Annotated in this window: 85 protein-coding genes (2 of these 85 running past the window's edge); 72 read left to right on the top strand and 13 right to left on the bottom strand. The window is 69.0% G+C overall.

The genetic code is table 11. The features are described 5' to 3' along the window. From QK440_RS00230 to QK440_RS00325, 20 genes are all read left to right on the top strand, one after another. Positions 1-320 carry the 3' portion of a hypothetical protein gene (locus tag QK440_RS00230; RefSeq protein WP_282790831.1) on the top strand. 115 nt of this gene lie to the left of the window's left edge, so 320 of the gene's 435 nt are visible here — the last part of the coding sequence; its start codon lies beyond the left edge, outside the window; it ends in the stop codon at positions 318-320. Further along, positions 317-562: a hypothetical protein gene (locus QK440_RS00235; protein ID WP_282790832.1), complete on the top strand. Its 246-nt coding sequence runs from the start codon at positions 317-319 to the stop codon at positions 560-562. Before QK440_RS00230 ends, QK440_RS00235 begins: the two co-directional genes overlap by 4 nt. After that, a complete protein-coding gene (locus tag QK440_RS00240) occupies positions 555-1274 on the top strand; it encodes a hypothetical protein (RefSeq protein ID WP_282790833.1) in 720 nt (239 codons plus the stop codon). The genes QK440_RS00235 and QK440_RS00240 overlap by 8 nt, the downstream gene beginning before the upstream one ends. Further along, positions 1271-1543, top strand: a complete 273-nt coding sequence (locus QK440_RS00245; RefSeq protein ID WP_282790834.1) for a hypothetical protein — start codon at positions 1271-1273, stop codon at positions 1541-1543. The genes QK440_RS00240 and QK440_RS00245 overlap by 4 nt, the downstream gene beginning before the upstream one ends. Beyond that, positions 1540-1797, top strand: coding sequence for a hypothetical protein (locus QK440_RS00250; protein WP_282790835.1), 258 nt, complete (start codon positions 1540-1542; stop codon positions 1795-1797). Before QK440_RS00245 ends, QK440_RS00250 begins: the two co-directional genes overlap by 4 nt. Then, positions 1794-2048, top strand: a complete 255-nt coding sequence (locus QK440_RS00255) for a hypothetical protein (protein WP_282790836.1) — start codon at positions 1794-1796, stop codon at positions 2046-2048. Before QK440_RS00250 ends, QK440_RS00255 begins: the two co-directional genes overlap by 4 nt. Then, positions 2048-2203: a hypothetical protein gene (locus tag QK440_RS00260; protein WP_282790837.1), complete on the top strand. Its 156-nt coding sequence runs from the start codon at positions 2048-2050 to the stop codon at positions 2201-2203. The genes QK440_RS00255 and QK440_RS00260 overlap by 1 nt, the downstream gene beginning before the upstream one ends. Further along, the gene (locus tag QK440_RS00265; RefSeq protein ID WP_282790838.1) at positions 2200-2463 is read left to right on the top strand and encodes a hypothetical protein; all 264 of its coding nucleotides are present in this window, start codon (positions 2200-2202) and stop codon (positions 2461-2463) included. The genes QK440_RS00260 and QK440_RS00265 overlap by 4 nt, the downstream gene beginning before the upstream one ends. After that, on the top strand, positions 2460-2621 hold the full coding sequence (locus QK440_RS00270; protein WP_282790839.1) for a hypothetical protein: 162 nt from the start codon (positions 2460-2462) through the stop codon (positions 2619-2621). Before QK440_RS00265 ends, QK440_RS00270 begins: the two co-directional genes overlap by 4 nt. Beyond that, complete coding sequence (locus QK440_RS00275; RefSeq protein ID WP_282790840.1) at positions 2618-3136, top strand: hypothetical protein; 519 nt, start codon at positions 2618-2620, stop codon at positions 3134-3136. Before QK440_RS00270 ends, QK440_RS00275 begins: the two co-directional genes overlap by 4 nt. Positions 3137-3295: 159 nt before the next feature. Next, positions 3296-3625 carry a hypothetical protein gene (locus QK440_RS00280; RefSeq protein ID WP_282790841.1) on the top strand — a complete coding sequence of 110 codons (330 nt, stop codon included), beginning with the start codon at positions 3296-3298 and terminating at the stop codon, positions 3623-3625. Next, on the top strand, positions 3622-4491 hold the full coding sequence (locus QK440_RS00285) for a PD-(D/E)XK nuclease-like domain-containing protein (protein ID WP_282790842.1): 870 nt from the start codon (positions 3622-3624) through the stop codon (positions 4489-4491). The genes QK440_RS00280 and QK440_RS00285 overlap by 4 nt, the downstream gene beginning before the upstream one ends. Continuing rightward, positions 4488-5342: a hypothetical protein gene (locus tag QK440_RS00290; protein WP_282790843.1), complete on the top strand. Its 855-nt coding sequence runs from the start codon at positions 4488-4490 to the stop codon at positions 5340-5342. The genes QK440_RS00285 and QK440_RS00290 overlap by 4 nt, the downstream gene beginning before the upstream one ends. 65 nt (positions 5343-5407) lie before the next feature. Continuing rightward, positions 5408-5701 carry a hypothetical protein gene (locus tag QK440_RS00295; protein ID WP_282790844.1) on the top strand — a complete coding sequence of 98 codons (294 nt, stop codon included), beginning with the start codon at positions 5408-5410 and terminating at the stop codon, positions 5699-5701. Further along, positions 5698-6066: a hypothetical protein gene (locus QK440_RS00300; RefSeq protein ID WP_282790845.1), complete on the top strand. Its 369-nt coding sequence runs from the start codon at positions 5698-5700 to the stop codon at positions 6064-6066. The genes QK440_RS00295 and QK440_RS00300 overlap by 4 nt, the downstream gene beginning before the upstream one ends. Beyond that, on the top strand, positions 6063-6887 hold the full coding sequence (locus QK440_RS00305) for a DNA adenine methylase (RefSeq protein WP_282790846.1): 825 nt from the start codon (positions 6063-6065) through the stop codon (positions 6885-6887). The genes QK440_RS00300 and QK440_RS00305 overlap by 4 nt, the downstream gene beginning before the upstream one ends. Next, positions 6884-7150: a hypothetical protein gene (locus QK440_RS00310; protein WP_282790847.1), complete on the top strand. Its 267-nt coding sequence runs from the start codon at positions 6884-6886 to the stop codon at positions 7148-7150. The genes QK440_RS00305 and QK440_RS00310 overlap by 4 nt, the downstream gene beginning before the upstream one ends. After that, positions 7147-7995, top strand: coding sequence for a helix-turn-helix domain-containing protein (locus QK440_RS00315; protein WP_282790848.1), 849 nt, complete (start codon positions 7147-7149; stop codon positions 7993-7995). Before QK440_RS00310 ends, QK440_RS00315 begins: the two co-directional genes overlap by 4 nt. Further along, positions 7992-9176, top strand: a complete 1185-nt coding sequence (locus QK440_RS00320) for a DNA cytosine methyltransferase (protein WP_282790849.1) — start codon at positions 7992-7994, stop codon at positions 9174-9176. Before QK440_RS00315 ends, QK440_RS00320 begins: the two co-directional genes overlap by 4 nt. Then, positions 9166-9708 carry an HNH endonuclease gene (locus tag QK440_RS00325; protein WP_282790850.1) on the top strand — a complete coding sequence of 181 codons (543 nt, stop codon included), beginning with the start codon at positions 9166-9168 and terminating at the stop codon, positions 9706-9708. Before QK440_RS00320 ends, QK440_RS00325 begins: the two co-directional genes overlap by 11 nt. Positions 9709-9937: 229 nt before the next feature. Here the strand turns inward: QK440_RS00325 and QK440_RS00330 are convergent, their stop codons facing one another. Then, a complete protein-coding gene (locus QK440_RS00330) occupies positions 9938-10192 on the bottom strand; it encodes a hypothetical protein (protein WP_282790851.1) in 255 nt (84 codons plus the stop codon). Positions 10193-10374: 182 nt separating this feature from the next. Between QK440_RS00330 and QK440_RS00335 the strand changes: the two genes are divergently transcribed. The 18 genes from QK440_RS00335 (at position 10375) to QK440_RS00420 (ending at position 19185) form a co-directional block, all read left to right on the top strand. Then, positions 10375-11526 carry an HNH endonuclease signature motif containing protein gene (locus tag QK440_RS00335; RefSeq protein ID WP_282790852.1) on the top strand — a complete coding sequence of 384 codons (1152 nt, stop codon included), beginning with the start codon at positions 10375-10377 and terminating at the stop codon, positions 11524-11526. Further along, positions 11523-12266 carry a hypothetical protein gene (locus QK440_RS00340; protein ID WP_282790853.1) on the top strand — a complete coding sequence of 248 codons (744 nt, stop codon included), beginning with the start codon at positions 11523-11525 and terminating at the stop codon, positions 12264-12266. The genes QK440_RS00335 and QK440_RS00340 overlap by 4 nt, the downstream gene beginning before the upstream one ends. Next, on the top strand, positions 12263-12598 hold the full coding sequence (locus QK440_RS00345) for a hypothetical protein (protein WP_282790854.1): 336 nt from the start codon (positions 12263-12265) through the stop codon (positions 12596-12598). Before QK440_RS00340 ends, QK440_RS00345 begins: the two co-directional genes overlap by 4 nt. Next, complete coding sequence (locus QK440_RS00350; RefSeq protein ID WP_282790855.1) at positions 12595-12810, top strand: hypothetical protein; 216 nt, start codon at positions 12595-12597, stop codon at positions 12808-12810. Before QK440_RS00345 ends, QK440_RS00350 begins: the two co-directional genes overlap by 4 nt. A gap of 298 nt (positions 12811-13108) precedes the next feature. Then, on the top strand, positions 13109-13324 hold the full coding sequence (locus tag QK440_RS00355; RefSeq protein ID WP_282790856.1) for a hypothetical protein: 216 nt from the start codon (positions 13109-13111) through the stop codon (positions 13322-13324). 214 nt (positions 13325-13538) lie between these two features. Then, a complete protein-coding gene (locus QK440_RS00360) occupies positions 13539-14081 on the top strand; it encodes a hypothetical protein (protein ID WP_282790857.1) in 543 nt (180 codons plus the stop codon). A 61-nt stretch (positions 14082-14142) separates the two neighbouring features. Beyond that, complete coding sequence (locus QK440_RS00365; protein WP_282790858.1) at positions 14143-14583, top strand: hypothetical protein; 441 nt, start codon at positions 14143-14145, stop codon at positions 14581-14583. Positions 14584-14661: 78 nt separating this feature from the next. Next, positions 14662-14829 carry a hypothetical protein gene (locus tag QK440_RS00370; RefSeq protein WP_349239254.1) on the top strand — a complete coding sequence of 56 codons (168 nt, stop codon included), beginning with the start codon at positions 14662-14664 and terminating at the stop codon, positions 14827-14829. A 72-nt stretch (positions 14830-14901) separates the two neighbouring features. Beyond that, a complete protein-coding gene (locus tag QK440_RS00375; protein WP_282790859.1) occupies positions 14902-15279 on the top strand; it encodes a hypothetical protein in 378 nt (125 codons plus the stop codon). A 77-nt stretch (positions 15280-15356) separates the two neighbouring features. Further along, entirely contained in the window at positions 15357-16436 is a 1080-nt protein-coding gene (locus tag QK440_RS00380; protein WP_282790860.1) for a hypothetical protein, read from the top strand. 84 nt (positions 16437-16520) lie between these two features. Then, positions 16521-16757, top strand: coding sequence for a hypothetical protein (locus tag QK440_RS00385; protein ID WP_282790861.1), 237 nt, complete (start codon positions 16521-16523; stop codon positions 16755-16757). After that, positions 16754-17089 (top strand): hypothetical protein, encoded by a 336-nt coding sequence (locus QK440_RS00390; RefSeq protein ID WP_282790862.1) that lies wholly within the window; start codon positions 16754-16756, stop codon positions 17087-17089. The genes QK440_RS00385 and QK440_RS00390 overlap by 4 nt, the downstream gene beginning before the upstream one ends. A gap of 20 nt (positions 17090-17109) precedes the next feature. Further along, a complete protein-coding gene (locus tag QK440_RS00395) occupies positions 17110-17430 on the top strand; it encodes a MazG-like family protein (protein ID WP_282790863.1) in 321 nt (106 codons plus the stop codon). Beyond that, positions 17430-17690 (top strand): hypothetical protein, encoded by a 261-nt coding sequence (locus QK440_RS00400; RefSeq protein ID WP_282790864.1) that lies wholly within the window; start codon positions 17430-17432, stop codon positions 17688-17690. The genes QK440_RS00395 and QK440_RS00400 overlap by 1 nt, the downstream gene beginning before the upstream one ends. 58 nt (positions 17691-17748) lie before the next feature. Continuing rightward, complete coding sequence (locus tag QK440_RS00405) at positions 17749-18006, top strand: hypothetical protein (RefSeq protein WP_282790865.1); 258 nt, start codon at positions 17749-17751, stop codon at positions 18004-18006. Continuing rightward, positions 18003-18245, top strand: a complete 243-nt coding sequence (locus QK440_RS00410) for a helix-turn-helix transcriptional regulator (RefSeq protein WP_282790866.1) — start codon at positions 18003-18005, stop codon at positions 18243-18245. The genes QK440_RS00405 and QK440_RS00410 overlap by 4 nt, the downstream gene beginning before the upstream one ends. A 95-nt stretch (positions 18246-18340) precedes the next feature. Then, positions 18341-18724, top strand: a complete 384-nt coding sequence (locus tag QK440_RS00415) for a DUF6085 family protein (RefSeq protein ID WP_282790867.1) — start codon at positions 18341-18343, stop codon at positions 18722-18724. 122 nt (positions 18725-18846) lie between these two features. Then, positions 18847-19185 carry a hypothetical protein gene (locus QK440_RS00420; protein WP_282790868.1) on the top strand — a complete coding sequence of 113 codons (339 nt, stop codon included), beginning with the start codon at positions 18847-18849 and terminating at the stop codon, positions 19183-19185. On the opposite strand, the gene QK440_RS00425 is transcribed toward QK440_RS00420, so the two are convergent. Continuing rightward, on the bottom strand, positions 19182-19367 hold the full coding sequence (locus tag QK440_RS00425; protein ID WP_282790869.1) for a hypothetical protein: 186 nt from the start codon (positions 19365-19367) through the stop codon (positions 19182-19184). The two genes, QK440_RS00420 and QK440_RS00425, sit on opposite strands and share 4 nt — an antisense overlap. Before the next feature lie 114 nt (positions 19368-19481). On the opposite strand from QK440_RS00425, the gene QK440_RS00430 reads away from it, so the two are divergent. From QK440_RS00430 to QK440_RS00440, 3 genes are all read left to right on the top strand, one after another. After that, positions 19482-19679 (top strand): hypothetical protein, encoded by a 198-nt coding sequence (locus tag QK440_RS00430; RefSeq protein WP_282790870.1) that lies wholly within the window; start codon positions 19482-19484, stop codon positions 19677-19679. A gap of 9 nt (positions 19680-19688) precedes the next feature. Continuing rightward, complete coding sequence (locus tag QK440_RS00435) at positions 19689-19958, top strand: hypothetical protein (RefSeq protein WP_282790871.1); 270 nt, start codon at positions 19689-19691, stop codon at positions 19956-19958. 260 nt (positions 19959-20218) lie between these two features. After that, positions 20219-20677, top strand: a complete 459-nt coding sequence (locus tag QK440_RS00440) for a hypothetical protein (RefSeq protein WP_282790872.1) — start codon at positions 20219-20221, stop codon at positions 20675-20677. 60 nt (positions 20678-20737) lie between these two features. Here QK440_RS00440 and QK440_RS00445 read toward each other — a convergent pair whose 3' ends face one another. The 3 genes from QK440_RS00445 to QK440_RS00455 form a co-directional block, all read right to left on the bottom strand. Next, complete coding sequence (locus tag QK440_RS00445; protein ID WP_282790873.1) at positions 20738-22075, bottom strand: hypothetical protein; 1338 nt, start codon at positions 22073-22075, stop codon at positions 20738-20740. 274 nt (positions 22076-22349) lie between these two features. Then, positions 22350-22676, bottom strand: coding sequence for a hypothetical protein (locus QK440_RS00450; RefSeq protein ID WP_282790874.1), 327 nt, complete (start codon positions 22674-22676; stop codon positions 22350-22352). Between the two features lie 12 nt (positions 22677-22688). Next, on the bottom strand, positions 22689-23135 hold the full coding sequence (locus QK440_RS00455; RefSeq protein ID WP_282790875.1) for a hypothetical protein: 447 nt from the start codon (positions 23133-23135) through the stop codon (positions 22689-22691). A gap of 654 nt (positions 23136-23789) precedes the next feature. Between QK440_RS00455 and QK440_RS00460 the strand changes: the two genes are divergently transcribed. Beyond that, positions 23790-24155, top strand: a complete 366-nt coding sequence (locus QK440_RS00460; RefSeq protein ID WP_282790876.1) for a hypothetical protein — start codon at positions 23790-23792, stop codon at positions 24153-24155. A gap of 18 nt (positions 24156-24173) precedes the next feature. Here the strand turns inward: QK440_RS00460 and QK440_RS00465 are convergent, their stop codons facing one another. The 3 genes from QK440_RS00465 to QK440_RS00475 all read right to left on the bottom strand — a co-directional run bounded on the left by QK440_RS00465 (position 24174) and on the right by QK440_RS00475 (position 26464). Beyond that, entirely contained in the window at positions 24174-24701 is a 528-nt protein-coding gene (locus tag QK440_RS00465; RefSeq protein WP_282790877.1) for a hypothetical protein, read from the bottom strand. Between the two features lie 176 nt (positions 24702-24877). After that, positions 24878-25183: a hypothetical protein gene (locus QK440_RS00470; protein ID WP_282790878.1), complete on the bottom strand. Its 306-nt coding sequence runs from the start codon at positions 25181-25183 to the stop codon at positions 24878-24880. Positions 25184-26056: 873 nt separating this feature from the next. Next, entirely contained in the window at positions 26057-26464 is a 408-nt protein-coding gene (locus tag QK440_RS00475; RefSeq protein WP_282790879.1) for a hypothetical protein, read from the bottom strand. Between the two features lie 1403 nt (positions 26465-27867). On the opposite strand from QK440_RS00475, the gene QK440_RS00480 reads away from it, so the two are divergent. After that, the gene (locus QK440_RS00480) at positions 27868-28701 is read left to right on the top strand and encodes a hypothetical protein (RefSeq protein ID WP_282790880.1); all 834 of its coding nucleotides are present in this window, start codon (positions 27868-27870) and stop codon (positions 28699-28701) included. 53 nt (positions 28702-28754) lie between these two features. Here QK440_RS00480 and QK440_RS00485 read toward each other — a convergent pair whose 3' ends face one another. The 3 genes from QK440_RS00485 to QK440_RS00495 all read right to left on the bottom strand — a co-directional run bounded on the left by QK440_RS00485 (position 28755) and on the right by QK440_RS00495 (position 30960). After that, positions 28755-29150, bottom strand: a complete 396-nt coding sequence (locus QK440_RS00485; RefSeq protein WP_282790881.1) for an NUDIX hydrolase — start codon at positions 29148-29150, stop codon at positions 28755-28757. After that, positions 29147-30619, bottom strand: coding sequence for a peptide deformylase (locus tag QK440_RS00490; protein WP_282790882.1), 1473 nt, complete (start codon positions 30617-30619; stop codon positions 29147-29149). The genes QK440_RS00485 and QK440_RS00490 overlap by 4 nt, the downstream gene beginning before the upstream one ends. 146 nt (positions 30620-30765) lie before the next feature. Continuing rightward, positions 30766-30960, bottom strand: a complete 195-nt coding sequence (locus QK440_RS00495) for a hypothetical protein (RefSeq protein WP_282790883.1) — start codon at positions 30958-30960, stop codon at positions 30766-30768. Between the two features lie 195 nt (positions 30961-31155). On the opposite strand from QK440_RS00495, the gene QK440_RS00500 reads away from it, so the two are divergent. From QK440_RS00500 to QK440_RS00605, 22 genes are all read left to right on the top strand, one after another. After that, positions 31156-31455 carry a hypothetical protein gene (locus tag QK440_RS00500; protein WP_282790884.1) on the top strand — a complete coding sequence of 100 codons (300 nt, stop codon included), beginning with the start codon at positions 31156-31158 and terminating at the stop codon, positions 31453-31455. After that, a complete protein-coding gene (locus QK440_RS00505) occupies positions 31455-31907 on the top strand; it encodes a hypothetical protein (RefSeq protein WP_282790885.1) in 453 nt (150 codons plus the stop codon). The genes QK440_RS00500 and QK440_RS00505 overlap by 1 nt, the downstream gene beginning before the upstream one ends. After that, complete coding sequence (locus tag QK440_RS00510) at positions 31904-32152, top strand: hypothetical protein (RefSeq protein ID WP_282791019.1); 249 nt, start codon at positions 31904-31906, stop codon at positions 32150-32152. Before QK440_RS00505 ends, QK440_RS00510 begins: the two co-directional genes overlap by 4 nt. A 362-nt stretch (positions 32153-32514) precedes the next feature. Then, complete coding sequence (locus QK440_RS00515; protein ID WP_282790886.1) at positions 32515-32952, top strand: hypothetical protein; 438 nt, start codon at positions 32515-32517, stop codon at positions 32950-32952. Positions 32953-33112: 160 nt separating this feature from the next. Next, positions 33113-33298 carry a hypothetical protein gene (locus QK440_RS00520; protein ID WP_282790887.1) on the top strand — a complete coding sequence of 62 codons (186 nt, stop codon included), beginning with the start codon at positions 33113-33115 and terminating at the stop codon, positions 33296-33298. Next, positions 33298-33744 carry a hypothetical protein gene (locus tag QK440_RS00525; protein WP_282790888.1) on the top strand — a complete coding sequence of 149 codons (447 nt, stop codon included), beginning with the start codon at positions 33298-33300 and terminating at the stop codon, positions 33742-33744. Before QK440_RS00520 ends, QK440_RS00525 begins: the two co-directional genes overlap by 1 nt. 42 nt (positions 33745-33786) lie before the next feature. Further along, positions 33787-33966 (top strand): hypothetical protein, encoded by a 180-nt coding sequence (locus tag QK440_RS00530; protein ID WP_282790889.1) that lies wholly within the window; start codon positions 33787-33789, stop codon positions 33964-33966. Between the two features lie 43 nt (positions 33967-34009). Further along, positions 34010-34210: a hypothetical protein gene (locus tag QK440_RS00535; protein WP_282790890.1), complete on the top strand. Its 201-nt coding sequence runs from the start codon at positions 34010-34012 to the stop codon at positions 34208-34210. A gap of 95 nt (positions 34211-34305) precedes the next feature. Continuing rightward, positions 34306-34479: a hypothetical protein gene (locus QK440_RS00540; RefSeq protein WP_282790891.1), complete on the top strand. Its 174-nt coding sequence runs from the start codon at positions 34306-34308 to the stop codon at positions 34477-34479. A gap of 33 nt (positions 34480-34512) precedes the next feature. Then, complete coding sequence (locus QK440_RS00545; RefSeq protein WP_282790892.1) at positions 34513-34701, top strand: pRL2-8; 189 nt, start codon at positions 34513-34515, stop codon at positions 34699-34701. 16 nt (positions 34702-34717) lie between these two features. After that, a complete protein-coding gene (locus tag QK440_RS00550) occupies positions 34718-35014 on the top strand; it encodes a hypothetical protein (RefSeq protein ID WP_282790893.1) in 297 nt (98 codons plus the stop codon). 14 nt (positions 35015-35028) lie between these two features. Beyond that, positions 35029-35334 (top strand): hypothetical protein, encoded by a 306-nt coding sequence (locus tag QK440_RS00555; protein WP_282790894.1) that lies wholly within the window; start codon positions 35029-35031, stop codon positions 35332-35334. Continuing rightward, positions 35334-35525: a DUF4236 domain-containing protein gene (locus tag QK440_RS00560; protein WP_282790895.1), complete on the top strand. Its 192-nt coding sequence runs from the start codon at positions 35334-35336 to the stop codon at positions 35523-35525. The genes QK440_RS00555 and QK440_RS00560 overlap by 1 nt, the downstream gene beginning before the upstream one ends. A gap of 21 nt (positions 35526-35546) precedes the next feature. Further along, positions 35547-36887: a hypothetical protein gene (locus tag QK440_RS00565; protein ID WP_282790896.1), complete on the top strand. Its 1341-nt coding sequence runs from the start codon at positions 35547-35549 to the stop codon at positions 36885-36887. Continuing rightward, a complete protein-coding gene (locus QK440_RS00570; RefSeq protein WP_282790897.1) occupies positions 36887-38980 on the top strand; it encodes a hypothetical protein in 2094 nt (697 codons plus the stop codon). The genes QK440_RS00565 and QK440_RS00570 overlap by 1 nt, the downstream gene beginning before the upstream one ends. Positions 38981-39131: 151 nt before the next feature. Then, entirely contained in the window at positions 39132-39749 is a 618-nt protein-coding gene (locus QK440_RS00575; RefSeq protein WP_282790898.1) for a hypothetical protein, read from the top strand. 83 nt (positions 39750-39832) lie between these two features. Next, complete coding sequence (locus QK440_RS00580) at positions 39833-40042, top strand: hypothetical protein (protein WP_282790899.1); 210 nt, start codon at positions 39833-39835, stop codon at positions 40040-40042. A 20-nt stretch (positions 40043-40062) separates the two neighbouring features. Continuing rightward, positions 40063-40602 (top strand): hypothetical protein, encoded by a 540-nt coding sequence (locus QK440_RS00585; protein WP_282790900.1) that lies wholly within the window; start codon positions 40063-40065, stop codon positions 40600-40602. After that, positions 40599-41105 carry a hypothetical protein gene (locus tag QK440_RS00590; protein WP_282790901.1) on the top strand — a complete coding sequence of 169 codons (507 nt, stop codon included), beginning with the start codon at positions 40599-40601 and terminating at the stop codon, positions 41103-41105. Before QK440_RS00585 ends, QK440_RS00590 begins: the two co-directional genes overlap by 4 nt. Then, positions 41102-41284: a hypothetical protein gene (locus QK440_RS00595; protein ID WP_282790902.1), complete on the top strand. Its 183-nt coding sequence runs from the start codon at positions 41102-41104 to the stop codon at positions 41282-41284. Before QK440_RS00590 ends, QK440_RS00595 begins: the two co-directional genes overlap by 4 nt. A gap of 137 nt (positions 41285-41421) precedes the next feature. Beyond that, on the top strand, positions 41422-42135 hold the full coding sequence (locus QK440_RS00600; RefSeq protein WP_282790903.1) for a hypothetical protein: 714 nt from the start codon (positions 41422-41424) through the stop codon (positions 42133-42135). Positions 42136-42257: 122 nt separating this feature from the next. Beyond that, positions 42258-42497 (top strand): DNA-binding protein, encoded by a 240-nt coding sequence (locus tag QK440_RS00605; RefSeq protein ID WP_282790904.1) that lies wholly within the window; start codon positions 42258-42260, stop codon positions 42495-42497. Positions 42498-42637: 140 nt separating this feature from the next. Here the strand turns inward: QK440_RS00605 and QK440_RS00610 are convergent, their stop codons facing one another. Together QK440_RS00610 and QK440_RS00615 are read right to left on the bottom strand one after the other, a co-directional pair. After that, positions 42638-43021, bottom strand: coding sequence for a hypothetical protein (locus tag QK440_RS00610; RefSeq protein ID WP_282790905.1), 384 nt, complete (start codon positions 43019-43021; stop codon positions 42638-42640). A 73-nt stretch (positions 43022-43094) separates the two neighbouring features. After that, entirely contained in the window at positions 43095-43286 is a 192-nt protein-coding gene (locus QK440_RS00615; protein ID WP_282790906.1) for a hypothetical protein, read from the bottom strand. A 187-nt stretch (positions 43287-43473) separates the two neighbouring features. Between QK440_RS00615 and QK440_RS00620 the strand changes: the two genes are divergently transcribed. The 7 genes from QK440_RS00620 to QK440_RS00650 all read left to right on the top strand — a co-directional run. Next, on the top strand, positions 43474-44289 hold the full coding sequence (locus QK440_RS00620) for a glycoside hydrolase family 16 protein (RefSeq protein ID WP_282790907.1): 816 nt from the start codon (positions 43474-43476) through the stop codon (positions 44287-44289). A gap of 61 nt (positions 44290-44350) precedes the next feature. Next, positions 44351-44695: a hypothetical protein gene (locus QK440_RS00625; protein ID WP_282790908.1), complete on the top strand. Its 345-nt coding sequence runs from the start codon at positions 44351-44353 to the stop codon at positions 44693-44695. Positions 44696-44708: 13 nt separating this feature from the next. Then, positions 44709-45827 (top strand): hypothetical protein, encoded by a 1119-nt coding sequence (locus QK440_RS00630; protein WP_282790909.1) that lies wholly within the window; start codon positions 44709-44711, stop codon positions 45825-45827. Continuing rightward, a complete protein-coding gene (locus tag QK440_RS00635) occupies positions 45824-47905 on the top strand; it encodes a glycosyl hydrolase family 28-related protein (protein WP_282790910.1) in 2082 nt (693 codons plus the stop codon). Before QK440_RS00630 ends, QK440_RS00635 begins: the two co-directional genes overlap by 4 nt. Positions 47906-47915: 10 nt before the next feature. Continuing rightward, a complete protein-coding gene (locus tag QK440_RS00640; RefSeq protein ID WP_282790911.1) occupies positions 47916-48617 on the top strand; it encodes a hypothetical protein in 702 nt (233 codons plus the stop codon). Positions 48618-48705: 88 nt separating this feature from the next. Next, positions 48706-49302 carry a hypothetical protein gene (locus QK440_RS00645; protein WP_282790912.1) on the top strand — a complete coding sequence of 199 codons (597 nt, stop codon included), beginning with the start codon at positions 48706-48708 and terminating at the stop codon, positions 49300-49302. A gap of 93 nt (positions 49303-49395) precedes the next feature. Further along, positions 49396-49905 carry the 5' portion of a hypothetical protein gene (locus QK440_RS00650; protein WP_282790913.1) on the top strand. Its footprint extends 60 nt past the window's final position, so only the first 510 of its 570 coding nucleotides appear in the window; it begins with the start codon at positions 49396-49398; the stop codon falls past the right edge of the window.

A 49905-nucleotide genomic window follows, 5' to 3' on the forward strand; every position in this document is an offset into this window, starting at 1 on the left:
TCGAGGACATCGGGCGTGGAGCGTGGGCTCGGCTGGCGTCGGATGAGGAGCGCAAGACGGCGCTGGATGCCCTGTTCTACGCGTACTGGTCCGTGGTGATGGTGGAGCAGGAGGAGCGGGAGCGGTACGAGAAGGCCCGCGAGGCGGCGCTGGTACGTCCCGAGGATGTGCGCGGCCTGCTGCTCGATCTGAGTGTCGACTCGGACAACCGGTCGGTGTTCGTGGACCGGTTCGCGCTGCGCCGGGTGCTGGGGGAGCTGGAGCGCCTGCAGGGGCGTAACGAGCTGCTGGAGCGTCTGTCGGAAGGCGGTGCGTCATGAGCGTGGTGCGGGATGCGATCGGCTGGCGGGCCCGGCTGGACCCGGCGGAGCGGAAGGTTCTGGTGGAGGAGCTGGGGGGCGTGGTCCTCGACCTGTACCGGGGCGCCCCGGCGGATGAGGTTCTCGACGGGGTGTCGCGGGTGCTGACCGAGTGGGGGGAGATGTCGGCGGTCCCGGACCGGATCCGGCCCGGCGACGTCGTCACCCTGCGGGATGTCGAGGGTGGTGGCCGCGATGACTGACCGCCTGTCGCCGCAGCGCGAAGCCGAGATCGCCGCGCGCGAAAACGCCGCCACACCTGGCCCCTGGGGGACTTACGAGTATGGCGGCGGGAGCCTCCTTGAGATCGCCGCCGACCTGCAGGAGACGGGATGCGGATACCGCGCCCGCCGAAGCATCGCCCGCTTGGAGGATGAGCCTCTCGACAACGACCCGGCCCACAAGGAGTGGACGGAAGGGGAGGACTGGACGCAGGTCAAGAGCGACGCTGCGTTTGTCGCTCACGCTCGTGAGGACGTGCCCGCGCTCATCGCCGAGTTGGCTGCGGTCCGCACCGAACGCGACGAGGCGCGCACCGACCTGGCGAAGTACGTCGGCCACGAGCCGACGATCGCCGAGGAAATGACCTACCTTCGCCGCTGCCTCGCCGACGTGCGCGCCGTGTGCGACAAGGCCGAAAGGGACTCTCTCCGCTGGGAGCACCCGCTGCCTGTGCCGGAGTGGGTGCACGTCGTCCGCGAGGCCGCCGACGGCGTTCGTCCTCCGGGTCAAGGGCGGACAGGCGACGTGGTCCAGTACGGCATCCGCATTCCTGACGGGAGCGTGCTGAACAGCACGGTCACCGATCTCGTCGAGCAGGGGAACCGGCTGGTGCGGTACCGCGACTGCTGGCCGGACGCGGTGCTGGTGCAGCGGTCCGTGTTCCACGGCGAGTGGACGGAGGTCGGGCCATGACGACGATCGGTTTCCCGCCGCGGTCCCCGGAGTCGTGGGACCGGCCTGCCGCCGAGGTGGCGGCGGAGGCGAGGCGGCTGCTGGAGGCGCGTCGTCATGAGGCGTCGGTGGCGGAGCAGCGGCACCTCGTCGACCCGCTGGAGGGCGCGTTCGCCCGGCTGGCGTGCGAGCACCCCGAGACCTGCGCCTGCGACGGCGACTACCCCGGCTGGGCCGAGCAGCTCGCCGCCCGCGCCACCACCAACCACCGCCCTAGGGAGGCGTCATGACTGGTCCCGAGCACTACCGGCGGGCGGAGTCCTTGCTCGAGCAGCTACGCAAGGCGCACGCGTCGCTGACGGAGACGGTGAAGCCCGAACGGGCGGCGGCCGTGATGGCGGAGGCGCAGGTGCACGCGACGCTCGCTCTCGCCGCCGCCACCGCAGACCACGTCGCCACGGTCGCTTTGGCTCACGGCATCAGCGGCGTGGTGGTCGAGGAGTGGGCTGGCGTCATCGCCGCGAAGGGCGGTGACGGGTCATGACTGCTCAGATCATCGGTGGCTTGCTGTACGACCTCGGCGACAGCCCGGTCGGCGCCCGGTACAGCCGGGGCGAGGACGGCATGCCGATCCAGCAGCTGGTGCTCGGCACGCGTGAGGGTGACTTGCGGCTGTCGATCTCCCTGACGACGACGTCGGTCGGGCGTATCGACGAGCTGATCGAGACGCTCGCCCGTATCCGCGACGACAAGATCCGCCAGGAGCGGATCAAGACGCTGCCGGAGGTGGCGTGATGACCGCGGCCATCGATCTCGCAGCGCTGCCGCCGACCGGCCTTGTCGTGCCCGGTATCGCCGCCTGGCTCGGCCACTCCGAGCCGGCCGCTGCCGAGGAGCCGGCTGACGCCTACGACGCCTACCTCGAACAGCTCAGCACGGAGGCGTCGTGACCACGCCGCTCGATCCCCGCCCCCGCGCGGACATCGAAGAGGACGCCTTAGCCCGCGCCGACCTCATCGCCCACGAGGCGTTCGGCAGGGACGAGTCCCGGTGGTCCGCCGCTCAAGTCGACGGATACCTGACCGCAATCACCACCGTCCACCAGGCCTACACCCCGGACTACACGAACTCGATCATCTCCGGGCTGACCGAGACCTACAGCGACTTCGACGCCCGCATGACCGCACGGGAAGGGAGGACGACCGCATGAAGGACGACGCCGTGCCCGAGCGGGGGCTCGCCGGGCAACCGGATCCGCTGCCCCTGGCCAGCCTGGACGAGTTCCTGGCAACCGCGGCCGAGGGCGCCGAGCTGGGGTTGCTCTACAGCCTCGGGCTCGGGCACCTGGACGAGGGAGGCGAGTCATGACTCGGCTCGCCCGCGGTTGCGGCAGGCACCGCAGTAAGAGCCGGGCAGAACTGCGGGCCGAGCTCCGCGTCGCCTACGGAACGATCAGCGGGCTGCTCGACCAGAACACCCGGCTGCGCGACGCGCACTGCGAGCTGGAGGCGCAGCTCGAGCAGGCGGGCACCGACTACGCCGGCGCCTTGGAAGAGCTGCAGCGGTCCCAGACGAAGATCGAGCAACTGCGGGGGCGGGTCCGCCAGGCCGTGCAGGAAGCGACGGATCTGCGGCTGCAGCTGGCCCCGTACCTGGCGGCGGAAGCGAACGCCACCTCGATCACCGTGCCGCCGATGTGCCGCGACACGTCCCACCCCGACGACCAGGCCACCGACCCGCACGGCATCAACGTGCGACCCCTGTGGGAGGCGCTCGGTGTCGGCGCCGTCGTGATCCTCGACAGCCTGCACGCCGCTGATCCCGAGCACGTCCTCCGCCCGTCGTGGGCGCGGGAGGGCCCGGAGCCGACGCCGGCCGCCTGAGACTGCCGGGCTCGCTGGATGGACAGCGGCCAGCGAGTCCAGCCACCAACCACCACCCATAGACGCGGCGTCGAGCCCCCTTCGGCTCCACCGCAGCCAGGGCCGCCGCGCCCCCCGTTCCGCGGCGGCCCTGGCCCTCCACACCCGAAAGCGAGAACCATGAGCACCACAAGCCCCACCATTCCCGCCGAAACCGCCCGGCACGTGCTGTGGCACTTCGGGCAGGAAGGCGGCCACCGGCCCGGCAGCTTCACCCAGCGGCTCATGGAGACCTTCGCCGCCGCCGACATGCCCAACACAGCGAAGCTCGCCAACGCCTACCCGGACTACGCCGCCGCGTTCCTCGCCGCCCAGTACGACCCGGACGGCATCACCGCCCTCCAGCGCATCGCGTCCGGCCAGGCGCCCCTGAGCTGCCGGTGCGGCGACACAGCCGGGCCGTTCGCCGTGAGCGGCCTCTGCGAGGACTGCGCTGGCGGCGCCGCATGACCGCCGCGGTGGAGGCCGAGGCGCCCGCCCTGGGTCTGCACGCGGATCTGTCCAACGAGGCCTACCACGCTGATAAGACGTCGCTGTCCTCGTCCGGTGCCCGCAGGCTGCTCCCGCCGTCCTGTCCCGCGAAGTTCCGGTACGAGCAGGACAATCCGCAGCCGCCGTCCAAGACGTTCGATCACGGCAACGCTGCCCACAAGACCGTCCTGGGCAACGGGCCCGACCTCGAAGTTGTGCCTGGCGCCCGCTGGGACACGAGCGCGGCCAAGGCGAAGATCGCCGAGATTCGTGAGCGCGGGGGCATCCCGCTGAAGCAGCACGACTTCGACATGGTCCAGGCGATGGCCGAAGCCATCCGCCGCCACCCGCTCGCGGCAGCCCTCCTCGACCCCGCCTACGGGGCCCCGGAGCAGTCCGGGTTCTGGATTGACGAGGCCTCCGGGATCCGCTGCCGCGTCCGCTTCGACTGGCTGCCCTCCATCCAGCAAGGCCGCTTGATCATCCCCGACTACAAGACCACCGCCGACGCCAGCAACGCGGCGATGCAGAAGGACATCGACAAGTACGGCTACCACCAGCAAGCCGACTGGTACGAAACCGGCTCCCGAGCCCTCGGCCTCGGTGACCGCAGCGCCGAACTCCTCCTCATCGCACAGGAGAAGAAGCCGCCCTACGCGGTCAACGTCATCGGCATCCCCCTCGGCTCCCGGCTCATCGCCGCCGCCAAGAACCGGGCCGCGATCGACACCTTCGCCGAGTGCACGAGCACCGGCATCTGGCCCGGCTACGCCGACAACGAACCCAACTACATCGAACTCCCCGGCTACGCAGAGAACCGCGACAAGGAGCTCTACCTCTCATGAACTTCCCTCTCCAGCAGGCCCAGGGCCCTGACCGCATCGGGCAGTCGACCGCCGTCGAGCAGTCCCGCGCCGTCGCTGAAGTCCAGGCCGCCATCTACGTGGCCCGCCAGTTCCCGCGCGACGTCGGCCGCTCCCGCGCCGCCATGCAGGCCGCCTGCGGCTCCCTGAGCCTTGCCGAGAAGGCCTTCTACAAGTTCCCGAGGGCCGGCGGCGCCGTAGAGGGATCGACGATCCACCTCGCCAAGACCCTCGCCCAGACGTGGGGCAACATCCAGTACGGCGTCTCCGAGATGCGGCGCGACGACCAGTACCGCCAGTCCGAGATGCAGGCCTGGGCGTGGGACGTCGAGGCCAACACCCGCCACGTCCTCACGTTCATCGTCCCGCACGCCAAGTTTGCCAAGGGCAAGGTCGAAGCCCTCATCGACCTGCGCGACATCTACGAGAACAACGCCAACAACGGCGCCCGCCGCCTCCGCGAGGCGATCTTCGCGGTGATCCCGGACTTCTTCATCGGCGAGGCCGAAGAACTGTGCAGGGAGACCATCGCCAAGGGCGACGGCAAGCCCCTCCCGGAGCGCATCGACGGCGCCATCAAGGTCTTCCAGCAGCTCGGCGTCAACGCCGACCGCCTCGAGCAGAAGCTCGGCCGCCCCCGCGCGCAGTGGAACGGTGCCGACATCGCACAGCTCCTGATCACCCACAAGTCGATCCAGCGCCGTGAGATCGCCGTCGACGAAGCGTTCCCGCAGGCCCGCATCACCGGCAGCGAGATCAAGAAGAACGCGGGCGGCGGCAAGCAGCAGACCCCGCCCGACGAGGACCCCTGGGCCGGAGAGCCCCCCAAGTAGCCCGCGCACGCCTGAGCCGCCCGCGGGCGAATCGCGGGCGGCTCTCACACCAAGGAGACCACACGATGCCTCAGCTCCTCGTTCAGATTGGCGGCGAGACTCTGCCGCTCCGCTCCTGCCACTGGGTCCTCTTCGGGCCGGACGACTGCGCCTACGCCTCCGAGTACGGCGATGCAGCCGCTGGCCCCGAGGAGGCGCACCGGAACTTCACCCCGCGTGTGCGGGAGCGGGACCGGCAGACCCGGCAGGGCTACCACGTCGAACTCCTCAGCAAGAAGCAGTGGCGGGAGCAAGCCGGGCCCTGCTTCTACGGCACCTGCACCCACCAGCCCACCCGGTCCGAGGCGGTGGCCCGGTGACGCAGCAGCTGCAGTTCCCCGAGCCCGTCCCGGGGGCCATCTCCCCGGCCGCGGGCGAGGCGGCGAAGGCCGACGGGATAGCCCGCGCGACCGCGAACACGAGCCCGGACTGGGCGACCGCCTGCCGCGCGGCGATCGAACTCATGGCCCGCCGCGGCACCCCCTTCCAGGCCGCTGACCTCATCACCGAAGGCCTCGTCGACGAACCCGACCACCCCGCCCGCTGGGGAGCCGCTTTCAACGGCGCCGCCCGCGCCGGAGTCATCGAGCAAGCCGGCTACGTCAGGTCGAAGCGCGCCACCGTGCACGGCTCCATCTGCAAGCAGTGGAAAGGCACCGCCGCCGCAAGGAGGGCCGCCGCATGAAGTCTCCCGTCCCGTACTTCGGCGGCAAGCAGCGCATCGCCCCCTGGATCGTGTCGCTGCTGCCCGACCACGACCACTACGTCGAGCCGTTCTGCGGCGGCCTCTCAGTTCTCCTGGCGAAGGCGCCGACACGGATGGAGACCGTCAACGACCTCGACGGCGAACTCATGACGTTCTGGCGGGTCCTGCGAGACGAGCCCGAGCGTCTGCTCCGCGCCTGCCTGCTCACCCCGCATTCCCGCGCCGAGCTTGCCGCTACCTGGGAGCCCGCGGCCACTGACCTCGAGCTCGCACGGCGGATTTGGTCCCGTCTAGCGCAGGGCCGATCCGGGACACTGCGCAACACCGGCTGGCGGCACTACATCGACCCTGCCGGATCCGCGACGTCGATGCCCGGCTACCTCGAGGCCTACGTCGACCGGCTTGCCGCCGCCGCGGAACGCCTGCGGGACGTGTCGCTCGAGAACCTTCCCGCCCTGGACCTGATCGGCAAGTACGGCAAGCAGCCCAGAGTGCTGCTGTACGTCGATCCGCCCTACCTCGGCACCACGCGCGGGTGGGGCAACAACTATCGCTGCGAGATGAAGACCGAGCTCGAACACCGCGAACTGGCGGCCGCGCTCGCCGACTGCAAGGCCACTGTCGTCCTCTCCGGCTATCACAGCCCGCTCTACGACGAGCTGTACCAGGGCTGGCACCGCTACGAGCAGGCATCCATGACTGGCAACGCCAAGGCAGATCGAAACCGCACCGAAGTCCTCTGGTCGAACACCCGGCTCGGGGATCAGCTCGGCCTTTTCGACGAGGAGGTCAGCGCGTGATGCACCGCATCGAGGCCGCACAGACCGTGCACGCCGCCGTCGACTGGCTGCTCGACACCCTCGCCCCCGACCGGTACGGGCTCGTCTTCCTCGTCTCCGCGGCAGCCACCTGGTGGGGCCTCAAGCTCCACGCCGCCCACCGCACCGTCGAAGCCCACCGACGCCAACTACGAGCCGAGCGCGCCGTCGTGGCCGAGGCCCACCGCATCGTCCACACCGCCGCAGCCGACCAGGACGACAGCATCCGGGAGGAGAAGCCGTGACCACCGCCATCCGCCAAGCCCCCCACCACCGCAACCTCACCTGCGTCAAGGAGTACCGCTGCCGGCGACCCGAATGCGTCGCCCGCCACAACGCCTACCAGCGACACGTCTACCGACAGAAGGGCTACGGCACCTGGCAGCCCCTCGTCGATGCCGCTCCCGCGCGGCAGCACATCGACGCCCTGCGCGAGGCGGGCCACAGCATCCCCGACATCCAGAAACAGGCGCGCGTCAGTGCCGCCACCCTCGCCCGCATCCTCTACGACGGGACCAACAAGCGGGCCGAACGGATCCGGCCCGAGGTCGCCCAGCGCATCCTGGCGGTGCCGCTCGCTCCGGCGCCCGTCAAACCGAGCACCGTCATCGACGCGACCGGCACCCGCCGCCGCCTCCAGGCCCTCATCTCCATGGGCTGGACCCTCACCGCGCTCGGCCCCCGGCTCGGCTTCCACCCGCGACGCCTCACCGACCTGCTGCACAGCGACCGCGTCCTGGCCTCCACGGCGCGCCGGATCGCCGATGGCTACCGGGTGGCGCAGACGCTCGACCCGGCCGCCCACGGGGTACCCAAGAAGTCAGCCAAGGCCTCCCGCAACCTGGCCTCCCGCGAGGGCTGGCACGGCCCTCTCGACTGGGACAACATCGACGACCCCGCGGCGAAGCCGGAGACCAGCCGCAAGCCCCGCGCCAAGGACCGCCCCCGCAAGGTCCAGGCCGACCCGGCCCGCGTCGCCCGCCTCACCGCCCAGGGCTGGTCCGCCGGCCAGATCGCCCAGGAGATCGGCTGCCACAAACGCAGCGTCGTCCGCGCACGCCGCCGGGCCGAGATGGCGGTAGCCGCATGATCACCGAGTTGTTCCGGGGCCCGGGTGGCTGGGCCGAAGGCCTGCGCATGCTGGGCCTCACCGACATCGGCCTGGAGTGGGACACCGCAGCCTGCAAGACCGCACATGCCGCCGGACACCCCACCATCCAGTGCGATGTCGCCCAGTACCCGACCGCGCCGTTCGCCGGCCGCATCACCGGGCTGATCGCCTCCCCGCCGTGCCAGGCCTGGTCGCGCGCCGGAAAGCGCGGCGGCCTTGAGGACCAGCCGCTCGTCACCCAGGCCGTGCACGCCCTCGCCGACGGCCACGACAACCGCGCCGTGGTCCGGGCCGCGTGCAGAGACAAGCGGTCCCTGCTCGCCGCGGAGCCCATGCGCTGGCTGCACGACCTGCGCCCCGGGTGGGTGTGCATGGAGGAAGTCCCCGACGTGCTGCCGCTGTGGAAGCAGTACGCCCTGTACCTGCAGCAGTGGGGCTACAGCACCTGGACAGGCATCCTCAACGCCGCCGACTACGGCGTCCCGCAGACGAGGAAGCGCGCCATCCTCATCGCCTCCCGCCTCCGCCGCGTCACCGCTCCGGACCCCACCCACGCCAAGGACCCGGCGCACGACCTGTTCGGCGAATGCCTCCAGCCATGGGTGTCCATGGCCGACGCGCTCGGCTGGGGCGCCACCGACCGGGTCGCGCCCACCGTGACAGCCGGCGGTGGGAAGACGGGCGGGGCGGAGCCGTTCCCGTCACAGGCCCGCCAGGCACTCATCAGCGCACAGGAGCGCGGAGCTTGGGTGCTGCACACCAACCGCGACCAGCGGCCCGACGGCACCCGCCAGACCACCGACCCGCACGGCGCGCCCGCCCCGTCCCTGACCGCCAAGCCCGGCGGCCAGTGGGTGCTGAAGCGCCCGGCCACCACGGTCTGCGCCACCGACCGGATCGCCCCGCCCGGCCACCGCGACCGCAGCAGCAACGGCCAGTCCCAGTACGCAAGCCCCGACACCGTCCGCATCACCGTCGCCGAAGCCGCCGTTCTCCAGTCCTTCCGCCCCGACTATCCATTCCAGGGCACGAAGACGGCGAAATTCACCCAAATTGGGAATGCCGTGCCTCCGCTCCTGGCAGCAGCCGTAGTTGGCGCTGCCACTGGCATCAACTGGCAAGCGGCCCTGCACGGAGAAGAGAGCCGCGATGTCGCTTGAGTCTCGATTCTGGGCGAAGGTCGAACGGCGTGAGGCAGACGCCTGCTGGGAGTGGAAGGGTGCACGCAACGAGCACGGCTACGGCGTAATGCGGCCCGAAGGACAGCGATCTGGGCCGACCGTGAAAGCCCACCGCGTATCGCTGCACCTGGCCGGTACCGAGGTGACGGACCGTGTCGTACTCCACTCCTGCGACAACCCGCCGTGCGTCAACCCGGCCCACCTAAGGGTCGGCACCCAGCGCGACAACGTGGCCGACATGCACGAAAAGAACCGAGGGAACCGCGGGTCGGTCAACGGTCAGGCCAAGCTCACCGAGGCCGACGTAGAACTCATCCGCCTGTGGCTGGCCCTCGGCATGTCGCAGAAGGAGCTGCGGCTCTTCTACGGCATATCCGCCGGAACCATGTCGAGCCTCGCCAATGGCAAGACGTGGCGTCACGTGGCCGTGCCGCCACGGCTCGCCGCGCACATCGTGTCAGCCGCCACCGGCATCCCGCTGCCCGCCGCCGAACCGACAGCCGCCGAGTGACCGGCCGCCAGCCCCGCGCTGGGCCAGGTGATCTCCATCGCAGCCGGTTGACCACATCACCGAGCCGCCGCATCGCTGGCCAGCACGACGAGACACCGGGTTAGCGCATGCCGCACCCGATGCAAACCCGGCGCCCGTACCGATCAAACCCGGCGCCCGCTAACGATCAACCCGTACACGACAAAGCCCCGCCGAAAGGCGGGGCCCGGAGGAGAGGAGGAGCGGGATGTCAGTCGGAATCCGGGGTGGGCTTCTTGCGGCGCACCACGACCTTGCGCTTCGGGGGAGCAGTGGGATCAGGAGCGATCTTCGCTACCCACTCGCGGGTCATGTCGGACCAGCGGGCCATGTCGGAGGGGCCTTCACCGGCCGCGCGCCACTTGATGAACAGCTCCCGCAGAGCCGCGTCGTCGCGCTCGAAGGCCGCCTTCGACCTCGCGCGCTTGCGGGCTGCGGCCCTGATCTCCTCCTCGGCAGTAGTCACGCAACACATGTTGCCATGCGCGAACACCGTTCCGCTACCAATGCGCGAACAGACACCGCGAACACCGCTTGCGAACGCTATTCTCGCATCTGGGGTCGAGAGATCACCGAGAACGAGCCGCCCTGAGGCTCTGGTTCCACGCGCCTAGATCCCGTTCAACACCCTCAGGAAGAAGCCGACGAATGCCACGCATCCGCACTGTGAAGCCCGAGTTCTGGGAAGACGAGCTCCTCGGCGTCGTGCCGCGTGATGCGCGGTTGCTGTTCATCGCCACGTTCAACATGGCCGATGACGAGGGGATCCTGCGCTGGACGCCGGCGTACATCAAGGCGCAAGCGTTCATGTACGACGACGACCTGGGCCCCAAAGAAGTCGATCAGCTCATGCGGACCCTCACCGACACAGGCCTGATCTTCCCCTACGTGGGGGGAGTGGCCCGCCAGCAGATGGCGGTGGTGGTCAACTTCCGCAAGCACCAGCGGATCAACCGGCCGCAGAAGAGCAAGCTGCCGCCGCCGTCGACGGGTGCCTGGCAGGTGCGGGAGATGTACGCGCGCCGTGATGGGTGGGTGTGCCAGCTGTGCGGCGGGGAAATCCCGCGGCGGCTGGTCGTCAACGATGATCACAACCTCTGGGTTGATCACATCCGGCCGGTGGCCGCTGGGGGTACTGATCATCCGTCCAATGTCCGTGCGGTGCACCGGGTGTGCGGTCGGAGTCGGGCGGAGGCTCCCGATGGGGAGGGCTTCGTTCCGCCCATGGGGCTGGCAGGCATTGAGGATTCACTGAACGATTCACTGAATCGTTCAGTGAATGACCCCGTGAAGGAATCTCACTTTCCGTCGAACTCTGATGCTCCCACGGATACCGACAGTGAGTTTTCTTCCATGAACCATTCACTGACGGAAGGGAAGGGAAAGGAAGGGAACAGGGAAGGGAAGGGAACCCCCCCTACCCCCCGGCAGTCGTCCGGCAACCCCACCGTCACGCAGACGGGCGAGAGGGCCATCGAAGACCGGATGACCGACGCCTTCCTCAAGCGCTACGCCCGCGGCAACGCCTACAAGCAACGACAGGTGCGCCAGGTCGTCGCCGACGCCCTCGCCAACGGCACCGACGCCAGCGAGCTGTGGCGCGCCCTCGAGCGGCTCGGCTCCCTCTCAAAGCCGATCAGCGCCGGAACCCTCCAGTTCGCCTTCTCCGAGATCCGGCAAGCCCAGAACGCCTCCAATGTCATCGCCCTGCCCGGGCAGATCCTGACCGGCACCGACGCCAAGGTCGCCGGCTGGGCCGCCATCGCCGACCAACTTCGCGAGCAAGGAGACTCCGCATGAACCCGACCGAGGCGGCTGAGCTTCTCGGCCACGCCGCCGCCTTCGACAACCGCACCCCGTCTGCTGCCGCCGCCGTCGCGTGGTCCGCCGCGCTTGAGGACGTGCCGCTGGACGCCGACGCCAAAGCCGCGGTCGCCGCCTACTACCGGACTCCGCCGCAGAACCCCAGCGAGCGCCTGTGGATCTTGCCGCATCACGTCCGTACCCTCCGCTCCAAGATCCGGTCGGCGCGGCTGGAGAACTTCCAGTACGAGCCGGTAGCCGACGAGACCCCGGCCGAGTACCTGGCCCGCTACCGCGGCCAGGTCCAGGCGATCGCCTCCGGACGGATAGCCGCCCCGTCAGGCCGCCCGGCGCTGGAGGGCGGGCTGTCGCGGGCGTTCACCGCCGGGCTCGAGGCCCGTGGCTGGCAGGTCGGCCGCGACGTGCCCGACGACGAGGAAGCCCTCGTGGAGACCGTCCGCCGTTCCGGCCCGCTCGGCGTGGAATGCCCGGCGTGCCAGGCGGCGATCGGCAGGCCGTGCAAGACGCCGGGCGGGTCCGAGAAGCAGCCGCTGGGCAAGCCGCGCACCAAGCCGCACAGCGCCCGCCTGCGCGCCGCGGACGGTCAGACCGAGGCGAGCGCCGCCGAGCGGACCGAGCAGGAGCAGCGGATCCGGCAGATGTCCGCCCAGCACCTCGCCCGCGAAGCCGAGGACATCCCCGACGCCGTGATCGTCGATGAGGAGGCCGCGTCGTGAGCGATGCCCAGATCCCGGACGACGACGGCATCCAGGTCGACGACGTCAAGGCCGTCCGTCGTGAGGGCCGCGCCGAGCTGCGGGCGCTGCTGCGGGCGCAGATCGACATCGGCCGGGCACGCCGTGCACAGACCCCGAAGCCCGCGGCGCCGCCTGCACCGCCCGGACACCGGCCCGGCGCCTGGCCCACAGGCAGCTCACCCCCGGGGCCGCCGCCGGACTGGCAGATCCCCGCCCCGGTGTGGCGGGCAGCCGCCCGGCACTACAGCAACCAGCTCCACCGCCCCGACCAGCCCTGCGACTGCGGCAACTGCCCCGAGGAGACCCGATGAGCCCCGCACCCGAGTTCAGCAACGAGCGATGGAAGTACATCTGCGCCGCTGCAGGCGTGAACGTCGAGACCGTTACCGACGCGTTTGGCCGCACTGACATTCGCATCGACCGGCCCGGTATGGAGCGCCTGCGGGACTTCGCCCAGTCGCTGGGCCAGACCGACGTCGCCGACTTTTTCGCCCGCTGCCTGAATGCAGGAGGCCAGCGATGACGATCCGTTCCGGTGCCCCGATGCCCGAGAGCCTTCGGCACTCCATGCGCGCCAGCCAGCACCCCGCCCGGTCTGTGCCGTGCCCGCACTGCGGGGCTGCCGCCCACCAGCCGTGTGGCCTGCGAACCCGCAACCAGCGGCTCGTTCAGCCGCATCCGCAGCGGGTTTCGGCGTGGGCGCAGGCGACGGCGTGCTGTCCCGCCTGCCAGGTCGCTCCGTCCACGCCCTGCCACGACGAGGGCCGGGCCCGCGCCACCGTCCACGCCCGCCGCCAGCAGGAAGCCGAGGAGACCGCCGCATGAGCGCCTACCAGCGGCTGATGGCCGAGGCCCTGCCGACGGGGACGTTCGGGCACGCGGAGCTTCCGTGCCCCCGTCGCACCGGACGGGCTCCGAGTTGGTCGGCGGAGGAGCAGGCCGCGCACGTCGCCGAGCTGGAGGCGGAGCTGGACCGGCTCGAAGGCCGCGGCACCGGCAAGCTACGGCTCCAGGTGATCGACGGGCAGGCCGCGTGAGACCGCACGTTGAACGGCGCCCGCCCTGCGGGTGACCGGCCCGCCCGGCTGCGAGCCCGCAACCGCCTCTCTGGCGCCCTCGGAGCCGCCCGGGGCCCCCTCAGTCGCCCCGAACGCTCCTAGGCCGCCTGAGGGGCGTACAGGACTTCCAGGTGTCGGTTGTCAGTGCCTCCCACTACCTTCGCAATTCAACTCAAATCAGGAGAAAATGACCATGAACGTGCCACGCACCCTGCCCCACGACCCGTACATCACCGCCGTCTGCGACGCGCTGACCGCCGACGGACTGGACCTCACCGACCACTGCTGGACGGACGACGGCGAGACCCGCGGCACGTACTGCTACCTCAACGCGGTGATCACCCTCGACCCGTCCGGCACGATCGCCGAGGACCTCGACGACGTTCCGGCTGACGCCGCGTGGCCTCACGGGCTGCTGCTGCTCTGGGAGTGGCACACCGGCATCGAAGCCGACCAGGGCGAGCCAGCCCGCGGCCCGCAGTGGCAGTTCGCCGAGCTGAAGGCCGACGGCTCCAACGAGTACCCGACCGACCTTCCCGTGTACGGCTATGCGAGTCCGGCCGCGGTCGTCGACGCCGCCCGCAAGGTCATCGCCCGGGAGATCCAGGCGGGCGACTTCTTCAACCTCGGCCAGTGGCGCGGCTGGAGGGGCGGGCTGATAGGCGGCACCTGGGAGCGGCACGAAGAACTCGACACCGCGTGCGAGTCGTGGGGCAGCGACGAGACCAGCAAATGACCGACGGCCCGTGCAGGACTTCCGCATCTTGACCTGATCGACCCGACCCGAAGGAGCACCGATGACCGCCCCCATTCGCTACGCCCTCGCTCAACGTCCCGGCACCACCCCGCCCTGCGCCGACGGCGTCGACATCCAGGCCGCCGGTGATCAAGTCTCCGCCGCCGTGGTCGACGGGGCCGGCCACCGCCCCGGCACTGTCCGCTACGCGAACGTCGCCTCAGCCGTGATCACTCATTTCGGTATCACCCACGGAGGGCTGGCAGGCCTCATCACCGCGGGGCAGATGGCCCACGCCTACGACACCATCCCCATCGCCTCCGCCGTGTATGCCCGGATGGAGCCGGGCCTGCCCACCGGCGTCCACTGGATCGGCGACTGCCGGGCGTATGGCTGGGACGGGAGCGCGCTGCGCCAGTACTCCACCGACCAGACCATGGGCGAGTACCTGCGCCGCAACGGCGTCGCCGTCGAGGTCGCGGAGGAGCACGACAACTGGTGACGGGTCGGCCTGGCGCAGGCGACGGCGGCGACCTGCCAGGAGGCGTGGATTCACGAGGAGGTCCGCCTGGTCCTGCTGGTGTCGGACGGGGTCTCGGACCAGGTGGACACCGAGACCTGGGAGGCCCTGTGCCGCAGGCACGCCACCGCGCCGCAGGCACTCGCCGACGCCTTGGTCGCGGCAGCCGAGGAGGACGTCGAGGGGTACCGCGACGACGCGACCGTGGCGGTCCTCCTCCGCACCTGACCCCCGTGCAGCGCCCGGGGGATAGCCGGGCGCTGCCAGCCCAACCCTTCCACCACCCCCAAGGAGATGACCATGACCGACCAGCCAGCCCCGCTCACCTCCGAGCAGCTCGACCAGATCGAAGCCCGCGCCACCGCCGCCACCCCGGGGCCCTGGTGCACCGACAGTTGGGAGATCTACCAGGGCGCCGAGTACCAGCCCGGTGTCTCCCCGTGGATCGGTGAGACTTGCCGAGGCACGAGCAGCCTGAGGCAGGACTGCGCGGATGCCGTGTTCGTGGCCGCGGCCCGGACGGACGTGCCCGCGCTGCTCGCCGAGGTCCGCCGCCTGCGGGCGCAGCGGAAGTACCTCGTCGGTCAGCTCGCCAAGCGGGACGCCGAGACCGGCCGCGGCGACCAGGCCCTCCGCGACTTCCTGACCGCGGGCTCCGACGAGGACGCGTCGCAGTGAGCAGCAGGACGCCCGCCCGTGTTGGAGCCACGGGCGGGCGCACCACCCAGTCCATCACGATCCCAACGGAGATGACCATGACCAGCGAGCCGCCTGAAAGCGCCGCCAGCGTCCGTGACGCCCTGCTTCACGCCCTGGATTTCGCCTACTGCAACGGCCTCGGCTACGAGTCGCCGGAGGCGCTGCTGGACGCCTACGACGCCGCCCGGGCCGCCGCCGTGCCGTCTGTGCCCGCCGACGCCGAGCGCCGCGACACGGACCCGGAGCTGACGGCCGAGGAAGCGCGGGCGCTTGCGGACGACTTCGGCCCGGAGCTGTACCGCGCGCAGGACGCCCTCGCGTTCGTCGAGGAGTGCTGCGTGATCGCCGACCGGGAGGGGCGGGCGGTCACCACGGCGGACGTGCGGGAGTGGCTGAAGGGGGCACGCTGCGGGCGGCAGATCGCGGCCGCCGCCGAACTCGATCAGCGAGCTGCCGCTGTGCAGCCGCCCGCCGACCGGCCTGTGTGCGTCTGCGGCGCACCCATCGAGCCGTGGACCGGGCCCGGCGACCCCGGCTGGATCCACAGCCCGGGCTCGGACACACGGTGCCTGGACGCCCGACCCGCACCTACCGACCGGGACCTCCGCGACCACATCGCCGACGCTGTGGTGCCGCTGCTCCTCGACACGCTGCCGAAGGAAATCGCCCGGTCACGGGGGCGCGAGGTTGCCGACGTCGTCCTGGCCGTCCTCCCCGTGCCCGCCGACCGGGCCGCCGTGCTGCGGGAAGCCGCCGACTACGTGGGCAACGACGACACCTGCACCTGCGGTGGCTGCGACACCTGCGTCCCGAACAAGCTGGCCGCTGGCCTCCGCCGCATGGCCGACGAGGCGCAGCAGGCAGGCGAGGCCGTCTGCCGGACGCCGGAGACGCACAACTGGGGCTGCGGCTGCCCCACCGACCCGCCACACCGGGGCGACAAGGTCGACGTCTGGCTACGCGCCCGCCGCGAGGAATACCCGCACGGCACCCCGGAGTGGCACACCGTCGACCAGGTCCTCGACCGATACCGGCTCCACGCCGACACCCAGACGCTGCTCAGCGAGCACCTGTGCGAAGGCCACGCCGTAGGCGACTGCGACTGCCTGGAGCGGCAGACCGGCGGCCAGCCGTGAGGCGCTGCGTCCGCGGGCACTTCATCCCCGCCACCGCTCCCGCCGAGGACCGCCAGGAGCAGAACAGCGAGCAGGAGGCCAACCGTGGCTGACTTCACGGCAGAGACGGTGACTCGCACGATCCGCCGCTGGCGGGTCCCGGCCGCCGGGCCGTGGGGCGCCCCGGCCGAGGAGATCGGTAAGGCGTGGGCGGTCGCCGAACGCGCGTACCGGGAGCACCACAAAATCCCCGACGACCGGCCGCTGCACGGTGATGCCCTGCGCTTCCACATCGCCGACGACGAGATCGTCATCGAGTTCCAGACCGAGGAGTCCCGTTGAACCCTGATCTTCCTGAGGTGGCCGTCTACGCCCGTACCGCGAGGATCTCCTGCCTGCCCGCCGATCATGACTTGCGGTACGAGTACACGGTGCGCATCGAGCCCTGCGCCGAGGACCGGTACGCGATCAAGCACCTGAGCCGGGTGTGGGGCACCGACACCGGCTGGACGACCTGGTCCGACGGCTGGTCGGCCGACTACGAGACCGAGTCCGCCTGGTGGGCGAGCCACAGCTTCACCTACGACGACGCCCTCCAGCACGCCCGCCGCCTCGCCTCGCAGCTGACCTACCGCGGCCGCACCGTCGCCGACGCGCTTCACCACACCAACTAACCCACCTCAGGAGGAATCCCGTGATCAGCACAGACCAGTGGTCGACGATCCAGCGGCTCGTCGGCTGGCTCGACGCCCAGAACGGGCGCGACGACCGGGAGGTCAGCCTGCGCATTCTCAAGCTCGGCGAGGAGGTGGGGGAGGTGGCGCAGGCGTGGATCGGCGTGCAGGGCCAGAATCCGCGCAAGGGCGTCACGCACACGCACGTCGACGTGCAGGACGAACTGTGCGACGTGATCGTCACCGCTGCGGTCGCCCTCGCGTCGATCACCGGCAACCCGGACTACGTCCTCGACCAGAAGATCAGCAAGACCGCAGCCCGGTCGGGGGTGACCGCCTGATGCCCCGCCACCTCCGCGCCGTCGACATCGACGCCGTCCTCGATGCATACCCGGCCTCCGAGTGGAGCGGGGACGGCTGGATCCCCGGATGGCGCACCGCCCAGGACGGCCGGCGCCAGGTCCTCGTCTTCCACGACGGCCCCGGCGAGCAAGACGGCCTCGACACGTACCGGCTCGCCCTGCAGGGCGCTGGCTTCCACGTCGTCCCCGACCAGCAGCCCGGCGGCGGACGACGCCGCCTCCACATCACCCGACCCTGACCAGCCCCCGGGGCGGCGGTTCCGGCCGCCGCCCTACCCCAACCGGCAGGAGCACGCCGTGCCCGACTCCACCATCACCGACCTCCGCCGCGAGTTGGAGAAAGCCCGACTCGCGCTCATGGACGCACAGTCCCACCTGTCCGCCCACGCTCAGATGAACGCCGCACTCCACTGCGCCACTGAGATCTTCTACTCGCCGCTCCACGCGAAGGTCACCGCAGCCATCGCCGGAATTGAGCACGCGCTCGCCCGCACCGACCGGCCTCATCTGCCCACGGTCGACTCCCGCAGCAGCACCGGCGGGCGGCGGACGTGAGGCCGCTGACTGCCCGGCAGCGGCAAGTTCTCGCGCTGGCGGCGAACGGCAACACGAACCAGCAGATCGCCGCCTGGCTGGGCGTGAGCGCGCATTCGGTCGCTGAGATCCTCACCGTCGCCTACCGCAGGCTCGGGGCCCACGACCGCGCCCAGGCCGTCGCGATCGCTCTCGCCGTCGGCGAGTTGGGCATCCACCAGATCCACATCCCCGACCAGCAACGGGAGACCGCCGCATGACCGACAGCCCCGCACGCCCGCAGACGGCCCCAGGCGGCCCTCAGAGCGCTTCGCAGCCCCGAGGTGGCCCCGGACAGCCACAGGAGGGCTCGGAGGTGCCACAGGGGCCCGTAAAGCCCTTCGGTGCGGTCCAGGGCCGCTGCCCCGCCTGCCGGAGCGCCAGCCTGTTCCTCGGCGCCGGTGGACACGTCACCTGCGCCCGCCTCGACTGTCCCGACCCGAGCGCCGCCGACGAACTCCTGCACGGTGAACGCCAGTCCGCCGTGCAGGCCGCCGCCGTCCGCGAGGACCAGGCCGCCCGCGACACCCACCCCGGCCGGGAGGAAAGCCGGATCGCCCACAGCAGCCGCGCCTCCGGCCTCCGGGAAGCCCTGCGGATCCTCGACGGGCGCCCGGCCCGCGGTTGGGACGGGCCCGACGTCACCGAGTGCGCCGCTAACGACCGCAACTGGTGGGACGGCGAAAAGGAAGGATCATGACCGCTTGGAATCCGCCTCTCATCAGCGGTGGCACATTCACTCATACGAGGGACTGTGGTGCTACAAGTCCGCTGATATCAACTGCTAAGCACGTGTAGCAATTGATATGGAGGCGCTGCCTAATGGACTCATACCATCTGAAATCGATCCGCGCGCAGATGGTCGAAGCCTTCCTCGCGGAGCAGAAGCGCCAGCGAGAGGACTTCGACCAGAAGATCACCGACCTCGACGAGCGCATCAGGAAGGCCGAGGGAGCAGAGGCCCAGGAAAGGCAAGACCCCGAAGTTCTCGTGCGCGGGAGCATGGGCGCTGTGCGTAGCGTGTACCACCGTGCAGCCAACCCGTGCGGCCGGACCGTCTACAACGGCGGCCGCTCGCGAGGCTTCATGCGGATGCGGGAATCGAAAGCCAAGCAGATGGACGGCGGCACCCTGACGCGCTGTCGCGCCTGCTGGGGCTAACGACCCCGCGACGGCACCCTGGCCGCCAAGTTCGCCGCCAGGTCCCCCGCCCACACCGGATCCACCCGCTCGCCGGCCGCCACCCTCGCCAGCACCTCCACCACATCCTGCGCCTCGGCCAAGGTCAGCAGCGGCAGGAGGGGGCCGTCGGCGGGGGCGGGGGAGATGATCACATCGTCCATGATCCGATCAACGGTGGCAGGGCCAGACCGTTACGTTCCCCGCACCAACCCATACCGACAGGTGATCTCCGCTACCGTGGGGCCTAGGCCATCACGGGCAGTGCGGAGGCAGCGATGAACGAAAAGTGGACCGCCGAGGAGCTTGCCGACCTCGACGAGACGATCGCCGCCGCCCGCGAAGCCGGCAACACGGAGCTCGCCGACCACTGGCAGAGCATCCGCGACGGGAGCACGCCCACCGTGGACTGGGAAGACCTCCGCGTCGACCTTTACGCCCAACACGGCATCGACGTCAGCGGAAGCGCGGCATAATCGGGCGCCATGGCGCCCCAGCATCGCAGGCCCGGAGCCCGCATCGTCCTCGGCCCCGTCGCGGCCAGACAAGCTCAGGACTTCACGCCTGCCGAGGAGATCGCCGTCGACCGGGCCCTATCGGCCATCGCTGCCGACCCGACCATCGGCACCCCACGAACCAAGATCGAACACGGTGGCGTCATGTGGGAATACCGGGTACCCAGCACCAACGTGCGCATCGTCTACACCATGACCGTTCAACGCACCATCATCACCGTCGCCTACTTCGAAGCATGAAACGTGAAGCCCCCGCCCACCACGGGCGGGGACGCTTCGTCGTGCCCGGCTGCCCGCGAGACCCTAGCCGCGAGACGAGGCCGAGCGCGAACCCCCTCCGCGGAGGCTGGCGCTGCCAGCGCCCCCACCATCCCAGCGCCCCTCGTCCGCGGACAAGGGGCGGACTCACGACGGACATTGGCCGGGACCTGAAGGCCGGATGAGGAGCCGGTGATCTACCGTGGCCCCTGTCCGCGCGCGACCGCCTGGAGGCAGACGGAATGGCCCAGCTCATCAGCCGCGAAGAAGTACCCGTCGACATCGACTACTACGGCCTATACCTACAGGACTGGGACGACATCCAAGTACCCGACCCCTTCCCCAAAGGGTGGGAAGCCGGCCCCTTCCTGACCACCCGAACCGGCCGCCTGGACATCACCAGCGCCGCACACACGCACACCGCGACGCTGACAGTCGAAGTCTGGGACCAAGAACCCGCCCCGCCGCCAGGAGACTGGGAAGAAACCGCCCTGACCGAAATCGCCTGCACCTCAGGGAAACTCGAAGTCGGGGGCGTGACCAACGGCCCCATGCCGGACCCGATCCACCTGGCAGACCACGCAGGCACCTGGCGTGTGCGCATCACCTGCACAGGACGCGCCGAGGTCGCCGAGCTGGCCAAGCACGAAGCCGTCGAAGGCGTCGAACGCTACGTACTGCAGTTCTGGCCCAAACTGTGACGACACACCGCAGGCCGGGGACGCGAATGCTGCCACCGCATCCCCGGCCTGCCACCCCAGTCAAGACGTAATCTTCACCAGGAATCCGTCATCAGGGCCATCGACGACCCGATTCAGTTCGTAGTAGTCCCGCAGGAGATTCCCTGCCGCCCCGTTGTCTTTCTTAGGCAGCGCCTGCACGCTGAAATTCTTCGGATGCACCCGATGGTCGTACCTGGCAGCAGCTGCCCCCTCATATGTGGACTTGAAGGGGAACTCGTCACACTCCTTACCGCCATCGGTGTAGTTGTCCCCGAAGTACTTCTTGCAATTGTAGCGTGACTTGTTGTAGTTCTCCTTCATCCGAGCCCTGTCTCTGTACAGGCGCGTCAGCGGCTCATCCGCGTCCTGGCCCGGCAGCCGCTTGCCGCTGTAGGGCGGCTGCGTCTGCCCCGGCCGCTTGAACGCCTTCTCGATGTGCTTCGCGACAGCCGCCTCCGGCGCACCGGCCTTCTTGCTGTACGGCAACGCCGTCGTCACAGCGAAGCTCGCCGCCCCCTTCGCACTATTCGGCAGGTAGGACGCCTTGTCCCAGCGCGGCGGCAACATGAACACGTTCCCACCGTTGGGGATCTCAATAGTCCAGCCGGGAGGCGGCGTCATCGTGACCTTCGCCGAGTAGGCCGCGTGCACCAGGTCATCCGTCCGGTACCCCTGCCCTGGGGCAGCGTAGATGGTGTGCCTGAAGCTGCTGTCACCCCAGCCCTTGCTCACCGGCATCCGCGCCCCGCCGTACTTGTAATTCACGCCGCTCGGCCAACTCTTGTCGATCTTGCCCCGGAGATGGATACCGAGCCCGAAAGCGTTGTGAACGCCTCTCGACCGGAAGTCCGTCAGGTGATACGTGACCGTCACCGTGCGACTGTTCTTCGCAACAGTGCCGACCGTCATCACCCTGTAAGAACTCCAGCCCACCGGTCGGCCCTGCTTCCGCCACACCTGATTGAACTTCCGGCCCGAACACACCGCGAACCGGGACCGGACGTAAAACGCCTTGTTGCCGAGACTCTTCTCGCACTGCTTCCGCGACATCGAGCGGGCCGGCTCCGGCAACTGCACCGCAGCCGTCGACACGTCACGCCCCGGCCCGGACGGCGTCGCCGACTCGGTCACAGCCCGCGGCAGACTCGAGCGCGCCGGCCCGACCGTCTCCCGCGGCAACACCGCCTGCCCCTGCCCGCGCTGCACGGCCCGCAGCCGCTCCACCGCACCCGGCTTCCGCAGCTCCTCCAGACTCGGATCCTCACTGTTAAACGGCGCGACCGTGGAGATGACCTCCTGTACCGGCTCCTCCGCCCCGGCACTCCCCGCCGGAGCCAGCAACGGCCCCAACAACGCCGGCACCACCACGGCTGCCATACGCAACCGCGATCTACGCGCACCCGAACTTCGCACAAGCCCCCCTCAGAGCATCACGCCGCAACCACCCCATGCAGCCACGGCCGCACCACAGGTAACAGGGGCACACGGCCCACAGGGAAACGGCACCACACCCGTGGCGCGATCACGACTGAAAATGGCGAAGAGGGGCCGCCCCCGCTCCGACCGCCCCCGGACCGCGCCCGAAGCCCAGACACGACAACGCCCCCGCAGCCGAACGGCTACGGGGGCGCTGCGCGCTCTGGCCGGAAGCTCAGTCGAGGCGTTCGCCGAGCTTCGCCGCCTGCCGGTCGACGTCCTTCGTGTCCCACCACTCGAACAAACGGATGCGGAAGTCGTTGGCGATGCCGCGGACGAGGTGGTGCGGCGGCAAACCATTGAAGATCGCCATCTGCGTCCGGTCGCTCTCCAACCGCACCCGCCACCGCTGCTTGGAAGCCTCCAACTCGACCACCAGCGTGAACGTCCGGCCATGCTCCACAACATCCAGACCGGTCACGGTCAGCTCAGTAGCGGCCGAGAACAACTTGCCCATCAAGTGCGGAACCAACAGGTCCCTCACCTCGGAAGCAGACGGCATGAACGCCTCCCTCTAGCAGTCCGCAGCCGCCGAACTTGACTGCCTCGGCCTGAACGCCGTGATGACGCCCTGCGGATTGATGCTGTGGTCACCGCTGTAGACGCCCGGGTTGGTTACCACCTTGAACGAACTCCTCAGCGGACATCCCGGCTGGAGCCGCTCGAAGATCCGCTGTCCGGGACCCTGCGCCGTGATGGTACCGCTCCAGATGGTCCGGCCGATCTTCTTGTCGAAGGGCTTGCTCCAACGCCCCTTTGCGACCAGGTGCTTGTAGCCCCAGTTCTTGTCGCCGCAGCGCAGCGGCACCATCAGCGGCCCTCGGTAGTACTTGCGGAAGATGGTCTTCCTCGGCTGGCCGTTGCAGGTCGCCGCGGCGTGCACGGGCTCCGGCGCCTCCTCGGCTGCCGCTGCCGGGACGACAACCAGCGGCGCCGCCATGCCGGCCATCGCAGCAGCCATCAATACAGTCTTTGCAAACTTCAACGAAACCCCCTGATGCGTGGTCAATGCGCAACCAGAGCTATCACGAAGAACATTCGTTCGAGGCAGTTGACCAGCATGTATGGCGAGAATGTAATCAAAAGGTGGCGGCAAGTGAGTGACGCGTGGCTCGTCGCCCTTGCAACGCCAACCCTGTGCCAATGACACGAACATGCCCCCACCCGTCATGGGCGGAGGTACCGTCGTGTCCGGCCGACCGCCCTCAACCGCCATACCGCACACGGACACCGCGCGCTCCTACTAGGCCCACGGTGCTCCCCACGGCGGACCGCACACCGCCACCCATACAAGCCCGCGGCAAGCTGACCTGTTCGGCGCCGGCGGCCATGGCTGTGGAGCCGGCGGTCACGCTGCTGCGCTGCGCCCCGACGTTCCATGAGCGCGGATGCCCGCCCCCGTGCGAAGCGCTGGACAGGGCAGCCCGCATCCTGCACACGGACATGGTGGTGGTCCGCAACACGCGGGAGGAATGCCTGTCGGCGAGCAGCGGCGGGGGCAGGTGGGGTTCGTCGGGGAGTCGCGCACGGCTGGCCCCGAGGGCCTGTGCATCGGCTTCGAGCAGCGCGTGGCCGTGGCCCTGCCTGGCTGTCGGTGCCCGCAGGAGGCGACACCGTGAGCAAGGCCGACCAGGGCGCCGAGCTGCGTCTGCTGCGGGCCCGCGGCGGCGCCCCACGCCGCCGCCAGCAGCGGCCGGACCGCTTCGCGCGGATCACGGAAGCGGAAACCCCGGGGAGCACGGTCCGGTACATCGAGACGGGCGTCCGGGAGAAGGCCTGCGGCCTCCAGGGCGCGGACACCTGCACCCACCCCAAGGCTCGCCCGGTCATCAAGGGCACCCGCCCGCTACTGATCTGCACCCGCCGCCGCACCTACCCACGCTTGGAGGTCAGCAGCGAGGTGGTGATCAGCAAGCTGGTCAGCCAGCCGGGTACCCGGCCGAACCACTTCCTGGCCCGGGCGTTGCGTTGGGGCCGGTAGGCGGCTGTCCTGGGGTGGTCATTCGACCGCTTCCTGCTGGCGCTCGAACTCCCTGCGCTCGTCGACCATCCGAGCCTGCAATTCTTCCATTGCCTCAGGGAGGTCCTTGGTGGCCGCGACCCACTCCGGGTGCGGACGCGGCAGGCGCTTGCGGTCCAGGCGGGCCTCAAGGACCTCGTGCACGTCCAGGAGGGCGATGTGCTGCGCATATAACGCAGCCTCAGGCCCCGCGACGCGGGGGGAAACGGTGGCATTCATGTACATGACGATGGAGGTGCTGAGGCGTTCCCGGACCTGACGGTGACGGAAGCTGAAGATCTCCACGTAACAGTCCTCGGTGAACCGTAATTGGTGGTTGTAGCCTCTGACCGACCGGTCACCCAAGTGCACGGAACGCAGGATCGCCCGGAGCTTGGCGGCTGCTTGCTGCTCTGCGGCTGCCTCTCGCCCCCACCGTGAGTCCCGCACCACGAAGTAGTTGCCCACCAGGGCTATGACCGCGCCGAGAGGGCCGCCGACTAGGCCGCCAATGATCGCTTCGGACATGCCCTGAGTCTGGCAGGCGCCGGTGATCGGAAGGGCGGGTTCCGTCCAGCGGCTACCCTGAACTGCACGCCGACTGGTTCAGGGCCGAGCGAGGCGCGGGAGACGAGCACACACCCCGTGGCACGCCCCCGGCACGGCAGCGGCGGCATCCCCGCGGGCGCCGCCGCAACCCGCGATCAGCCGGCGGCCGCGTTCACCTGACGGGCCATGCGGGCCCGCTCCTGCATCGCCAGACCCAACGCGATCAGCCTGCTCCCGGCAGCCTCCGCCATGTCCGGCGTCAGGAACGAATCCAAGGCGTCGTCGGTGCTGACGACCAGGTGCGTCTCCCGCAACCGCGGATCCTCGCTGCAGGGGTCGGCGTGCAGGCGGACGTCGAGCTCGTGCACCTTCACGCCCGGCAGGAGGAACGAGCCCACCGACCAGAGCGCCGGCGCGCCGTAATGGTCCACGTCCTCCAGGGCGCGCTGGCCATCGGACACATGATCCACCACACACCACGACCGGCACGGAATCTCGACCAGCTGCTCACGACCCGGCCAGCCGATCCGAGCCGGAACGCGACGCTCGCCGAAGGAGGGAACGGGCTCGGCGGACGGTGACACAGGCACTACGCCACGCTCAGCCGCTACAGTCATTGATGAACCTCTCTCTGCTAGGAGCGGGTTTCTTGATCAGCGAGGTGATGACTCGCTGGTTGTCGGCGGCCGGGTGGGTGATGACCACCCGGCCGTCCGCGTTTCCAGGACAGTACAGACATCCGCCACCCGGTGTACCTGGGGACGTCAATTCACGTCCCGCCTCGCTGTCACGCCCGGGTGACACGGAATCAGCGCCCGCATGAGCGCGTGCGATAACCCGGTGCGACACGTGCTCGGCCCCACCAGGCGACCCCATCGTGAACCACCTCCCTCCCCGAGGACCCGGCATGATCCAACGGCCGCTGGAAAATGACCGGAAGCGACCGCTCGCCTCCATGCCGACGCTACGGCACCCGCGGAACCAGCCATCGAAAACCGGCACGGTCACCTGCGAGAAGACTCGACTCCAGCCGACTAAACCCGAAAAGACTCGAAGAGACCGCACGAGACTGGACCAGACCCGACCAGACCAGCTGACCGAAACTCGACGGCCAACCAGACGCTACGGCCAGCCCGCCCGGCGGCTGCCGGAACCAGACGCCTACCGACAAGCCGCCGACCTGGGCAGCGTCCGACTTGCCCGAGACGGTAGGATCTGGCGCGCTCCCTCCGCTCGCGCGGCCAAACACTGGCCAGAGGTCAAAGCGGCTGGAAGGCGGCGGGGGTGGCGCACCACGCCGGCGCCTCACAGGCGCCAGCGCAGCCCGAGGCCGATCAGTGCGCTGTCACCGACGTGGCGAACGGCGCCGACAACTTCGGTAGAGCCACCCCGAACGCCTGCGCGATCAGATACCGCGCCATCGTGTCGCGCTCCAACTCAGACCGGCCGGTCGGCATCGCCAGAACCACCTCACCGCCCCTCAACTCCACCACCGCACCGAAGAACGACCGATCGGTGATCGAAGACTCCGTCAGCTCCACGCGCGCCACAGCCAGCAACTCCGGCAACGGAGCACCCAAGACGAAGCCGGGGGAGAGGGACGGACAGGCCGGCGAGGGAAGGGGCGAGCACACTTCCACGTTGAGGTGTGGTGCCGCCGGAGAGGAAGCCGCAAGCGGCGGCTCGGCGCCAAGGTTGCAGCCGGGCTTTAAGCCCGACTGCGAGTTCAGCGTAGACTCCATGATGAAGTCCCTTCTTGACGGGATGGACTCAGTGATCAGCGAGCTGGAACTCGCTGGTTAACGGCGGCCGGGTGTTGACGCACCCGGCCGTCCGCGTTCCGAGGAACCTACCGGAGCGACAGGTATCAGACACAGCGCTTGCGAACGGTTCAAGCTCTGCCATAAGTGCAAAACTAAGTCGCCAAATCAGTTGCCAACTAAGTTGTGAACTATGCGCTGACCTTGTGTTTTGCATAGTAAACAGATCGGTGACCTGCGCGGTTCGTCGACGGGAAGATAGCGGGCGGCGCGGCGACTTTGTGAAGTCCCAATGTGCGAAAGTGTAGATATCGGTCATGTGGGAATGGCTTGATTGTGACGGTGCGGGATTTTCGCCGCACCCCGTCGGTGCCCATCTTCGCGAGGGCTGGCTCATCTTCGCGACCAGCGCCTCGGCCGCGCTACCCCCGGAGCGGGCGTGGAAGAAGCGGGCCCCCACGCCCCGCGCCCACCCACTACCTCATCCGACCGACCCTCGCCCGCTTATGGCCGAGCTCTTTCGAGCGGTGTCTCGACGACTCCCTTCCATCGACAAGCCAAACACCTTCCAGCAAGATCAGAGGACGTAGCGCTGTCACAAAGCAGAAGTAACAAAAACGGAGCACGGCCCTCCGCTTCAGAGTCGCAACCACAGTCCCGAGGCCGAGAATCCGACCCGCTCCTCGAAGGTACGCCCACCCCGTAATCCAGCCATCGAAAACCGGCACCGCCATCCCGCATCCAGCGACATCAACCGACATCGAACGGCACCGAGCGACATCGAAAAGCCCCCTGACGGGACAAAACGGCAGCAGCGCAGACGGCTGAAATTGGACAGTCAGGAGGCGACGGGGTGGCTGGCAGCGGCATCAGGACTCCTTCAAGGGGTGCGACAAGCCAAACAGACGAGTGCAAGATCAGTTCACACAGAAGTGACACAAAGGCTGCCCTTAAGGGCCGTAACTAGCTGTCGGCGCCGGCGCATCCGAGCCGCCGGGTTCCGTGTCCGGGCCTTTGTCGCAACCCGATGGGGCAAGAACATAGGCGGGCGACGGCATCCAGCCCAGATGATGAGGCGCTGACCAGCCGTGTACGAATGTCAACCGGGCCGTCAGAGCCCACGCGTCGGCAGATGCGCGCGAAACCCCGGTACCACGCGGAGGTGCGAGTCCGCGACCTCATCCCCACCAGCGGAAAGGCGCTGGCGACAACCCACGGCAACGCCTCCACGCAGTCTGCACCACCGACCCCGAAGGGCGGATCCCGATCGGGAAGCTGGCCGGAAAACGTCACGACGCCTTCCTGGGGCCGCGGTCCTTCTGCGGAACGAGGCCTGCAGAAGCTGGGTTGTGGCGAGACTAGTTGGAGCCGAGGAGGGGATTGGGATGCCGCCACAGGAGGCCGAGCGCGCAAGGCAGGTCCGGCTCCACGTCGAAGACCTGATGCTGCTCATGAACGCCAGCAAGATCAAGAAGGATCGGTTCGAGAAGGGTGGTTACCCCATCCCGCTCCGCAACTTCGACAAGGCTGAGTCCTTCTTCCTCGACTCCGGCACCCATGATGACGTCGAAGACAACGAGTACTTCAGCGACGTCACCCTCGACGATTTGGGACGCCGCATCAACTGCACCGTCGTCGCCCCAGCCCCCGAAGGCAAGATTGCGGTCCACCGCTACATCACAGTCCGTCGACCGCTCATGCCCGTCTCCACCATCACTCGCCACATCGTCGCCTCCCAGCGGCTCTACCTCGACCGGCGAACCGGCATCGGACGGACCTCCGTCCAATACTTCGGAACCAACAGCGCAGGCAACTGGAAGAGCTGGATCGATCTTGCCTCCAGCCAACCCCTCCACGAGGTCCACCCAGCCGAGTGTGGAGCCCTCCGAGTGACCCTCGGTGTCCAATTCGGTCGCGACTACCTTTGGTACGCCTACCTGAAGCTCCCCGGCGCCGAGGCCGGTGTCATGATCCCCACCACCCCGGAAGGGGCCCGCGCGCTCTTTCGCCTCCGCGACACCGAAGAAGGACGCAGTCGCCGCACCGCCCTGACCCACTGGGTAGGCGAACACCAGCGCCGCATCCGGAAGGACACGATCGATGAAACCCGCACCTGGGTCAGGGAACATGTCCGCGGCACCGCCAAGTTCACCTGGCGAGGTTTAGAAGGAGCGATCTATCCCGCCCCCTACGACCTCCGTCGTATCTCCAACGCTTAGCCAGCACAGCGAGGCCCCGCCCATCACGGGCGGGGTGCCTGCCCTGTTCGGTGTCAGCCCGACAAGACGCCGTCGAGGTACTCCTGCACGGGCTCGAATAGCCCGTAGGGCACGTACTCCGCGATCTCGGCGCGGGCGATCCAGGCGATGGCGTCGAGCTCTTCGGCGTCGGCGACGCGCGCCTCGCCATCGAGGACGCGGACCGCGGTGTACGACACGAGCCGGCCGGTCTTGGGGTGGACGCGTTCCCCCAGCAGTTTGATCGGCTCGACCACCAGCCCGGTCTCCTCCAGCGTCTCGCGCACAGCCGTCTGCTCGGCGGACTCGCCGTCCTCAACCTTGCCGGCCGGGAGCTGCCAGACGAGGTCGCCCTCGGGGACGCGGCGCCGGATCAGGAGCAGCCGGCCGGCCTGGACGACCACCGCTGCCGCGACCGGCGGCTCGGTCACCGGTACTGCCAGGAACTGCCGGTGCCCCGGTACTCGGAGACGGGGATCGGCTCGACGCCGTCCCGCATCCGCGCGCGGTACAGCAGCCCGTGCAGGTGGTCGACCTCGTGAGCGACGAGCCGGGCAAGGCCACGCTCGAAGATGGTGATCCGCTCCGTGCCATCGATGTCGCAGTGCTCGACGGAGATCGCAAGCGGGCGAGGCACCTTGCCCCGCACATCGAAAAAGCTTAGACAGCCCTCGTACTGTTCGTCCTGCTCGGGGGACTCCTCGACGATCCGAGGATTGAACAGCGTGATCGAGTCTCCCTCGGGCGTGCGGACGATCGCCGCGGCTCGGTCGATACCGATCTGCGGCGCGGCCATCCCCATGCCCTTACCGAACACGTGCACCGTTGCGGCGCGCTCGCACGCAGAAATCAGCTCGGCGATGACGCGGCGGGCATCCTCGGCTTCGGCTGGCAGATCGAACGTCCTCGCTGCCTTGGTGAGGATCGGATCGCCCTCCTGGACGACGCCGACGGCGCGCATCCTTTCGCTAGCGGTCGCTTCGGTCGCGGTCTCCACCTGTTGGGACTCCTCAAGATCGGGGCGCTGTCGGAATTTCCACTCGAGCCTGTACCTGGCGTGCAGCGGCGGGTCGACCGTCGACCACGCGTAGATCCGTCGGCCGTCCTGCTCGGTGCGCCGGATCGGGGTGCGTAGGGGGAGGGCTTCGGCGGTCATGGTGGTCTCGGTGCCCCACACCGTCGGGTCGATCTCGGCGGGGAAATCCAGGCGGACGCTCATCCGCTGCGTGGGCAGCCGGACCGCGCGCTGGAACCAGGATCCCCATTTTTGATCGCTGACCGTGTAGGTGTACTCCAGCCAGGATGATTCGCCAGGATAGAGCGGAGACTGGTCGAACAGGAGCCAAAGCTCCTTGAATGCGTCCCGATCATGCTTAACCCGCCACGTCAGCGGTTCCCCGTCCAGCGAGGCGCTGAGGCCGATCTCCTCCCACGTCAGCGGGTTGTCCCGGTAGTGCTGATTCGACCGCTCCGGATCGCCCGGGTAGCGGTCGACGGAGATCCGGATCAGATAGCGGGTCACCGGGTCAGGAGAGTCGTTGTAGAGCCGGCGCCGCTGCGTGGCCCGGTACACGTGCCCGTCATAGTGGAGCGTCGTGTCCTCATGCTCGACGATCAGGTTCGTCGTGTGCGTGTCCTCGCCGCTCGGCGCGGGGTGCGGAGCCACGGGCTGGCCGTGCTTGGCAATGTCGCGAAATGCGCGGCGGATCGCGCCCCCGGCTTGCAGCGCGTCGTCGGCCGCGACTGCGAACTCCTCGGACGGCGGTAGCTGGCCGCCCTCGACTTTCGACACATAGGACGGCGTGTACCCAACCTCGCGGGCCAGCTTCGACTGGCTCTTGCCGCGCACGTCGCGCCAGTGCTTCAGCTCGGCGATGAACGCCTCGGCTGCCGCCTGCATCGCTCCCCCTGTGCCTATGAGTGATGTGTGAGTGATCGACTCTCAGGCTGCCATCACACCCCGTCATCGCGATCTCCTCCTAGCGGCGGGCGAAACAACTCGCGCGCCTACTTGAAGGAGCCGATCGTGACGATCAGCTTTGGGCGCTACTCGGCGCTGAGCACTGACTTGTCCGGCCGTCTTGGCAGCTCGTCGGTGTCATGGGTGAGCCAACGGAGGAACGCGCAGATGTGCGCGTTCATGTCAGACCCCACGGACGCCACTGCAACCTGGGCGCGCGCGTACAGCTCGGGGTCGGGCCGGTACGTGCGGGCCGAGTTCTTGTGGATTCCGTGCGGCATGGAGAAATCTTCGCACGGTGGATTGCCACCGTCCAGGCACCACGCTACTTTGGTGGAGTGCCACCTGGAAGGCGCCTTCCACCGCCTTCCGTGTGCAAAAAAACGACCCCACCTCGGGCTTCCACACACCGAGGCAGGGTCTAACCGATCAGGTCTGTAGAGGAGACCCTGATGGCTGCTGCTCATTCTATGGGTGTGGCTAGCGGTACTTCCGCGCCCCCCAGTGCCCCGTTCGCCGACCGCCTGCTGTCGGCGCCGATCGATCGGCTGCTTGCTGAGAGCAACGCCGAGCTGATCGACAGCTCGATCACGGACCCCGGCTTCTTCGGGGCCGTCATCCAGCACAAGACGGGCGAGATCATCCTGACGCTGCCGACCGGCCGGTCCGAGCTGGAGCACGACACGATGGCCCGCTACCTGCTCGCCCAGGTATTCGACGTCGACCTGCCCAAGCTCCCCGCCCCGTTCGTCACGACCGACGTGGGGAGGGCCTGATGGCCACGTCGACCCCCAGCCCCACCCCCGCCGTCTACTCTCCGGTGGCTGAGGCGGAGCGTGTGGCCCGTTTGGAGTCGGCGCGCCGGCTGCTCGCTACCCCGTGCTACTGGTTGACGGTGCAGTCGTTGGATGCCGATTCGGCGTCTGCGGCGCGCCAGCTGGATGCCGTGTCTGTGCTGCTGGTGCGTGAGGGCTGGGTGCAGTGGGAGCCGCGTTCCGAGTCGGGCTTCTGCCTGATGGGTGCGCTGGAGTGTGTCACTGCTCCGGGCGCCTCGTTCATCAGTACGGCGTACCGGGTTCTGTCGCTGATGGTTCATGTCCGTACCGGCATGCAGGGGTCGGGGATCGCTGCCTGGAATGACGCCGCTGGCCGCGCGGTTGGCGAGGTGCTGGAGCTGATCGAGGACGCTGCCGAGTTGGCCCGCGGCTGGAAGGCGGTGGCGTCATGACTGCGATGATCGTGCGCTCTGTGGCGACGCAGCCGGGTTTGTCGCCCGCGGATCGTGCTGCGCATGACGCGTCGACGCTGGTCCGCCGTGAGGTTCTGGCGTCGTTCCCGGCTGGTGGCCCGCTCGGCTCCTGGCCGGCGGAGGACTTCGCCAAGGCTCGTCGTGCGGATGGTGTGCCGGCGGAGGTCGTCTACGACTATCCGTCGGACGCGTTCCTCGTGATCGTCCGGTCGGTGTCGTCGTGAGTGCGGGGCCGCGGTTCAGGCATCCGTTGCAGGCGGGTATTGCGATCGGCCGTTCGATGGCTCAGGTTGATCCGGCCCGGGGGGCTGCCCCGTTCATGCGGTTCCGGTTCGAGTCGCCGGCTGGTGAGTGGGCGATGGACGGCCATGTTTCTGAGGCTGGCGCCGTGTTGATTGCGGCTTTGTTGGAGGCGGAGGAGGACCGGCAGGCGAATCGTCCGCCGCGCCTGGCCGTTTTCCGACCGCTCCGTCCGGTCCGCTAGCCCCGCCCCCTCAATTGCCGTGGGTGGCGGTGTCTACGGCTCCTCTCCACCCGCCGCCCACGGCTTCCACTTCTTGATCCCTGATCTGCCCGGGAGGGCTTCATGACGTACATCCCGACCGCCCCTGACCTGAAGTTCGAGGTGGCCCAGACGATCCGAGCCTGTCGCAGGAGGATTGCGGCTGAGGCAGAGAAGGGGCGCGGTTTCTACGGCAGTACGGACCGCGACGAGGCTGGCGACTTCGTCACGGCCGGCAAGTCGCAGGTCTCCGTCCATGCGTTCATCCGGGCGAGCGAGGAGCGGAAGTCCGGAGGCTCCATCTGGGAGCGGGAGCTTCGAGTGAGGGTCGGTGCGGTCGCTAAGTGTCACGGCCACGGCTGTGTCAGCCCCGACTTTCACGACCAGCACGACGGCCACTTTCTGCTGGGTGACGACGCCGACGTCACCGCCGAAGCCGCCGTCCCGCTCGTTCAGGCTGCCCGTGAGTGGGCGCAGGCGCATGCGGAGAAGTGCCGCGCCCAGCCGTACACCGGCCGCTGAGCCGCCCCTTGTTCGCCGTGGCGGTGGGGTTTCGTTCCCCCGCGGCCCCCGCCGTCACGGCTCTAGCCCCGGTATCCCGCCGCGAGGGCGTCGGATCGGATCCGGCCCGGGGCGCGCACTTCGCACGATCATCCCTGTTTCTCTGACGGAAGGAAGCGTTATGTCGCAGGCGGAGCGTGACTGGCTGGACTCGGCACACCGGAAGTACATGGCGACTCAGCCGGCCCCGGAGCACTGTGGCGAGCCCGCTGCGCCGATCGGTGGGGGTCGGTACGAGTGCCTGAAGGACGATGCCGTGTTCGGCGTCGACTACACGACTGGTGACGTGGGCTGGAAGACGCGCTGATGGCTTCGGCGATCGTTGCTGCTGCTGCCGCCCTGGCGGGTGTGCTGGTGACGCAGGTGACGGGCCTGCTGCAGGGGCGGCGGGAGCGGGCGGAGTGGTGGCGTGAGCGTTTGCTGGATGCGCTGTCGGATCTGCTCGCGGCTGGGGTGGATCACCGGCGTCACCAGTATCTGAAGATCGCCGCCCGTCGTGAGGGGTTGCCGGACACGCGGGAGACGCGTGAGGCCCGCTATGAGGCGCGGTCGTCGGTGACGCGGGCGATGGCGGCCGTGCAGATCGCCACCCGCGACCGCGAGGTCCTGGACCTGGCCCACCGGCTCGTCGATGCGTCCTTCGCGCTCGGCGATGCCGCGGACAGCGACGTCGACGCGGTCGGTGATGCGGCACGGGACGCCCACAACGAGCTCCTGGCCACGGCGGCGCATCTGGCGCACCGGCTGCGCTGAACAGCACTACGCACCATCCAACTCCACCGAGAGGAGCCCGTGATGGGCAATTCCAGCAACGAGATCACCGACGCGGCCGTAGACGCGGTGGTCCAGTCCGGCAACACCGGTGACGTGACCGTCGACCAGCACACCACGACCGTGCAGGTGAACAACGGCGACGGCACGACCTACATCAACGGCGACATGAACGGCCCGCTCGGCCACACCTTCAACCGCTGACCGGCTGCCCGATCCGCTCCTCCCGACAACGGAAGGAAGCCCTATGGGCCTGTTCAAGAAGTCGCCTGAGGAGAAGTCCGCGATCGCCGAGATGAAGGCGGCCGATGCGGCACTGCACGCGAACCAGCGGCGCGAGGAGAAGGCGGGGATCCGCCACGAGACGCCGGAGTACGAGCGACTCAACAAGATCGCCAACGAGAAGGCGAAGGAGGTCAGCTTCTGGCGCGGCGGCACCAAGCGCTGACCGGTTGCCTGTGGTCCCGGACTTCGTGCCGGGGCCGCGGGGAGCCGGGACAGTCCCGGACCGTGTTCGAGAGGACCACCAAGGTGTCTGACCGTATGAGGGCCCAGGCCGCGAAGAACCGGGCGGCGGCGAAGGAACTGCGTAGCCGCGGCAAGGACGAGATCGCGAAGCGCTACGAGGACCGGGCCGACGAGCTGGAGTCGGGACGGGTCACCGACGTCACGGACGTGGTGTCCAGCCTGATTCGGGCGGCCTTCCGAGGCCGCTGAGGGGCCGGGACAGCCCCGGAGGAAGGAGGAGGGATGTCGAAGGCGAGGGCCGCGAATCCGCCTCCGGGTGAGTGCCGGCAGTGCTGGCAGCACGCGGAGGATCCCGACGCGCACAGGCACCTCGGGTTTTTCGAGGACTGCCTGGAGTGCATCGCCTGCGCGGCTACCAACCACGGCAACGGCACCAAGATCGTGCCGAAGAAGCCGTCCATCTGGATCTGACCTTGAGGGGGCTGTGATGCGCCCGTATCTGATCACTGCGAAGCCGGGTCGGTTGCTCCGGTCGGCTGCGTGGCTGCGGGTGTGGGCGCTGCGGTCTCTGGCCCTGGCCGTCATGGCCGGGCTCGGCGCGGTCGTGTTCGCCGTCCGCTGTCTGCGCCCGGTCGTCAACTACGCGGCGACGCGGGCGGCGTGGCTGGAGCTGTGGGCGGCGTCCGTGACGGGGATCGGCCCGGTCGGTGCCGCGCTCGGTTCGGGCCTGACTGACGAGTTTGTCCGCGAATTCCACAAGGCGCGCACCGGCGCGCCGGTCTAGGAGGAGCTGTGAGGATGCCCCACCCCGTCGAACTGATCGGCGGCGCCACAACTGCCGTGATCACTGGGAGCACCGTTGTCGAACTGGCCGATCACGACGTCGGGGTGCTGTCCACGCTGACGGTCGCCTTCGCCATGCTCTCGGCGGGCGTGACGCTGACCGAGCGGGTTGCGCAGGCGGTGACCACCGAGGTGTACCGGTGCTCGGTGCAGACCTGCTCCGTGGAGATCCGCGCGACCCGCAACCACGCGCCGGAGCGGCTCGCGGTGCTGCGGGAGATGGCGACGGACCACAGCCGGCACGGAACGGCGGTCCTCTGATGCCGGTCACGTTCCGCAGGAGTTTCCGGATCTTCCCCGGGGTCCAGCTCAACATCAACCGTCGGTCGTGGTCGATCACGCTCGGCGGCCGTCACGGGCCCCGCCACACGATCTCCTCCACCGGCCGCCGCACCACCTCCATGGATCTTCCTGGGCCGTTCGGCTACCGCCACAACCACCGTCGCCGCTGACTAGGAAAGGAACCGCCCGTCATGACCGCCAGTCCGCCCCTGATGAACGGCCAACGGAGGCCGGCCATGCCCGTGCTCGGGGACTGGCGGCCCGCCACAGATACACCCGTACCTGAGCCCGTCGAGGAACAGCGCGACCCTGAGCCCGCCGTCGAGACGCCGGACGAGAGTGCCGCCGCGAAGGCGTGGGCTGAGGCGGAGGAGCGGCGTCTGGCCGCCGAGGCGCAGAAGGAAGCCGCGCTCAGGCGGGCAGCCGCCGAGGCCGAAGCGATCCGCGCCAAGGCTGCCGAGGAGACGCGCCGGATGCGTCTGGCCAACGACCGCGCCGAGCGCAAGGCCCGCGAGGAGCAGGCCGCGTCCGAAGCCCGGATCGCCGAGAGCCTCAAGCGCAAGGCGGACGCCGACCGCGCCCGTGAGGAAGCCGACCGCCAGGCCGCGGAACAGCGGCAGTCCGCAACCGAGCAGGCGGAGGCGGTCGAGAAGGCCGGCAAGCGGTGGCGCCGGGTCGCCAAAGGCTTCTATGTGCTGTGCGCGGCCGTGGCCTTGCCGGTGCAGATGAACGCCTTCTACCGGCCGGGCGCCGAGTATCTGGTCGTCGCCCCGTTCTTCATTGAGCTGATCGCCCTGGTGGCCCTCGTCGGTGCTGCTGCCGCGGTCACCGCCGGGCGCCCGCACTGGCACTACCGGCTCGTCGCCTGGGCCGGCGCGTTGACCGCCGCCACGATCAACATCGTGCACGGGCTTGCCGCCTACGACCCGGCGACGGCGTTCGGCACCGCCCTCGCCTCCGTTGCCGGGCCAGGGATGTGGGATCTGCACGAGCATGGCCGCCTCCGCAAGCGCGACGGGAAGGTGTCGTGGCGTCAGCGCCGGAGGCAACGGAAGGCGGCCGCGAGGGAGGAGGCCCGCAGGGCGGCCGAGAAGAAGGCGGCGGACAAGGCCGCGGCAGCCGCAGCGGAACAGTTGGCCGCGGCGCGCGCCGCGGAGTTCCCGAAGGTGTGGGAGCACGCGTGCCGGCTCGCCGCCGCGCTCGGTGAGACGGCCGTGACCGAGGCCGTGTGGCGGCGCGCGCACCTTGACATCGAGGGCACCGATCCGGGCGAGTCCGCCGAGGTGATCCGGGCTCGCAACGTGGCCGCCGCGCGCGTCGAATCAGCCCGCACCGGCACCCCCGTCAACGCTCGGAGCAGGGCCAAGTCGCCGCAGGTCGATCAACAAGTGCCCCCTCGTTCGCGGCGCGGCCACGCGGGGGGGCCGAAGGTGCGCGGAGTGCGACGTCCGAACGACACTCCGAAGTTCTCTCAGGCCGCCCGCCGACAGGCTTCCATCACCGCCCGCAACGCGCTCGGGAAGGACCAGTGATGACGACCGAGATGGACCGCGGTCTGCCTGCGGACTGGGACCTGGACAAGATCGTGCCGGGTGAGGTCGTCACCCCCGACGAGGGCGAGGACGAGGACATCGCGCCGGGCGTCGTCGAGGTGTACGAGCCGGGCGAGCCGGTGCTGCACAAGGTCGGCACGGCGGCGATGGTCGTCGCCGCGACGACCGGCCGCGCGGTCGGGCTGACCGCGCGCGGCGGGGGAGTGCTCGGCCGCTGGTTCGCCCACGGCCTGAAGGCCGTCTCCTACCTGGGCTGGCGGTACGTGCGCGCCCACGATCTCCAGGAGGTGATGGGCGGCATGCAGCGCACCGCCGACTGGAACAAGGTCACGATGGTGCGGCATGCCCGCTGGCGGTTCCTCGGCTGGACCGGCGGCATCACCGGCGCGCTGAACCTGTCCGGCTGGATCGCCCTGATCACCGCCGGTGACATGGACCCGGTCGGCCTGTCCATGGCGATCCCGCCGACCGGCACCGGACTGATCGCCGGAACGGCGATCACCGTCTACGGCCGGTACCGGCTCAACCGGCCCGACATCGCCCCCGAGGCGTACATCGCCGACCAGGACGACCCGAACTCGGACGAGCCGTTCCCGCTGGCCATGTGCCAGTCCCCGGGCCAAGTCGAAGACTGCGTCTCCCGGGCGCTGGCCTGGGAAGGCATTGGTACCCGGACGGTACGAGTGCTCGGCTTCCGCGGCTGGGGCTGGGAGATCGATGTCTCCCTCAAGGGCGCCGCACCCGAGCAGGTCAACGCCGTGATGAGCAAACTCGACTCGCATTTCGGCATCGGCAAGGGCGGCACCCTCAGCGAGCCCGACCCCAACGACAATTCCCACCTCACGCTGCGCCTTGTGCAGTCCGACCCCTTTGTCGACATGCCGCGCCCAACGGTGCACGCCCCCAACAGCCTGTCCGTGCGGGACGCCGTTGTGTACGGACGCTGCATGGACGGCTCCCACTTCGAGGCCCGGCTGCGCGGAATGTTCATGCTCATCATCGGCTCGTCAGGGTCGGCGAAGACTAAGGGTGCCCTGCGCTGCCTCGCCGAGGCCGTCACCGCCTGCCGGGACGCCATCGCCATCGAGATGGACCCGGTCAAGGATGGCATCCGAGAATTCTCCGAGGTCATGGCGCTGCCGCCCATCAGGGGTCGCGAGGAGTGCACGGAGAAGCTCCGGTGGCTGCGCGACATCGCCTCGGCCCGCAACCAGGTCAAGTCTGCCAAGGAGATGGGCGACCTGTGGGAACCCACCGCCGAGAACCCTGCGATCTATGGGTTCATCGACGAGTTCATCTTCCTGTCCCCGGAGGCCAAGGAAATCGCGATCGAGATCCTTCGCATCGGCCGGGAGACGGGCGTCTACCTCATCTTCGCCGCACAGGAGGCGACGCAGGACTCGCTCGGCGATGCCATCGCCAGCGCTGTTACGTACCGGGTGATGCTGGCCGCGCGCAGTGAGGACATCCAGCTCGTGCTCGGCAAGGGAGCCAGCGCGATGGGCTACCGTCCCGACCGGCTGCGCCCGGCCGTGGATGACGAGCGGGTCTACGACGCAGGCAAGTTCTACATCGCCGGACCCGGCTTCGACCGGCCCGTGCTGTGGCGGTGGAACCGATTCGAACGGGACCAGATCCGGCAGGCGGTCAAGGCCCGCCAAGAAGCCGGCCGCCCTTGGTTCGATCACGACAGTCTCGCCGCCGCCGACCTGCTCCACGTCATCCGCCAGGAGGGCGCGGCGGGCGAGGCCTCACTGGCGGACCGCCTCGATGCCCTCGACGAGCAAGGAGGAGTAGAGGATGCGGCCGTGGTGGCGGTCCTGCTTCGGGCTTTCGGGGATAAGCAGTTTCTGCCGACGACGGAGGTGTTGCTGCCCGCGCTGGCCGAGGCCGGTATCGAGTCGGATGCGACGTCCCTCGCCCAACTGTTGAGGAAGCATGCCCCGTCGGTGAAGGCCAGCCGTGAGGAGTGGGACGGACGGCCGCAGGTCCGTGGCTGGTCCCGCGGAGCTGTCGAGCAGGCTGCCGCAGGGCTGCTGGACCCGTCTTTGGCCCGTCTACGGGCCGCCTAACCCCCGTCTTTGACCCGTCTACAGCCCGTCTAGCCACTCAAGGAAAGTCGCAGGTAGCCGGGTCGTAGACGGGCGATAGTCGGGCCTTAGACGGCCCATAGACGCCCTATTGATCCACATATGCACGCTTCGTTCTTGGGAGATTGTGATCATGGCCACCAAGAAGCCGACCGCCCGCAAGCGGACTGCCGCGCGCCGCCGGAAGACCGTCAGCCGCGCCCGCCGGCCCCGCATCCCGCGCTCGGGCCCGCTGCACGTCCGGCTCACCGCCTGGGCCATGATCCGCGTCGTCGACCACCTCGACCTCCACAAGGACGGGCTGCGGTCCCGCAAGGACGCGGCGATCCTCCGCGCCACCCATGAAGGCTGCACCACCTGCGGCGGCAACGGGCAGATCTTCACCAAGCGCAAGGACGGCTCCTTCTCCGGCTCTAAACCGTGCCCCGCCACGCCGACCAGAACCCGCGTGTCCAAGTGGCAGGTCTACAAGGCGTCCCGGTTCGGCGCGGAGAAGCGCTCCGGGCTCGTCGGCTGCTCCTGCCCGTGCGGCTGGAAGCAGAAGCCGCGCTTCCGCGACGCCAAGGAAGCCACCAAGGCGCTGCGCTCCCACGAGAAGACCAAGCACGGCGGGAAGTCGGTTGGCGGCACCTGGTACGCCCAAGTCGCCAAGGCCACCTCGGGCATCGCCGCGAAGACGCCGTCCGCCCAGCCCTCCGTCCGCAAGGTCAACACCGGCAAGTCCACACCGAACGCTGGGACTGCGGCCTGACCGCTGCCTGCCCGCCAGGCGCACGGTCCTGGCGGTCAGGGAGCTGGACCAGCGATCCACCCCGTCCCGACAAGGAGATGTTCATGCCCGGACCCGAGTTCGTGATCGACACCTTCCAGACCGCCGGAGCCCTCGAAGCGCCGACGGCCCCCGCCTGGGCTGCGGTTGCCCGGCGCGCCGACGGCCGGCTGGTGCGCCGGCACGGCAGCACGGTCCGCTCCGGCGGCCACCCGACCGAGCAGGCCGCCCGCGCGGCCGTCGCCCGCCAGCTCGACGCCGCCGTCGCGGCCTGACCACACCAGAGGAGATCGTCATGGAGCCGCTGTCCGACCGGCCGCCGCTCGACCACCCCGCGGTCGGGCAGCGGTCTCATAATCCGTCGGCCGGTCCTTCCGGCGCCGAGCTGAAGGACGCGGTGAACGCCGCGATCCTCGAGGAGATCCGCAAGGCCCCGACGGCCTACTGCGATCCGAGCCCGGTGCCTCTGGTCGGCGCCGCTCCGCCCGTTGCGCAGCCGGGCCGTCCGCCGATGAGCCAGAAGGCCACCGATGCCAGCGTGGTGATGGTGGCCAGCGGGTTTCTCACCCTGTGCGTCGGTGTTGCCGCCTCGGCGGTCCTGTACTTCTCCGGCGAGGCCGATCCCGTTGTGGTCGGCTGCCTGACCGCCGCTCCACCTGTGACGTTTTTCTCCGCCAAGGGCCTGGCGAAAGTCCTCGGCAAGGCCCTGAAACAGGCCGTCCCGGCCCAGCACCACCACCACTACAACGCGCCCGTCACGCAGGACCAGCGCACGACCCACACCGAGACCCGCGCGGTGTGGTCCAAGACCATCAACCAGGGTGGAAGCCAATGACCGCCACAAGGGTCCGGGCCCGTGAGAGCGCGCTTACGGCTGCCCAGGAGGAGCGGCTCGCCCGCTACGACATCGACCCGGAGCACGTCTGGTGGTGGGGCCCGCACTCCGGGATCGACTACAACTGGGTGCGGGCCTGGCGTGGCATCTCCCTCGTCGGTCTGCCGCGGGAGCAGCCTGGCCTTGATCCGGAGGACGTTGACTGGGATGAGGACATCGCGTGCCGGACCGTCTACGCGATCGGCCACGGTTTACCCGCCGACAAGGTCTTGGAGGCGCTAGCGGCGCACGCCTCTTGGGGGCACGAGAAGCCACGCCCGCTTCGCCCCCTAACCAAGGATGATCTCGTTGAGGGATGGGCGGAGTTCCTGCGGCACCGCATCTTCGGTTGCCCCAACCGCTACAACTGCGACGACGAGGACAGCTTGTACGTCTTCGACGCGGCGCCCAGCGACTACCTAGTAGTCCCCGTCACCCGCGTCAGCCATCCGGAGGCCGTGTGAACGCCCGCATGCTGACCGCTGTTGTGGCCGTCTCATCGGCGCTGTTGGTGGCGGTCGCCTACGCGGTACATACGGCGGGCGCGTCCGACGTGCAGGCCGCCACGGTCGTCGTGGCCGTGTTCGCCGTCATCCTCACCGCCCTCGCCCTCGCCCTCACCGGACTGAGGACGCAGGAGTAGGCCGCCCCGCCCCAGCAGCGCCCCCAACGGGAAGCTGTTGGGGGCGCTGCCGCGTGATCTGCCAGGTGTTGTCAACCCTCTGGTGCATCATTGGCTCAACGCACCCCCCGCTTCCCGTGCCACCCGAGGAGCCCGCCGTGCACGATGACCCCACCGAGCTGGATGGTTACGACTGGCCGACCTGTGTCGCTCCGCGGTGCGGTCGGCAGCTTTGGGCCACCGAGGCGGGACGGTTCGCGTGCCGCCCGTGCGAGGACGCGACGGCCGCTCGTGTCCGCGAACTCCCCGTGCTCTTCTCCCGGCTGGATTCGACGGCGATGTTGATGAAGGGTGGGCGCCGTGCTGGTGCCGTCACGTCTGGGAGCCGCACGCCGCCGATCCCGCCGCGCCTCGACGTCCTCGCCCTCGTCGGGCCCGGCGGGATAGCCGCCCGGCTGTCGGCGATCGAGGATGCGTGGCGAGGCGCGCTCGGCTGGACGGTCGCCCCGTGGCGCGGCAATTCCGCCGAAGCCGTCCCGCACTTGGTGAAGTTCCTCGGCGACAACTTGCTGTGGGCCTGCTCGTCCTACGACAGCATCGGGCAGGACATCGACGACCTGCGCCGCCTGCACGGTGAATGCCGGGCCCTCGCTGACGGCGATAAGCGCGGCGGCCGTGTCCAGGTCGGCTTCTGCCCGGCCCGCTACGAGGACGGCGCCCTCTGCTGGCAGCCTCTCACCGCGGCCACCGACAACCACCGCATCCACTGCCACGCGTGCGGGGCCAGGTGGGACGGGCTGGGGGAGTGGCGCGACCTTCGCGAAGCGCAGAAGGCCGCAGTTCTCGCTCATGAGCAGGGGGTGGCAGCATGACCCGGTACTTGAGCGCTTGACAAACGGCGATCACCGAAGTCACTCTGTGCTCAGATAGCTGAACTTCGCGCTGAGGCCACCCGCCACCCCGGGTGGCCTTCGTCGTATCCGGAGGTGATCCGATGCCTTCCGGCACCCCCACCCTCGTCACGGCCGTAGACCTCGCCTACTGGTCCGGGCGGCCTGTCGGGACCGTCTGGCGGTGGGCCTCCGAGGGCCGCATCACCGTCTACGGCAGAGGCAAGGCCGCGCGCTACGACCTCAACGAAGTCGCCGCCGCCGAGCGCGACCCCGATACCCGCGAGCTCGTCACCGCCGCCCCGGCACCTCCGCTCAAGCAGCGGCAGCGGAACGCCGCCTAGACCCTGCGCCTGGTGGTCGGCGCAGGCAGGGTCTTGTAGCACCGCCAGCGCTCGGCCCGCTTCGTCCGCCCGGCTCTGTGGGGGGCCGGGCGGACGCGGCGCCCTCTTGTTGCAGTTGGTGCCGAACGCGGGGGTGCGGGTCAGCGCCGTCCGTCGCGGATCTGGTAGATGCGGGCGCGTGTCAGGCCTGCTGCGTCCGCGATGGCGGTCACGGGGACCCGTCCGATGGCGGCGCGGATGAGGCTGTCTCGGTGTTCTTCGGCGTCGGTGATGGCGCGGGCTGCGGCCGCGATGTCGTCGAGGAGGTCCCCTTCGGCGGTGGGGCCGGCGTGGGCGCCGGGGAGCTCGCTGTTCACCTGGTCGGCGAGGACCTGCCACATCTCTTCGGTGGGGTTGCCCTCATCGTCGGTGTCGATGTCGAGGCCCTCGAAGTCTTCGAGGGTGACAGGGGTGTAGTCGTCGCCCCTGTCGATGCTGCCGCCGTTCTTCCACAGATCTCGGATCTGCTGTGCGGTTACCTTCATGCGCTGACCTCTCTCGGGCGTGATGGTGCCGCCGTCACGCGTCGGCTCGGCGTCACGGCGGCGGTTGGTGTGTCTAGGCGTCGTAGGAGTTGATCTGGTCGGCGAGGACCTGTGCCATGCCCGGGCCCAGGGTGCCGTCGTCGTGGACGTCGATGTCGCCCATCTCGCCGAGTTCCTGCTGGTGAACGGGCTCGTGGCCCTGGCCTCGATCGAGTGTGCCGCCGTTGTCCCAGAGGTTCTGTACCTGCTGCGCGGTGACCGTCATGGTGTTCCCTTCCGCCGCCACCTTGTGTAGCGCGCTTGACATTCACTATGGCGGTACGGGTCGGCCGTGTCAAGCATGCTATACGGGCGGCTTTGCTGTGCCCCACCACCCCCATTTCTCCGCCGCCCGGCAAGCCCCCCCCCCGCCCCGGGCGGCGGAACCCCACCTTGCGGACGGAGGTGGCGGGTTGAAGCGCGTACTCACCGCCCTCGGCGCGGCTGCCGGTCTCCTCGTCGCCAGCCTCACCGCGCCCACCGCCGACGCCGGGCCCGCGTGGAAGCTGCGGTTCTCCGACGGCTTCAACACCCCGGTGACGAAGGGCCGCTTCTCCGACTGCGGCCACTACGTCGACACGGCGCGCGCCTACTGCGGGGGCCTGTCCGGCAGCACCCGGGCGAACTGGTGGGCCTATCCAAAGGGCTGGCCCGACACCGCCACGCAGCGCGGCTACCCGGTCGGCGGGATTTACGACCCGGCGTCCACGGTGTGGATCTCCGGCGGGCAGATGCACATCCGCATGTGGCGCGGCAGCAGCGGCCCCGTCCACTCGGCGGCCGTCGTACCGAAGAAGCTGTGGGGGCAGAAGTACGGCAGGTACGAGGAGCGCTTCCGCGTCTCCAAGATCGCCGTCGGCTACAAGAGCGCACACCTGCTGTGGCCCGTCGTGAACGAGACCTGCCCCGGCTGCGAAATCGACTTCCCCGAGCTGGAGTGGACCGAGGACATCCACGCCTTCACCCACCCCAAAGGCGGCGGCAAGCAGGACGCCTTCGACACCAACCGCGACTGGAGCACCTGGCGGACCTCAGTGATCGAGTGGAAGCCGGGCGAAGTCCGCTACTACCTCGACGGCCGGCTCATCGGCCGCTCGACCCGCGGTATCCCCGACAAGCCGATGAGCTGGATCATCCAGAACGAGGCCGCCCTCAACGGGGACCGGGCCGCGCCGAACTCGTCCGCGCAGATGGACATCGCCTACGTCAAAGGCTGGACCTGGGGCTGAACCCGGAAGGAGGGCCGTAGCCATCGCTGACAACCTTTCGAATACAGCCGAGAACAGGACCGTGGACTGGCTCATGGGAACGGCCACCACCGCTCCCACGGCACCGCTGAAGGTTGCTCTCGTCACCGTGGCGGGGGACGACGCGACGGCCGGCACTGAGGTGACGGGCGGGTCCTACGCCCGGAAGAACCTCAGCGTGGCCGCGGCCTCGGGTGGCAGCGTCTCCACCAGCGCGGATCTGGTCTGGACGGGGATGCCTGCGGGGACGATCGTCGGCTGGGAGATCTGGGACTCTGCCGGAACCCCGGTCCGCTGGTGGTATGGACCGCTGGACGGCCCCAAGACCCTCGCGCTCAACGACGAGTTCAAGATTGCTGCCGGTGGTCTGACACTGTCGATCTCGTGATCGGAGGCGTCGGGTGCCCGCCTTCTCCGCGCTCGTCGACAACTTCAACGACAACGTGATCGGCCCCGAGTGGGGCAACTCCTACGGGGCTGTGAGCGAGGTCAGCGGCCGGGCGCGAGCCCAGTGCGCGGCCGGAACCTATGCCGGCTTCCAGACCGCCAAGGCCTACACCCTCGCCGGGAGTTCGGTATACCTGCAAGTCCCGGTGGCCGCGGCCGTGAACGGCGCCTCGGTAGAGGCGCAGACGGCCATCGTGATCACGCCCGACCCGCTCGCAGGCACGAACCTGGCCTTCAACATCAACACGGTGACGGGCACCATCCGCTGCGAGTCGAACGTCGGCTACACCGACGGCGCCGCCGTATCCCTCACCTACGATCCCGTGGCACACCGGTGGCTGCGGATCCGCGAGACCGGCGGCAGCCTCTTCTGGGACACCAGCCCGGACGGCAGCACCTGGACGAACCGGCGCACCCTCACCACCCCGGCCTGGGTCGCCTCCGCCGTCAACAGCCTTGCGCTCGACCTTTTCTCCTACCGCGACTCCGGGACCGCGAACTACTCCGAGTTCGACAACGTCAACACGATGTCGAACGGCGCGACGTTCGTCGGCACCGGCACGGGCAGCGCGCAGAGTGCGGCCACCGCGATCGGCGCCCGCACAGCCACCGGCACCGCCGCGGGCGCAGCGACCGTCGACGCCGCCGCGGTCGGCCTGACCGTGCACGTCGCCACCGCCTCCGGCAGCGCGCAGAGCGACGCCGGCGTCGTCTCCGCGACGAACGAAATCCCGGAGGTGGCAGCCTTGGCGGCAGGCGACTGGGACCTCCACATCGAGCAGGGAAGCACGTTCGTGCAGACGTACACGGTCACCGACGACCCCGGCTTCACCTGGGCCGGCTGGGGCGCCCGCGCGCAGATCCGCTCCGCAGCCTCCCCAAGCGGCCAGCTCTTCCTGGACCTCACCCCCTACCTGACGGTCGACGGCCCATCGATCCGGCTTGCCATCCCCGCCGAGCAGACCACCGCGCTCACCCACGACGGCCGCTGGGACCTTGAGGTGGTGCTGGGCGTGACCGTGGTCCGGCTCTTGCAGGGCGCGGTGAAGGTCAGCCTGGAGGTGACCAGGTGAAGATCCAGGTGACCGGAGAGCAGCCCACTGACCGCATCGATGTCACCGGCGGCGCCTCCTCTACCGTCATCGACGTGACGGCCGGCCTGGTCTGGTCCGTCAACGGACGCACCGGCAGCGTCGTCGGGCTGGCGGAGGCGGATCAGGTCGAGGACATCGCCCAGGCCGCGGTGGCGGAGCATGTAGCCGCCGATGACCCGCATGCAGACCGCGCATGGGCGGACAGTGCCCTGCAGGCGCACGTTCTGGCGGCTGATCCGCACGGTGACCGGGCCGCGGCCACCGCCGCTCTCACCGCGCACACGGTGGCTGTAGACCCGCACGGCGACCGCGCCTACGCTGACAACCTGGTGTCCGTCGACTGGATCAACCCCACGAAAAGCCCCTACGGTGCTGACTCCGCCGGCGCCGTCGACGCCACCACGGCCATTCAGGCCGCCATCAACGCGCTCGGCTCGCGCGGTGGGACCGTCTACCTGCCGCCCGGAGATTTCCTCCTCAACGGCCCCAGCCCGGTCAACCTGCCAGCGCCGATCACCCTCCAGGGCGCCGGGCACGGGGCGACGACGCTACGGATCGGCTCCTCCTTCGCCGGCACGTCGGCGATCACGGTCAGCTCCGACGACTGCATGATCCAGGGGCTGCAGATCCGCGGCGCGTCCTCGACGACCACGTCCAACCCCGCCTGCCACGGCGTGACGGCGACGGGCGTGCAGGAGTTCAGGGTCTTCAACACCACGTTCCAGTGGATCAACGGGTACGCGATCCGGGCCTTCGGCACCGCGGCCACCACGCTGCACGGAACCCAGGTCGACATGATCAAGGTTCAGTCATGTGCGGGCGGCATCCACATCAAGTCCGACCCGGCAGCCATGGCCGCCAACGTCATGCTGTCTAACGTCTTCACGCGCTTCCTCGGCGTCAACTCCGGCCCCAACGCGAACTTGGACGGGATCCGGATCGAGGACTCCTGGGACGTCCTGGCGCAGAACGTCCTGCCGTGGATGCAGGCCACCCAGGGCGGCACCGGCGCTGCGTTCCGCGTGACCGGCAACTGCGCGGCGATCTTCGTGCAGAACCTCGACGCGCTCGGCCCGCAGACCGGCACCGCCAACGTGATCATCGAGTCCGGCCCGAACGGCGACCCGCAGAACATCCAGATCCAGGGCGGCGTCATCCAGCAAGGCCTCATCGGCATCCTGATCGCCGGAGCCGCCAACCAGGTCAGGGTTCGCACCATGCGGATCCTGAACAACCAGACGCACAACATCGCCGTCACGAGCAGCGGCTTCGGGATCTACTTCGACGAGTGCCTGATGTCCCTCGGCGGCCAAGGCGCGACCGGCACCAACTACGACGTGGACTGGACCGGCGGCGCCGACGGCTTCATCACCGACTGCCGCTTCGGCTCCGCCGTCGTCACCGCCGGCACCGCGGGCGTCCAAGGCGTCATCAACATCACCAGCGCCGTCGTCCGCGTCCTCAACGCCAACTTCGCGGGCACCGGCAGCGCCTCCACGAACTGGTACCCCGACATCGCCCCGCAGTTCGCCACCCGCGTCGACGGCACGAACTACGAGGCGCGCGGAAATGTGGACATGCAGTTCGCGGCCGGGCAGCGGCTCTCCCTCCGCCCGAACGCCTCCAGCAACAACACCATCGCGATCAACGTCCTGGGCACCGACGTCAACGACCGCTACCGGCTCCTCGGCGACGGCACCAGCCAGTACGGCATCGGATCCTCCGCCCGCGACACCACCTGGGGCCGTCAGGGCGCCGCCCAGATCGGCACCCCCGACTCCGACATCGTCATCGGCCTCGCCGGAAAAGGACTGCGGGTCAAAGAGGGCAGCAACGCCAAAATGGGGACGACGACCCTCAATGGGACGACAGACGTCACCGTCAGCACGACCGCCGTCGCCAGTAACAGCCGGATCTTCCTCACCATCCAGGCCCTCGGTGGAACGGCGGGCGCCCCCTACGTGCGCACCCGCACCGCGGGCACGTCGTTCACGATCAGGTCCACCAATGCGTCCGACACCAGCACCGTCGCCTGGATGATCGTCGACCCGGCGTAAGGAGGCCCCCGTGGACGACCTCCTAGTCATCATCCCGACCCGCGGCAGACCCCAGGCCGTCCCGGAAATCGTGCAGGCGTGGGACGACACCAGCGCGACCGCGCACGTGCTGTTCGCCGTCGACACCGACGACCCCGAGCTCGCCGCGTACAAGCAGCACGCCGCCGCACTAGAGGGCGACGCGCGGGTGCGGTTCGTGTTCGGGCAACGGCGCCGGCTCGTCGGCACCCTCAACCAACAGGCCTTGAAACACGCCGTCTCGTACCGGTTCCTCGGGTTCATGGGCGACGACCACCGTCCCCGCCCGGCCGCGATGCCGTGGGACGCGCGCATCCGAGAGTGCCTGTCCGGCGGGCCCGGCATCGTCTACGGCAACGACCTCCTCCAAGGCGAGGCGATGGCGACCGCCGTCGCGATGACCTCCGACATCGTGAAGGCGCTGGGGTTCATGGTTCCGAACTGCCTAGTGCACTTGTGCGCGGATCTTGTTTGGATGGAGTGGGGGAAGGCGATGCAGCGCATCACCTACCTGCCCGACATGGTGATCGAGCACATGCACCCTGCGGCGCAAAAGGCGGAACTGGATCCCGTCTATGAGGAATGCAATAGCCCCGAACAAGTCGCCTCAGATTCCGACGCATATCACACCTATATGCAGGGCGAATTCCATGCCGACGTCGATAAACTTAGGGCACTGGTGGAAGCCAGCTAACATGTCCCTCGCTGCGGCTGATCACCGCAGCTAGGGGCGGGCCACCCTGTGACGGTGGCTCGCCCCACCTCGTCACAGGAGGAGAGCGGTGCCAACCGCCATGGAGCGTTTCGAACAGCGCATCGACAAGTCCGCCGGTCCTGACGGCTGCTGGCCGTGGACCGGAGGCACCTTCAGAGCCGGGTACGGCCGGTTCTACGACAAGGGCAAGCACCACGTCGCCCACCGCTGGCTCCTCGGCGAGCTGCGGGGCCAGCATCTCAACTGGCCCGAAGAGCGAGGTTGCCACAAGTGCGACAACCCGCCTTGCTGCAATCCCGCCCACCTCTACATAGGTGACGCCAAAGCCAACCAAGCTGACGCCATGGAACGCAGCGGCTACGACTGGACTCGAACTCATTGTCCTGCCGGACACGAGTACAGCCCGGAAAACACCCTGATCGGCTCCAAGGGCAAGCGATGCCGCCAGTGCATGCGAGATCAGAATGCGGGATACCGCCGTGCCAAAGGCATCAAGCCGCGCGGCTTCAAGGCTCATTGCCTCCGCGGCCACGCGATGGTGGAAGGAAACCTCTACGTCCATCCCAAGACCGGTAACCGGCAGTGCCGAGAATGCAAGAACCTGCGGATGAGTCGTTGGGCGAAGAAGAAGCGAGCTGAGGCTCGCGAGAACCGCCAAGCCTAACCAACCCCACCCCATACGCCTGCGGCCAGCTACCGCAGGAAGGAAGCCCCGACGTTCCAGGCGTCGGGGCTTCCGCGTTCCCTGGAGACGAACATGAGCCGTAATTCTGATCGTCCAGTCCCGACCGGCGACTACGAAGGCTACGACCCGGTCGGCGGTGTCGGCGTGGGTCGAAAGGTCGCATACGCTCTGGCTTCCCTGAGGCTGGACGTGGTGCAGCGCAGCACAATCCGATCGCTCTTGCCTGTCGGCACGCAGCAGATCGGAGCCTCTCGGGCTCAGCAGGCCCAGAGGTTGAAGGGCAAGAGTGGCCTAGTCAAGAAGAATCGAACCTCCAAGCTGTTTCAGCAGAAGCTGAACCAGTTCGAGGACTGGGGCTGGATCAGCAAAGGCCACGTTCTCATCGCGGTGCACGATCGCGGAGCGCTCCTCGATCACGCCCTGCAGGGGCAGCGTGACTTGCCGACGCGACTGCTTGATCTCGAACGAGCGGTCGCCAAGATCCGCGAGGACCAAGCGGCGGCAGAGCCAGATGACCGACTCATTGAGCAGCGCTACAAGGAACTGCGGGAGCTGATGCGTCTCATGCGGGCGCCTGTCACT

Source organism: Streptomyces sp. CC224B, assembly GCF_030010595.1.
Classification (GTDB): domain Bacteria; phylum Actinomycetota; class Actinomycetes; order Streptomycetales; family Streptomycetaceae; genus Streptomyces; species Streptomyces longispororuber.

Excerpts from the sequence above, each read along its gene's own strand:
- QK440_RS00235 (WP_282790832.1), top strand. The coding sequence starts at position 317 with ATGAGCGTGGTGCGGGATGCGATCGGCTGGCGGGCCCGGCTGGACCCG.
- QK440_RS00240 (WP_282790833.1), top strand. The coding sequence starts at position 555 with ATGACTGACCGCCTGTCGCCGCAGCGCGAAGCCGAGATCGCCGCGCGC.
- QK440_RS00245 (WP_282790834.1), top strand. The coding sequence starts at position 1,271 with ATGACGACGATCGGTTTCCCGCCGCGGTCCCCGGAGTCGTGGGACCGG.
- QK440_RS00250 (WP_282790835.1), top strand. The coding sequence starts at position 1,540 with ATGACTGGTCCCGAGCACTACCGGCGGGCGGAGTCCTTGCTCGAGCAG.
- QK440_RS00255 (WP_282790836.1), top strand. The coding sequence starts at position 1,794 with ATGACTGCTCAGATCATCGGTGGCTTGCTGTACGACCTCGGCGACAGC.
- QK440_RS00260 (WP_282790837.1), top strand. The coding sequence starts at position 2,048 with ATGACCGCGGCCATCGATCTCGCAGCGCTGCCGCCGACCGGCCTTGTC.
- QK440_RS00270 (WP_282790839.1), top strand. The coding sequence starts at position 2,460 with ATGAAGGACGACGCCGTGCCCGAGCGGGGGCTCGCCGGGCAACCGGAT.
- QK440_RS00275 (WP_282790840.1), top strand. The coding sequence starts at position 2,618 with ATGACTCGGCTCGCCCGCGGTTGCGGCAGGCACCGCAGTAAGAGCCGG.
- QK440_RS00280 (WP_282790841.1), top strand. The coding sequence starts at position 3,296 with ATGAGCACCACAAGCCCCACCATTCCCGCCGAAACCGCCCGGCACGTG.
- QK440_RS00285 (WP_282790842.1), top strand. The coding sequence starts at position 3,622 with ATGACCGCCGCGGTGGAGGCCGAGGCGCCCGCCCTGGGTCTGCACGCG.
- QK440_RS00290 (WP_282790843.1), top strand. The coding sequence starts at position 4,488 with ATGAACTTCCCTCTCCAGCAGGCCCAGGGCCCTGACCGCATCGGGCAG.
- QK440_RS00295 (WP_282790844.1), top strand. The coding sequence starts at position 5,408 with ATGCCTCAGCTCCTCGTTCAGATTGGCGGCGAGACTCTGCCGCTCCGC.
- QK440_RS00305 (WP_282790846.1), top strand. The coding sequence starts at position 6,063 with ATGAAGTCTCCCGTCCCGTACTTCGGCGGCAAGCAGCGCATCGCCCCC.
- QK440_RS00320 (WP_282790849.1), top strand. The coding sequence starts at position 7,992 with ATGATCACCGAGTTGTTCCGGGGCCCGGGTGGCTGGGCCGAAGGCCTG.
- QK440_RS00325 (WP_282790850.1), top strand. The coding sequence starts at position 9,166 with ATGTCGCTTGAGTCTCGATTCTGGGCGAAGGTCGAACGGCGTGAGGCA.
- QK440_RS00335 (WP_282790852.1), top strand. The coding sequence starts at position 10,375 with ATGCCACGCATCCGCACTGTGAAGCCCGAGTTCTGGGAAGACGAGCTC.
- QK440_RS00340 (WP_282790853.1), top strand. The coding sequence starts at position 11,523 with ATGAACCCGACCGAGGCGGCTGAGCTTCTCGGCCACGCCGCCGCCTTC.
- QK440_RS00350 (WP_282790855.1), top strand. The coding sequence starts at position 12,595 with ATGAGCCCCGCACCCGAGTTCAGCAACGAGCGATGGAAGTACATCTGC.
- QK440_RS00355 (WP_282790856.1), top strand. The coding sequence starts at position 13,109 with ATGAGCGCCTACCAGCGGCTGATGGCCGAGGCCCTGCCGACGGGGACG.
- QK440_RS00360 (WP_282790857.1), top strand. The coding sequence starts at position 13,539 with ATGAACGTGCCACGCACCCTGCCCCACGACCCGTACATCACCGCCGTC.
- QK440_RS00365 (WP_282790858.1), top strand. The coding sequence starts at position 14,143 with ATGACCGCCCCCATTCGCTACGCCCTCGCTCAACGTCCCGGCACCACC.
- QK440_RS00375 (WP_282790859.1), top strand. The coding sequence starts at position 14,902 with ATGACCGACCAGCCAGCCCCGCTCACCTCCGAGCAGCTCGACCAGATC.
- QK440_RS00380 (WP_282790860.1), top strand. The coding sequence starts at position 15,357 with ATGACCAGCGAGCCGCCTGAAAGCGCCGCCAGCGTCCGTGACGCCCTG.
- QK440_RS00400 (WP_282790864.1), top strand. The coding sequence starts at position 17,430 with ATGCCCCGCCACCTCCGCGCCGTCGACATCGACGCCGTCCTCGATGCA.
- QK440_RS00420 (WP_282790868.1), top strand. The coding sequence starts at position 18,847 with ATGGACTCATACCATCTGAAATCGATCCGCGCGCAGATGGTCGAAGCC.
- QK440_RS00425 (WP_282790869.1), bottom strand. The coding sequence starts at position 19,367 with ATGGACGATGTGATCATCTCCCCCGCCCCCGCCGACGGCCCCCTCCTG.
- QK440_RS00430 (WP_282790870.1), top strand. The coding sequence starts at position 19,482 with ATGAACGAAAAGTGGACCGCCGAGGAGCTTGCCGACCTCGACGAGACG.
- QK440_RS00435 (WP_282790871.1), top strand. The coding sequence starts at position 19,689 with ATGGCGCCCCAGCATCGCAGGCCCGGAGCCCGCATCGTCCTCGGCCCC.
- QK440_RS00440 (WP_282790872.1), top strand. The coding sequence starts at position 20,219 with ATGGCCCAGCTCATCAGCCGCGAAGAAGTACCCGTCGACATCGACTAC.
- QK440_RS00445 (WP_282790873.1), bottom strand. The coding sequence starts at position 22,075 with ATGGCAGCCGTGGTGGTGCCGGCGTTGTTGGGGCCGTTGCTGGCTCCG.
- QK440_RS00450 (WP_282790874.1), bottom strand. The coding sequence starts at position 22,676 with ATGCCGTCTGCTTCCGAGGTGAGGGACCTGTTGGTTCCGCACTTGATG.
- QK440_RS00455 (WP_282790875.1), bottom strand. The coding sequence starts at position 23,135 with ATGGCTGCTGCGATGGCCGGCATGGCGGCGCCGCTGGTTGTCGTCCCG.
- QK440_RS00465 (WP_282790877.1), bottom strand. The coding sequence starts at position 24,701 with ATGTCCGAAGCGATCATTGGCGGCCTAGTCGGCGGCCCTCTCGGCGCG.
- QK440_RS00475 (WP_282790879.1), bottom strand. The coding sequence starts at position 26,464 with ATGGAGTCTACGCTGAACTCGCAGTCGGGCTTAAAGCCCGGCTGCAAC.
- QK440_RS00480 (WP_282790880.1), top strand. The coding sequence starts at position 27,868 with ATGCCGCCACAGGAGGCCGAGCGCGCAAGGCAGGTCCGGCTCCACGTC.
- QK440_RS00490 (WP_282790882.1), bottom strand. The coding sequence starts at position 30,619 with ATGCAGGCGGCAGCCGAGGCGTTCATCGCCGAGCTGAAGCACTGGCGC.
- QK440_RS00495 (WP_282790883.1), bottom strand. The coding sequence starts at position 30,960 with ATGCCGCACGGAATCCACAAGAACTCGGCCCGCACGTACCGGCCCGAC.
- QK440_RS00505 (WP_282790885.1), top strand. The coding sequence starts at position 31,455 with ATGGCCACGTCGACCCCCAGCCCCACCCCCGCCGTCTACTCTCCGGTG.
- QK440_RS00510 (WP_282791019.1), top strand. The coding sequence starts at position 31,904 with ATGACTGCGATGATCGTGCGCTCTGTGGCGACGCAGCCGGGTTTGTCG.
- QK440_RS00515 (WP_282790886.1), top strand. The coding sequence starts at position 32,515 with ATGACGTACATCCCGACCGCCCCTGACCTGAAGTTCGAGGTGGCCCAG.
- QK440_RS00520 (WP_282790887.1), top strand. The coding sequence starts at position 33,113 with ATGTCGCAGGCGGAGCGTGACTGGCTGGACTCGGCACACCGGAAGTAC.
- QK440_RS00525 (WP_282790888.1), top strand. The coding sequence starts at position 33,298 with ATGGCTTCGGCGATCGTTGCTGCTGCTGCCGCCCTGGCGGGTGTGCTG.
- QK440_RS00530 (WP_282790889.1), top strand. The coding sequence starts at position 33,787 with ATGGGCAATTCCAGCAACGAGATCACCGACGCGGCCGTAGACGCGGTG.
- QK440_RS00535 (WP_282790890.1), top strand. The coding sequence starts at position 34,010 with ATGGGCCTGTTCAAGAAGTCGCCTGAGGAGAAGTCCGCGATCGCCGAG.
- QK440_RS00540 (WP_282790891.1), top strand. The coding sequence starts at position 34,306 with ATGAGGGCCCAGGCCGCGAAGAACCGGGCGGCGGCGAAGGAACTGCGT.
- QK440_RS00545 (WP_282790892.1), top strand. The coding sequence starts at position 34,513 with ATGTCGAAGGCGAGGGCCGCGAATCCGCCTCCGGGTGAGTGCCGGCAG.
- QK440_RS00550 (WP_282790893.1), top strand. The coding sequence starts at position 34,718 with ATGCGCCCGTATCTGATCACTGCGAAGCCGGGTCGGTTGCTCCGGTCG.
- QK440_RS00555 (WP_282790894.1), top strand. The coding sequence starts at position 35,029 with ATGCCCCACCCCGTCGAACTGATCGGCGGCGCCACAACTGCCGTGATC.
- QK440_RS00560 (WP_282790895.1), top strand. The coding sequence starts at position 35,334 with ATGCCGGTCACGTTCCGCAGGAGTTTCCGGATCTTCCCCGGGGTCCAG.
- QK440_RS00565 (WP_282790896.1), top strand. The coding sequence starts at position 35,547 with ATGACCGCCAGTCCGCCCCTGATGAACGGCCAACGGAGGCCGGCCATG.
- QK440_RS00570 (WP_282790897.1), top strand. The coding sequence starts at position 36,887 with ATGACGACCGAGATGGACCGCGGTCTGCCTGCGGACTGGGACCTGGAC.
- QK440_RS00575 (WP_282790898.1), top strand. The coding sequence starts at position 39,132 with ATGGCCACCAAGAAGCCGACCGCCCGCAAGCGGACTGCCGCGCGCCGC.
- QK440_RS00580 (WP_282790899.1), top strand. The coding sequence starts at position 39,833 with ATGCCCGGACCCGAGTTCGTGATCGACACCTTCCAGACCGCCGGAGCC.
- QK440_RS00585 (WP_282790900.1), top strand. The coding sequence starts at position 40,063 with ATGGAGCCGCTGTCCGACCGGCCGCCGCTCGACCACCCCGCGGTCGGG.
- QK440_RS00590 (WP_282790901.1), top strand. The coding sequence starts at position 40,599 with ATGACCGCCACAAGGGTCCGGGCCCGTGAGAGCGCGCTTACGGCTGCC.
- QK440_RS00605 (WP_282790904.1), top strand. The coding sequence starts at position 42,258 with ATGCCTTCCGGCACCCCCACCCTCGTCACGGCCGTAGACCTCGCCTAC.
- QK440_RS00610 (WP_282790905.1), bottom strand. The coding sequence starts at position 43,021 with ATGAAGGTAACCGCACAGCAGATCCGAGATCTGTGGAAGAACGGCGGC.
- QK440_RS00615 (WP_282790906.1), bottom strand. The coding sequence starts at position 43,286 with ATGACGGTCACCGCGCAGCAGGTACAGAACCTCTGGGACAACGGCGGC.